The 47,207-nt window shown below is 69.2% G+C and carries 61 protein-coding genes (1 of these 61 cut by a window edge); 4 read left to right on the top strand and 57 right to left on the bottom strand.

Going from position 1 to position 47,207, the window contains the following annotated elements:
• Positions 1 to 165: 165 nt before the first annotated feature.
• The gene (locus ABZZ20_RS28165; protein ID WP_356874255.1) at positions 166 to 1,044 is read right to left on the bottom strand and encodes a polysaccharide deacetylase family protein; all 879 of its coding nucleotides are present in this window, start codon (positions 1,042 to 1,044) and stop codon (positions 166 to 168) included.
• Entirely contained in the window at positions 1,041 to 1,910 is an 870-nt protein-coding gene (locus tag ABZZ20_RS28160; protein WP_356874253.1) for a polysaccharide deacetylase family protein, read from the bottom strand. The genes ABZZ20_RS28165 and ABZZ20_RS28160 overlap by 4 nt, the downstream gene beginning before the upstream one ends.
• A gap of 178 nt (positions 1,911 to 2,088) precedes the next feature.
• Here ABZZ20_RS28160 and ABZZ20_RS28155 point away from each other — a divergent pair, with 178 nt between their 5' ends.
• Entirely contained in the window at positions 2,089 to 3,321 is a 1,233-nt protein-coding gene (locus ABZZ20_RS28155; RefSeq protein ID WP_356874251.1) for a methyltransferase domain-containing protein, read from the top strand.
• Here ABZZ20_RS28155 and ABZZ20_RS28150 read toward each other — a convergent pair.
• The 5 genes from ABZZ20_RS28150 to tsaB are packed head-to-tail and all read right to left on the bottom strand — an operon-like array spanning position 3,308 to position 6,645.
• Complete coding sequence (locus tag ABZZ20_RS28150) at positions 3,308 to 3,937, bottom strand: hypothetical protein (protein WP_356874249.1); 630 nt, start codon at positions 3,935 to 3,937, stop codon at positions 3,308 to 3,310. The genes ABZZ20_RS28155 and ABZZ20_RS28150 overlap by 14 nt on opposite strands.
• 54 nt (positions 3,938 to 3,991) lie before the next feature.
• A complete protein-coding gene (locus ABZZ20_RS28145; RefSeq protein ID WP_356874247.1) occupies positions 3,992 to 4,264 on the bottom strand; it encodes a hypothetical protein in 273 nt (90 codons plus the stop codon).
• Positions 4,261 to 5,454, bottom strand: coding sequence for a tRNA (adenosine(37)-N6)-threonylcarbamoyltransferase complex transferase subunit TsaD (tsaD, locus tag ABZZ20_RS28140; protein ID WP_356874245.1), 1,194 nt, complete (start codon positions 5,452 to 5,454; stop codon positions 4,261 to 4,263). The genes ABZZ20_RS28145 and tsaD overlap by 4 nt, the downstream gene beginning before the upstream one ends.
• A complete protein-coding gene (gene rimI, locus ABZZ20_RS28135; RefSeq protein ID WP_356874263.1) occupies positions 5,447 to 5,950 on the bottom strand; it encodes a ribosomal protein S18-alanine N-acetyltransferase in 504 nt (167 codons plus the stop codon). The genes tsaD and rimI overlap by 8 nt, the downstream gene beginning before the upstream one ends.
• Positions 5,951 to 5,967: 17 nt before the next feature.
• Positions 5,968 to 6,645 (bottom strand): tRNA (adenosine(37)-N6)-threonylcarbamoyltransferase complex dimerization subunit type 1 TsaB, encoded by a 678-nt coding sequence (tsaB, locus tag ABZZ20_RS28130; RefSeq protein ID WP_356874243.1) that lies wholly within the window; start codon positions 6,643 to 6,645, stop codon positions 5,968 to 5,970.
• 157 nt (positions 6,646 to 6,802) lie between these two features.
• On the opposite strand from tsaB, the gene ABZZ20_RS28125 reads away from it, so the two are divergent.
• Positions 6,803 to 7,360: a hypothetical protein gene (locus tag ABZZ20_RS28125; RefSeq protein WP_356874241.1), complete on the top strand. Its 558-nt coding sequence runs from the start codon at positions 6,803 to 6,805 to the stop codon at positions 7,358 to 7,360.
• 77 nt (positions 7,361 to 7,437) lie between these two features.
• Here the strand turns inward: ABZZ20_RS28125 and ABZZ20_RS28120 are convergent, their stop codons facing one another.
• The 8 genes from ABZZ20_RS28120 to ABZZ20_RS28085 form a co-directional block, all read right to left on the bottom strand.
• Positions 7,438 to 7,623, bottom strand: a complete 186-nt coding sequence (locus tag ABZZ20_RS28120) for a hypothetical protein (RefSeq protein ID WP_356874239.1) — start codon at positions 7,621 to 7,623, stop codon at positions 7,438 to 7,440.
• Between the two features lie 162 nt (positions 7,624 to 7,785).
• Complete coding sequence (tsaE, locus tag ABZZ20_RS28115) at positions 7,786 to 8,268, bottom strand: tRNA (adenosine(37)-N6)-threonylcarbamoyltransferase complex ATPase subunit type 1 TsaE (RefSeq protein WP_356874261.1); 483 nt, start codon at positions 8,266 to 8,268, stop codon at positions 7,786 to 7,788.
• A gap of 46 nt (positions 8,269 to 8,314) precedes the next feature.
• Positions 8,315 to 9,505 (bottom strand): alpha/beta hydrolase, encoded by a 1,191-nt coding sequence (locus tag ABZZ20_RS28110; protein ID WP_356874237.1) that lies wholly within the window; start codon positions 9,503 to 9,505, stop codon positions 8,315 to 8,317.
• 18 nt (positions 9,506 to 9,523) lie between these two features.
• The gene (gene alr / locus ABZZ20_RS28105) at positions 9,524 to 10,660 is read right to left on the bottom strand and encodes an alanine racemase (protein ID WP_356874235.1); all 1,137 of its coding nucleotides are present in this window, start codon (positions 10,658 to 10,660) and stop codon (positions 9,524 to 9,526) included.
• A 62-nt stretch (positions 10,661 to 10,722) separates the two neighbouring features.
• Positions 10,723 to 12,117 carry an NAD(P)H-hydrate dehydratase gene (locus ABZZ20_RS28100; RefSeq protein ID WP_356874233.1) on the bottom strand — a complete coding sequence of 465 codons (1,395 nt, stop codon included), beginning with the start codon at positions 12,115 to 12,117 and terminating at the stop codon, positions 10,723 to 10,725.
• A gap of 26 nt (positions 12,118 to 12,143) precedes the next feature.
• A complete protein-coding gene (locus ABZZ20_RS28095) occupies positions 12,144 to 12,512 on the bottom strand; it encodes a holo-ACP synthase (RefSeq protein ID WP_356874231.1) in 369 nt (122 codons plus the stop codon).
• Positions 12,513 to 12,610: 98 nt separating this feature from the next.
• Positions 12,611 to 14,458 (bottom strand): glutamine--fructose-6-phosphate transaminase (isomerizing), encoded by a 1,848-nt coding sequence (glmS, locus tag ABZZ20_RS28090; RefSeq protein ID WP_356874229.1) that lies wholly within the window; start codon positions 14,456 to 14,458, stop codon positions 12,611 to 12,613.
• Between the two features lie 122 nt (positions 14,459 to 14,580).
• The gene (locus ABZZ20_RS28085; protein WP_356874227.1) at positions 14,581 to 15,309 is read right to left on the bottom strand and encodes a hypothetical protein; all 729 of its coding nucleotides are present in this window, start codon (positions 15,307 to 15,309) and stop codon (positions 14,581 to 14,583) included.
• Between the two features lie 268 nt (positions 15,310 to 15,577).
• Here ABZZ20_RS28085 and coaA point away from each other — a divergent pair, with 268 nt between their 5' ends.
• Complete coding sequence (gene coaA / locus ABZZ20_RS28080) at positions 15,578 to 16,570, top strand: type I pantothenate kinase (protein WP_356874259.1); 993 nt, start codon at positions 15,578 to 15,580, stop codon at positions 16,568 to 16,570.
• An 18-nt stretch (positions 16,571 to 16,588) separates the two neighbouring features.
• The gene (locus ABZZ20_RS28075) at positions 16,589 to 17,536 is read left to right on the top strand and encodes a DUF389 domain-containing protein (RefSeq protein WP_356874225.1); all 948 of its coding nucleotides are present in this window, start codon (positions 16,589 to 16,591) and stop codon (positions 17,534 to 17,536) included.
• An 84-nt stretch (positions 17,537 to 17,620) separates the two neighbouring features.
• On the opposite strand, the gene glmM is transcribed toward ABZZ20_RS28075, so the two are convergent.
• From glmM to rfbD, 42 genes are all read right to left on the bottom strand, one after another.
• Positions 17,621 to 18,979: a phosphoglucosamine mutase gene (gene glmM / locus ABZZ20_RS28070; RefSeq protein WP_356874223.1), complete on the bottom strand. Its 1,359-nt coding sequence runs from the start codon at positions 18,977 to 18,979 to the stop codon at positions 17,621 to 17,623.
• Positions 18,980 to 19,112: 133 nt separating this feature from the next.
• Complete coding sequence (gene rpsI, locus ABZZ20_RS28065) at positions 19,113 to 19,628, bottom strand: 30S ribosomal protein S9 (RefSeq protein ID WP_030154718.1); 516 nt, start codon at positions 19,626 to 19,628, stop codon at positions 19,113 to 19,115.
• Positions 19,629 to 19,670: 42 nt separating this feature from the next.
• Complete coding sequence (gene rplM, locus ABZZ20_RS28060) at positions 19,671 to 20,114, bottom strand: 50S ribosomal protein L13 (RefSeq protein ID WP_329197517.1); 444 nt, start codon at positions 20,112 to 20,114, stop codon at positions 19,671 to 19,673.
• 238 nt (positions 20,115 to 20,352) lie between these two features.
• Positions 20,353 to 21,603 (bottom strand): glycosyltransferase family 87 protein, encoded by a 1,251-nt coding sequence (locus ABZZ20_RS28055; protein WP_356874220.1) that lies wholly within the window; start codon positions 21,601 to 21,603, stop codon positions 20,353 to 20,355.
• A gap of 80 nt (positions 21,604 to 21,683) precedes the next feature.
• Positions 21,684 to 23,303 (bottom strand): ATP-binding cassette domain-containing protein, encoded by a 1,620-nt coding sequence (locus tag ABZZ20_RS28050; RefSeq protein ID WP_356874218.1) that lies wholly within the window; start codon positions 23,301 to 23,303, stop codon positions 21,684 to 21,686.
• A 63-nt stretch (positions 23,304 to 23,366) separates the two neighbouring features.
• Positions 23,367 to 24,218 (bottom strand): tRNA pseudouridine(38-40) synthase TruA, encoded by an 852-nt coding sequence (gene truA, locus ABZZ20_RS28045; RefSeq protein WP_356874216.1) that lies wholly within the window; start codon positions 24,216 to 24,218, stop codon positions 23,367 to 23,369.
• Between the two features lie 109 nt (positions 24,219 to 24,327).
• Positions 24,328 to 24,801: a 50S ribosomal protein L17 gene (gene rplQ / locus ABZZ20_RS28040; RefSeq protein ID WP_319733898.1), complete on the bottom strand. Its 474-nt coding sequence runs from the start codon at positions 24,799 to 24,801 to the stop codon at positions 24,328 to 24,330.
• Between the two features lie 137 nt (positions 24,802 to 24,938).
• Positions 24,939 to 25,961 carry a DNA-directed RNA polymerase subunit alpha gene (locus tag ABZZ20_RS28035; protein ID WP_010473911.1) on the bottom strand — a complete coding sequence of 341 codons (1,023 nt, stop codon included), beginning with the start codon at positions 25,959 to 25,961 and terminating at the stop codon, positions 24,939 to 24,941.
• Between the two features lie 227 nt (positions 25,962 to 26,188).
• A complete protein-coding gene (gene rpsK / locus ABZZ20_RS28030) occupies positions 26,189 to 26,593 on the bottom strand; it encodes a 30S ribosomal protein S11 (RefSeq protein ID WP_003956432.1) in 405 nt (134 codons plus the stop codon).
• Positions 26,594 to 26,647: 54 nt separating this feature from the next.
• Complete coding sequence (gene rpsM, locus ABZZ20_RS28025; RefSeq protein ID WP_007265919.1) at positions 26,648 to 27,028, bottom strand: 30S ribosomal protein S13; 381 nt, start codon at positions 27,026 to 27,028, stop codon at positions 26,648 to 26,650.
• Positions 27,029 to 27,226: 198 nt separating this feature from the next.
• Complete coding sequence (rpmJ, locus tag ABZZ20_RS28020; RefSeq protein ID WP_003956441.1) at positions 27,227 to 27,340, bottom strand: 50S ribosomal protein L36; 114 nt, start codon at positions 27,338 to 27,340, stop codon at positions 27,227 to 27,229.
• 73 nt (positions 27,341 to 27,413) lie between these two features.
• Positions 27,414 to 27,635 (bottom strand): translation initiation factor IF-1, encoded by a 222-nt coding sequence (gene infA / locus ABZZ20_RS28015; protein WP_003956442.1) that lies wholly within the window; start codon positions 27,633 to 27,635, stop codon positions 27,414 to 27,416.
• 128 nt (positions 27,636 to 27,763) lie between these two features.
• A complete protein-coding gene (gene map, locus ABZZ20_RS28010; protein WP_356874214.1) occupies positions 27,764 to 28,615 on the bottom strand; it encodes a type I methionyl aminopeptidase in 852 nt (283 codons plus the stop codon).
• 102 nt (positions 28,616 to 28,717) lie between these two features.
• Positions 28,718 to 29,365, bottom strand: coding sequence for an adenylate kinase (locus ABZZ20_RS28005; RefSeq protein WP_356874212.1), 648 nt, complete (start codon positions 29,363 to 29,365; stop codon positions 28,718 to 28,720).
• On the bottom strand, positions 29,365 to 30,678 hold the full coding sequence (secY, locus tag ABZZ20_RS28000; RefSeq protein ID WP_030154705.1) for a preprotein translocase subunit SecY: 1,314 nt from the start codon (positions 30,676 to 30,678) through the stop codon (positions 29,365 to 29,367). Before secY ends, ABZZ20_RS28005 begins: the two co-directional genes overlap by 1 nt.
• A 189-nt stretch (positions 30,679 to 30,867) precedes the next feature.
• On the bottom strand, positions 30,868 to 31,323 hold the full coding sequence (gene rplO / locus ABZZ20_RS27995; protein ID WP_030154704.1) for a 50S ribosomal protein L15: 456 nt from the start codon (positions 31,321 to 31,323) through the stop codon (positions 30,868 to 30,870).
• A gap of 2 nt (positions 31,324 to 31,325) precedes the next feature.
• Positions 31,326 to 31,508, bottom strand: coding sequence for a 50S ribosomal protein L30 (gene rpmD, locus ABZZ20_RS27990; protein ID WP_005313525.1), 183 nt, complete (start codon positions 31,506 to 31,508; stop codon positions 31,326 to 31,328).
• Positions 31,508 to 32,110, bottom strand: coding sequence for a 30S ribosomal protein S5 (gene rpsE / locus ABZZ20_RS27985; RefSeq protein ID WP_046779243.1), 603 nt, complete (start codon positions 32,108 to 32,110; stop codon positions 31,508 to 31,510). The genes rpmD and rpsE overlap by 1 nt, the downstream gene beginning before the upstream one ends.
• A gap of 45 nt (positions 32,111 to 32,155) precedes the next feature.
• Positions 32,156 to 32,539, bottom strand: coding sequence for a 50S ribosomal protein L18 (gene rplR, locus ABZZ20_RS27980; protein ID WP_266785543.1), 384 nt, complete (start codon positions 32,537 to 32,539; stop codon positions 32,156 to 32,158).
• Between the two features lie 2 nt (positions 32,540 to 32,541).
• Positions 32,542 to 33,081, bottom strand: a complete 540-nt coding sequence (gene rplF, locus ABZZ20_RS27975; protein ID WP_356874209.1) for a 50S ribosomal protein L6 — start codon at positions 33,079 to 33,081, stop codon at positions 32,542 to 32,544.
• A gap of 20 nt (positions 33,082 to 33,101) precedes the next feature.
• Positions 33,102 to 33,500: a 30S ribosomal protein S8 gene (gene rpsH / locus ABZZ20_RS27970; protein WP_356874207.1), complete on the bottom strand. Its 399-nt coding sequence runs from the start codon at positions 33,498 to 33,500 to the stop codon at positions 33,102 to 33,104.
• Positions 33,501 to 33,723: 223 nt separating this feature from the next.
• Positions 33,724 to 33,909 carry a type Z 30S ribosomal protein S14 gene (locus ABZZ20_RS27965; protein WP_003956452.1) on the bottom strand — a complete coding sequence of 62 codons (186 nt, stop codon included), beginning with the start codon at positions 33,907 to 33,909 and terminating at the stop codon, positions 33,724 to 33,726.
• A 5-nt stretch (positions 33,910 to 33,914) separates the two neighbouring features.
• Positions 33,915 to 34,466, bottom strand: a complete 552-nt coding sequence (gene rplE, locus ABZZ20_RS27960) for a 50S ribosomal protein L5 (protein WP_030298216.1) — start codon at positions 34,464 to 34,466, stop codon at positions 33,915 to 33,917.
• Entirely contained in the window at positions 34,466 to 34,789 is a 324-nt protein-coding gene (rplX, locus tag ABZZ20_RS27955) for a 50S ribosomal protein L24 (RefSeq protein ID WP_053687972.1), read from the bottom strand. Before rplX ends, rplE begins: the two co-directional genes overlap by 1 nt.
• Before the next feature lie 2 nt (positions 34,790 to 34,791).
• Positions 34,792 to 35,160 (bottom strand): 50S ribosomal protein L14, encoded by a 369-nt coding sequence (gene rplN / locus ABZZ20_RS27950; protein WP_003956455.1) that lies wholly within the window; start codon positions 35,158 to 35,160, stop codon positions 34,792 to 34,794.
• A 100-nt stretch (positions 35,161 to 35,260) separates the two neighbouring features.
• Positions 35,261 to 35,542: a 30S ribosomal protein S17 gene (rpsQ, locus tag ABZZ20_RS27945; RefSeq protein WP_030026328.1), complete on the bottom strand. Its 282-nt coding sequence runs from the start codon at positions 35,540 to 35,542 to the stop codon at positions 35,261 to 35,263.
• Complete coding sequence (rpmC, locus tag ABZZ20_RS27940; protein ID WP_054222532.1) at positions 35,542 to 35,766, bottom strand: 50S ribosomal protein L29; 225 nt, start codon at positions 35,764 to 35,766, stop codon at positions 35,542 to 35,544. Before rpmC ends, rpsQ begins: the two co-directional genes overlap by 1 nt.
• On the bottom strand, positions 35,766 to 36,185 hold the full coding sequence (gene rplP / locus ABZZ20_RS27935) for a 50S ribosomal protein L16 (RefSeq protein WP_030026326.1): 420 nt from the start codon (positions 36,183 to 36,185) through the stop codon (positions 35,766 to 35,768). The genes rpmC and rplP overlap by 1 nt, the downstream gene beginning before the upstream one ends.
• 5 nt (positions 36,186 to 36,190) lie before the next feature.
• Positions 36,191 to 37,030, bottom strand: a complete 840-nt coding sequence (gene rpsC / locus ABZZ20_RS27930) for a 30S ribosomal protein S3 (protein WP_007265905.1) — start codon at positions 37,028 to 37,030, stop codon at positions 36,191 to 36,193.
• On the bottom strand, positions 37,030 to 37,377 hold the full coding sequence (gene rplV / locus ABZZ20_RS27925; RefSeq protein ID WP_136213228.1) for a 50S ribosomal protein L22: 348 nt from the start codon (positions 37,375 to 37,377) through the stop codon (positions 37,030 to 37,032). Before rplV ends, rpsC begins: the two co-directional genes overlap by 1 nt.
• A 43-nt stretch (positions 37,378 to 37,420) precedes the next feature.
• Positions 37,421 to 37,702 carry a 30S ribosomal protein S19 gene (gene rpsS / locus ABZZ20_RS27920; RefSeq protein ID WP_030154697.1) on the bottom strand — a complete coding sequence of 94 codons (282 nt, stop codon included), beginning with the start codon at positions 37,700 to 37,702 and terminating at the stop codon, positions 37,421 to 37,423.
• Between the two features lie 12 nt (positions 37,703 to 37,714).
• The gene (gene rplB / locus ABZZ20_RS27915) at positions 37,715 to 38,551 is read right to left on the bottom strand and encodes a 50S ribosomal protein L2 (protein WP_356874203.1); all 837 of its coding nucleotides are present in this window, start codon (positions 38,549 to 38,551) and stop codon (positions 37,715 to 37,717) included.
• Between the two features lie 40 nt (positions 38,552 to 38,591).
• A complete protein-coding gene (gene rplW / locus ABZZ20_RS27910) occupies positions 38,592 to 38,915 on the bottom strand; it encodes a 50S ribosomal protein L23 (protein ID WP_030298212.1) in 324 nt (107 codons plus the stop codon).
• Positions 38,915 to 39,565 carry a 50S ribosomal protein L4 gene (gene rplD, locus ABZZ20_RS27905; RefSeq protein ID WP_030026322.1) on the bottom strand — a complete coding sequence of 217 codons (651 nt, stop codon included), beginning with the start codon at positions 39,563 to 39,565 and terminating at the stop codon, positions 38,915 to 38,917. The genes rplW and rplD overlap by 1 nt, the downstream gene beginning before the upstream one ends.
• Before the next feature lie 5 nt (positions 39,566 to 39,570).
• Positions 39,571 to 40,215 carry a 50S ribosomal protein L3 gene (gene rplC / locus ABZZ20_RS27900; RefSeq protein ID WP_356874201.1) on the bottom strand — a complete coding sequence of 215 codons (645 nt, stop codon included), beginning with the start codon at positions 40,213 to 40,215 and terminating at the stop codon, positions 39,571 to 39,573.
• Between the two features lie 14 nt (positions 40,216 to 40,229).
• Entirely contained in the window at positions 40,230 to 40,538 is a 309-nt protein-coding gene (gene rpsJ / locus ABZZ20_RS27895; protein ID WP_003948644.1) for a 30S ribosomal protein S10, read from the bottom strand.
• Between the two features lie 477 nt (positions 40,539 to 41,015).
• Positions 41,016 to 42,821 carry a hypothetical protein gene (locus ABZZ20_RS27890; protein ID WP_356874199.1) on the bottom strand — a complete coding sequence of 602 codons (1,806 nt, stop codon included), beginning with the start codon at positions 42,819 to 42,821 and terminating at the stop codon, positions 41,016 to 41,018.
• Between the two features lie 51 nt (positions 42,822 to 42,872).
• On the bottom strand, positions 42,873 to 43,778 hold the full coding sequence (locus ABZZ20_RS27885) for a glycosyltransferase family 2 protein (RefSeq protein ID WP_356874197.1): 906 nt from the start codon (positions 43,776 to 43,778) through the stop codon (positions 42,873 to 42,875).
• 9 nt (positions 43,779 to 43,787) lie between these two features.
• Positions 43,788 to 44,219: a DUF2304 domain-containing protein gene (locus ABZZ20_RS27880; RefSeq protein ID WP_356874195.1), complete on the bottom strand. Its 432-nt coding sequence runs from the start codon at positions 44,217 to 44,219 to the stop codon at positions 43,788 to 43,790.
• Entirely contained in the window at positions 44,219 to 44,905 is a 687-nt protein-coding gene (locus tag ABZZ20_RS27875; RefSeq protein ID WP_356874193.1) for a glycosyltransferase family 2 protein, read from the bottom strand. The genes ABZZ20_RS27880 and ABZZ20_RS27875 overlap by 1 nt, the downstream gene beginning before the upstream one ends.
• Before the next feature lie 68 nt (positions 44,906 to 44,973).
• Positions 44,974 to 46,305 carry a hypothetical protein gene (locus ABZZ20_RS27870; RefSeq protein ID WP_356874191.1) on the bottom strand — a complete coding sequence of 444 codons (1,332 nt, stop codon included), beginning with the start codon at positions 46,303 to 46,305 and terminating at the stop codon, positions 44,974 to 44,976.
• On the bottom strand, positions 46,302 to 47,207 hold the 3' portion of the coding sequence (gene rfbD / locus ABZZ20_RS27865) for a dTDP-4-dehydrorhamnose reductase (protein WP_356874189.1). It continues 24 nt past the right edge of the window; 906 of the gene's 930 nt are visible here — the last part of the coding sequence; its start codon lies off the right edge, out of view — the gene reads right to left on this strand; its stop codon occupies positions 46,302 to 46,304. The genes ABZZ20_RS27870 and rfbD overlap by 4 nt, the downstream gene beginning before the upstream one ends.

The raw sequence follows: 47,207 nt of genomic DNA, 5'->3' as shown, positions 1-47,207 counted from the left end.
CCGAAGGGAGCGCCCTTGAGGGCCCGGCACGACACGGACAGACGATCGGACTGACGGGAAACCCCCAAGCCCACCCCGATACCGCCCAACCGAGCCCCCGCCCCACCCCACCCAACCCGCCCCGCTCACTCCACCCCCACCCCACCCAACCCGCTCACCCCACCCCTACAGGTAGTCCTCCAGGCGGCCTATCCGGTAGCCCTGTTCCTGGATGCGCTGGAGCATGTGGGTCGTCATCTGGATCTCCGTCGTGCCCTTGAGTTCCGAGCGACCGCGGAAGTGGGCCAGGACGATGTCGCCCGGCTTGAGGGCGGAGCCCTCTGCGTACTGGAAGTTGTTGATCTGCATCGACACGCGCCACAGGACCACCTGTGTGATGCCGCATTCCGCGGCGGCCTTGAGGGTGTCGTCGTTGTAGTTGCCGTACGGCGGACGGAAGCGGGTCGGCTTGGTGCCGAAACGCTTCTCCAGGCGTTCCTGCTGCCCGCATATCTCCTTCTTCTGCGCCGCGAAGGGCAGGGTACGGAGGTTCGGGTGCGTGAGGGTGTGGTTGTTTATCGTGCTGCCGGACCCGTTGTCGCGGAGTCTTTCGAAGTGGCCGTAGTCCGACGAGGCGATGTTGTCCGTAAGGAACATGCTGATCGGCAGTTTGAGGTCGGCCGCCATCTTCAGGAACTCGGGGTCCTTCTCCGCGCCGTCGTCGAAGGTCAGGAAGACGACCTTGTCCGTGGGCGGGACGGGTATTCGGTCCACCACCTGGGCTTTGCCCGGGGTCGCCGGTGCGAGTGCGGGCTTCTGGGCGGGCTTCGGGGCGAATTGGAGGGGGGCCGACAGGCCCCACTTCCGGTACGCCTCGTCCCCGGGGGTCGCCGCCGACGAGGTCGCCGGCGCGGCTTTCGCCGGCGACGGAGCCGGCTGCTGTTCCTCCGTCGTCTTGCGACCCAGTCGTTCGATCGGGTCCACGCTGTTCCCGCACCCCGTCAGGGACAGCGCGAGCGCGCCGGCCGCCAGCGTTCCGGCTACCAACCGGCGCGCGTGCTTCACAAGTAGTCCTCCAGCCGAGCCACGGCGTACCCCTTGTCCGTGACGGTCTTCATGACGTTACGGATCATGTCAGGCATGGAGCCCTTCCAGTCCTCGCGTCCCCGGAAATGCGTGAGGATGATATCGCCGGGGTGGAGGTCACGGTCCCATTCGCGCCAGTCCATCCGGTTCGGGAAGGCCTCCGCGTTCCACAGTGGAACCGCCTTGATGCCGCAGGACTTGGCGGCGCGCAGGGTGTCCTCGTTGTAGTTCCCGTACGGCGGCCGGAACAGCGTCGGCCGTTTCCCGAACTGCTTCTGGATGGTGTCCTGCTGTCCGCAGATCTCCTCGTGCTGCTTCTCGTACGAGAGCGCCGGCATGTACCGGTGGTTGAGGGTGTGGTTGTTCAGCGTGACGCCTGCGGCCTGCATCTCCTTGAAGTACGGGTAGTTGTCGCGGATGAGGTAGTCGCTGAGGAACGCCGTGTACGGGATCTTCAGCTCCTGCATCATCTTCAGGAACTCGGGGTCCTTCTCCGCGCCGTCGTCAATGGTCAGGAAGACGACCTTGTCCTGTGTCGGGACGGTGGTGAAGACCGGCGGCAGGTTCTCGCCGCCTTCGACCTCGAAGCCCTCCCGCGTGGTGATCTCGGGTTTCGTCTTCGGAGCCGCCGGCGCGACGAGCGGCGGCTTGGCCAGGTTCCACTTCTTCGCGGCGGCGATCCGAGCCTGCTGGGCAGCCTTGAGCTTCTCGGCGCTGCTGACGGCGCCCGCCGCGCCCGCGGCCTCGGCGCCCTTGCCGGCCTTGGTCTTGGTGGGCGCATCGGAGTCCGTGGAGGAGCCGCACGCCGTTCCGAGGGCGGCGACCAGGAGTGCGGCCAGCGCCACTCCGACTCGGCCGCGCGGACCCGCCGCGGACCGGTGACCGTGAAGCGACTTATGTTCCTTTTGTCGTACTAGCTGCATAGCAGCGCATCCTGACATCCGACCCGCGCGCCTCCCCGGCGACACCGCGAACGGAAGACGACCTTCCATCGAGTGGCCCACACTGACCGACAATGAATCGGTGACCCCCGAAGACTTCGCCGCGCTCCGCACCCCTGAGGGCCGCGCCCTCCTCGACTCGCTCCGCGACTACGACCCGTCCCAGGAGCTCGCCGTCGCCACTCGGTTGCGCCGCGAACACCCGGCCGACCTGGTCTCCGCCGCGCTCGGGCAGGCCCGGCTGCGGCAGCGCGCCGTGGCGAAGTTCGGCGCACAGGACGCGTTCCGGATGTACTTCACGCCCGGTGGCGGTGAAATGGCCACCCGCGCTTCGGTGGCCTCGTACCGCGCCCGACGGCTCGCGGAACTCGGCGTGCGCAGCGTCGCGGACCTGTGCTGCGGCATCGGCGGGGACGCCCTCGCGCTGGCCCGGCTCGGCATCCGCGTGCTGGCGGTGGACCACGACCCGTTGACCGTCGCCGTCGCCCGCGCGAACGTCGAGGCCCTGGGGCTGGCGGAGCTCGTCGAGGTCCGCGAGGCGGACGTGACCGACGTTGAGACCTCCGGGTACGACGCCGTCTTCCTCGACCCCGCCCGGCGCGGTGGCAATCGAGGAGGGGCCGCGCGCAGCGCGTCCGCGAGGGGTGGCAGTCGGGCGACGGGCGGGCGGATCTTCGATCCGGAGAGCTACTCTCCGCCGCTGTCCTGGGCCGTCGAGGCCGCCCGTACGGCCCGGTACGCCGCCATCAAGATCGCCCCCGGGATCCCGCACGAGGTCGTACCGGATGAGGCCGAAGCCGAGTGGATCTCGGACCAGGGGGACGTGAAGGAGGCCGTGCTGTGGTTCGGGACCGCGCCCGGCACCGTACGCGCCACCCTGCTGCCCGGTCCGCGCACCCTGCACACCGCCGATCCGCTACCCGATCCCGAGGCCGGGCCCGTCGGTCGCTACCTCTACGAGCCCGACGGCGCCGTCATCCGCGCCCACCTCGTCGCCGAGGTCGCGCAACAGCTGGACGGCCGTCTCATCGACCCGACCATCGCGTACGTCACTGCCGACGAACTGCGCGCGACGCCGTACGCGACCGCATACGAGATCACCGATGTGCTGCCCTTCGGCCTCAAGAAGCTGAAGGCGCTGCTGCGCGAGCGCGAGGTCGGCATCCTGACCGTGAAGAAGCGCGGCTCGGCCATCGAGCCGGAGGAGCTGCGCAAGAAGGTCAAACCGCAGGGGCCGCACGCGGCGACCGTCTTCCTGACCCGGGTCGCGGGGGCTCCGTCGATGTTGATCGGTTCGCCCGTCAGCGCGCCGTAGGGCCGCCACGGAAGACGCGCACCGCCCAGCGGTAGTGCGCGCCGGCCTTCCCCAGGCCCAGCAGGCCCGTGATCCACAGGATCATGCCCAGGCCCATGTAGTACGTGACCTCGCCGTACGTCTCCGAGCCCGGCCGGGCCGTCGCCGCGGACCCGAAGGTCACGCACAGCCCGACCGCACCAAGAGCGAGGGAGGCCAGCAGCCAGGTCACGCTCAGGCCGGGGGCGCGCACCCGGGCGTCGGTGGCCGGGTCCCGGCCCGACTCCGCCCACGCGCAGAGCAGTTGGCGCACCTGCCGGTCCCGCTTGGCGCCCCAGGCGAGCCAGAAACCGGCCGGGACCAGCACTCCCGTGCCGAGCACGCCGAAAATGAGGCCGAAGAGGTACGAGAGCGGGTCGCCCGCTTCCTCGAAGGCCATCAGGGCCATGCCGACGAAGGTCCAGCCGAGGGCGAAGACCGCGGCGACGGCCCAGAGCAGCAGCAGCCGCCCGATGCCCAGGCTGCGCCGGCCCAGTTCCTTCAGGAACCGCGCACGGTCGGCCCGTACGGTCCCCTCGTCCAGCCAGGCTCGCAGGTGGGCGGGAGGAGGCGGAGGCGGCAGGTCAAGACGAGACATGCACATGACCATATCCGCATCCCGCCACAGGACCGCTCCGAAGGTGCTGGAGCGTCAGACCTCCTCGACCTCCACCGACTCGAACCGCCAGCGGTGCACCGCTCGCGTGATCAAGTCCGGGGCGGGCTCGGGCAGTTCGGGCAGTTCGGCAGCCACGCCCTCGGCCGCCTCCCACCAGGTGATGACCAGGACCCGGTCCTGCGGGGCGCGGAGCACCTCACGGCGCACCGGCTCACGTGCCAGCACCTGCGAACGGGCCCATTCCAGCAGTTCGTTGCCCCGGCCGTCGGCAGCCCGGGCTTCCCACATCAGCGCGACGGTGCTCATGAGTACAGGTTGTCCTTGCTCAACTCGTGCACGTGGTCGTGGTCGTGGCCGTGGGAATGCCCGTGCTCATGCCCGTGCTCCGCCCCGTGCCCGTGCCCGTGCCCGTGCTCCTGCTCCTGCTCCTGCTCCTGCTCCTGCTCCTGCGCGGCGCCCGGGACGTGCGGGTCCGTCACCGGCAGCGAGGAGTCCGCCGAGAGGTCCCAGTCCGAAGCCGGCCGGTTCCGCTTGACCATCTCCGCACCCAACGCCGCCACCATCGCACCGTTGTCCGTGCACAGCCCCGGCCGCGGCACGCGCAGGATGATCCCCGCGGCGTCGCAGCGCTCCTGCGCGAGCGAGCGCAGCCGGGAATTGGCGGCCACACCGCCGCCGATCATCAGGTGGTCGACGCCCTCGTCCTTGCACGCGCGGATCGCCTTGCGGGTCAGCACGTCCACCACGGCCTCCTGGAAGGACGCCGCCACGTCACGCACCGGCACCTCCTCGCCCGCGTTCCGCTTCGCCTCGATCCAGCGGGCCACCGCCGTCTTGAGCCCGGAGAAGGAGAAGTCGTACGCCGCGTCGCGCGGCCCCGTCAGCCCGCGCGGGAAGTTGATCGCCTTCGGATCACCCTCCCGGGCGAGCCGGTCGATGACCGGTCCGCCGGGGAAGCCCAGCTGGAGCACGCGTGCGATCTTGTCGAAGGCCTCGCCCGCCGCGTCGTCGATGGTCGCGCCGAGCGGCCGGACGTCGCTGGTGATGTCCGGGGCGAGCAGCAACGAGGAGTGCCCGCCGGACACCAGCAGCGCCATGGTCGGCTCCGGCAGCGCCCCGTGCTCCAGCTGGTCCACGCAGATGTGCGAGGCCAGGTGGTTGACCCCGTACAGCGGCTTGCCGAGTGCGTACGCGTAGGCCTTGGCCGCCGAGACGCCCACCAGCAGCGCCCCCGCGAGGCCGGGACCGGCCGTGACGGCGATGCCGTCGAGGTCGCGGGCACTGACCCCGGCCTCCTTCAGGGCGCGTTCGATGGTCGGGACCATGGCCTCCAGGTGCGCGCGGGAGGCCACCTCGGGCACGACGCCGCCGAAGCGGGCGTGCTCGTCGACGCTCGATGCGATCGCGTCCGCCAGCAGGGTGGTGCCGCGAACGACGCCGACGCCGGTCTCGTCGCAGGAGGTCTCGATACCGAGGACGAGCGGTTCGTCAGCCATGGGTCTCACCTTGTACGGGTACGGAACGTGCGGGATCGGAAAGGCGCATCACGAGCGCGTCGACGTTGCCGGGCTGGTAATAGCCCCGCCTGAAGCCGATCGGCTCGAAGCCGAAGCGCTCGTACAGCTTCTGGGCCCGGGTGTTGTCCACCCGTACCTCCAGCAGCACCTCGGAGCACTCGAATGCGGTGGCGGCGCGCAACAGGTCGGTGAGGAGCCGGGCGCCGAGCCCGGTGCCCCACTGGTCGCGCCCGGCCGCGATGGTCTGTACGTCGGCCAGGCCGCCGGCGGTGGCCAGCCCGGCGTAGCCGACGATGCGCCCGGTCCCCTCGGCGGAGCCGCTGTCGGGAACCGTTTCGGCCACCACGTAGCGCCGGGTGGCGTGCGGGCCGCGGGCGTGGGCGAGCTCGGACCAGAACATGCCCGCGGACCAGGCGTCCTCGGGAAACAGCTCGTGCTCCAGTTCCAGCACGGGCTCGATGTCCCACCAACGCATCTCACGCAGAACTGCCGTCACTGCGGGGTGACCACCTTGTAGTTCTTGGGCACCTGCGCGTCGGGCCGGCGCAGGTACAGCGGCGTCGGAGGCTGGCCCTCGCCGTTCTCGAAGGGCAACCCGGCTGCCAGGCGGTGCACCGCGAGGCCCGCGAGGGCGCCGGCGCTCTGGTGCTCGGGGGCCCGTGCGTCGGTGAAGACGTCCGGGTAGAGCAGCGCGCCCTGGCCCACGGCGGGCAGGCCGGCGACCTGCTCGGCGATGTCGGCCGGGCGGTCCACGGCGGCTTCGCCGACGCGCGTGAGCGGGTCCTCGTACCGGGCCCAGTAGACCTCCTTGCGCCGCGCGTCGGTGGCGACGACGAAGGGTCCCTCGATCCCGGCAGCACCCGCCGCGTAGGCGAGCCCGTCGAGGGTGCACAGGCCGTACACGGGGATGCCGAGCACGGTGGCGAAAGTGGAGGCGGTGACGAGGCCGACGCGCAGGCCGGTGTAGGGGCCGGGGCCGACGCCGACGACGATGCCGGTGAGGGCGTCGAGCTTCAGCCCCGCTTCGGCGAGGACCGTGTCGACGGAGGGCAGCAGGAGCTCCCCGTGGCGGCGGGCGTCGATCTGGTTCGACTCGGCGAGGACGGACTCGCCGTCGTGCAGGGCGACGGTGACGGCGGGCGTGGCGGTATCTACAGCGAGCAAGAGCACGCGAACAGCCTACGACTCCGGGGCGGGGGCCCTCGCGGCCGGTCGCGGGGCACCCCGGCTGCTACCTTCGACCCAGGTATCGGCCGAGGTCGGGGCCGGGGCACGTGGCCCCCGGTCGGCGCCCCGGTCCGGGGACGCACGGGAGAGGTGGAGCAAGGTGGCACGCAGCAGCTCGGGAATCGTGGCCGGGCTCACCGTCGCGGCACTCGCCGCCGTCGGCTTCCTCGGCTACCAAGCCTCTGCGACCGCACCCGCACACCCGGCGAAGGCACCGCAGGCCGCGGCCCCTGCCCCCAGCCAGCCGGCCCCCGCAGCGGTCGATCCGGCGAAGCCGGTGGCCGTGCCGGCCGCGTCCGGCACGGGTGCGCGCGTCGTGTACTCGGTGAGCTTGAAGCGGGTGTGGCTGGTCGGCGAGGGCGGGCAGGAACCGAAGTCGTTCCCGGTCAAACCGAGCACGGCGCACCCGAAGGCGGGCACCTACTGGGTGAACTCGCGCACGGGCGCGGCCACCGGCTCGGACGGGGTGCCGATCGAGCACGTCGTGCTGTTCACCACGGCGGAGGGAGTCGTCGTCGGGTTCAGCGCCCGGGTGGACGGCCAGGTGCCGGATCCCGACCCGAACAAGAAGACCGGCGGCATCCGCATGACGCGGGCCGACGGCGACGCGATGTGGGCCTTCGCGACGATCAACTCGAAGGTCGTCGTGCTGCCCTGACGGGCCTCTGACGGGCCTCCGACGGACCCGTGACGGCGCCCAGCGGCGACCGGCGCAGATTCACCCCTACGGGCTACTCAGGCTGCTTCGGATTCCGGGACGGCCTGCTCGTGCACGGCCGCCTCGGCGCCCCCGGGCGCGTCCGTGGCGTGCTCCCGCCCGGGCGGCGTCGAGACGGCGCTGGCGGCCGCGCCGGCGGCGAGCAGCGCTCCCACGGACACGGCGGACGGGCGGGGGTCGCGCTGCACTCCTGCTGCCGACATGGCTGCCTCCTGGCCCGGGCCGGCCGTACTTAGGTACGCCTAACCAGCCCTCCGCTCCATGTCATCACGGGTGCCTCCGTCGGCGCAATGTCTTCCCGACGCATTGTCGGTACCTTGCGCCGCGAGCCACCGGGACGGGGCGGGCCACCGGGCCACCGCGGTTTACCGGGCCGGAGCCGGGGCCGGGGACGGAGCCGAGAGGGCCGCCAGTGCGTCCGGCGCGGCCCAACGCGCCCCGACCCCGCGCACCGAGACCTCCCGTACGTCGTCCAGGACCTCCTCGTGGCCGACCGCCCGCGCGATCACCACGTGCAGCCGGTCCTCGGAGAGCTCCTCCACCTTGCCGTCGCCCCACTCCACGACGACCACGGACTCGGGCAGCGAGACGTCGAGGTCCAGGTCCTCCATCTCGTCCAGGCCACCGCCGAGCCGGTACGCGTCCACGTGCACCAGCGCCGGCCCGCCCCGCAGCGAGGGGTGCACCCGGGCGATCACGAAGGTCGGCGAGGTCACGGCGCCCCGGACCCCCAGCCCTTCTCCCAGGCCCCGGGTCAACGTGGTCTTGCCCGCGCCGAGCTCTCCCGTCAGCAGCACGAGATCTCCGGGGCGCAGCAGGGTGGCGAGCGTGCGGCCCAGCTCCTGCATGGCCCCGGGCGAGTCGACGGTGATGTGCGCTCGGGCGTCGGCCGGCTCAGCTCCCTGCTGCGGTGCCTGACTGCGCGGCGCTTCCAGCGGTACTTCTTCCATGCCCGCCAACGTTAGTCGCTGTGGGCGCCGCACCGGTGCGCGCCAGCAGGTCGGCCAGCAGTCCGGTCACCGTCTCGGGGTACTCCAGCATCATCAGGTGCCCGGCGGAGTCCAGGACCACGAGCTCGGCGGCCGGCAGCGCGTCCTTGATGGCCTGGCTGTGCGCGGCCGGGGTGACCATGTCGCGGTCCCCCGCGATGACGGTCACGGGGATGTCGGCGAACCGCTGGAGGGCCGCGGTCTTGTCGTGGGCCTGGAAGGCCGGGTAGAACTCGGCGACCACGTCGATCGGCGTGGCCTCGATGAGCCGCTCCGCGAAGCGCGCGACGCCCGGGTCCACCTCCCGGGGGGCGCCGAAGGAGTACAGCTTGATCATGCCCGCGAAGAGGTCTGCCGTGGCCCGGCGCCCCTTCTCCACCAGCTCCACCTGCGAGCCGAGGACCCTGAGCACGGGCGGCAGGATGCGGCGCACGGCCCCCATGCCGACCGAGGGCAGCCCGTACGTCACCTGGTCGAGGTGCCCGCTGGATGTGCCGACCAGGGCCACGCCGATCACCCGGTCGCGGACGAGCTCGGGGAACTGCTCGGCCAGCGCCATGATGGTCATGCCGCCCATCGAGTGACCGACCAGGATCAGCGGGCCCTCGGGCGCGGCAGCGTCGATGACGGTCTTCAGGTCGCGGCCGAGCTGGTCGATGGACACCCGTTCGCCGTCGGCCTGGGCGAACCCGCGTGCGCTGCGGCCGTGGCTGCGCTGGTCCCAGTACACGGCGCGGACCAGTCCGCGCAGGGCGGCGCGTTGGAAGTGCCAGGATTCCTGGGCGAGGCAGTAGCCGTGGCAGAACACCACGGTCGCGGGGGGCGGCTCCTTGCGACGTAGCCGGGGCCGCTTCTTCGGGCCCTCGGGCAGCTCGTCGACCTCGTAGTACAGCTCGGTGCCGTCCTCGGCCCAGCAGGCCCCCGCAGTCCCGCGCAGGGACCCGTAGTCCCCGGTGGCGTCGAGCGCGAGGCGGGCCTTGCGGCGCATGCCGCGCCCGACCGTGATGCGTTCGACCGCGACGCCGGCCGCCGCGCCTGCGGCTATCACGCCGATCGCGGCGCCGGCCCAGCCGGCTCTGCGCCAGTTTTCGCTCACGCCGTCCTCACTCAGCCCTCAGCCGTTGCGGTAGACCCGCGGAACGCGCACCCCGATACGGGTGACGATCTCATAGGCGATCGTGTGTGCTGCTTGAGCCCAGTCCTCGGCGGTGGGCTCGCCGTGCTCGCCGCTGCCGAAGAGGACCACCTCGTCCCCGGCCCGTACGAGATCGCCGCCGAGGTCGACGACGAACTGGTCCATGGCGACGCGCCCTGCGATGCGGCGGATCTTTCCGCCGACGGAGACGGGCCCGCGGCCGGAGGCGTGGCGGGGGATGCCGTCGGCGTACCCGGCGGGGATCAGCGCGAGGTTCGTCTCCCGTTCGGTGACGTAGTGGTGCCCGTAGCTCACCCCGTGGCCGGCGGGCACGGTCTTGACCAGCGCCACGGAGGCCTTGAGCGTCATGGCGGGCCGCAGTCCGAGCTGTTCGGGGGTGCCGAGCTCGGGGGCCGGGGACACGCCGTAGACGGCGAGCCCGCAGCGCACGAGGTCGAAGTGGCTCTCGGGCAGGGTCAGGGTCGCGGGCGAGTTGGCGATGTGCCGGACCTCGGGCTCGATGCCCTCCTTCTCGGCGTACGCCAGTACGTCGCGGAAGGCCTCCAGCTGGAGCGCGATGGAGGGGTGGCCGGGTTCGTCGGCGCACGCGAAGTGCGACCATAGGCCGGTGACCCGGACGGTGCCCTCGGCCTGGGCGGCCACGGCCGCGCCGACGAGTTCGGCCCAGTCGGCGGGCTGGCAGCCGTTGCGGCCGAGTCCGGTGTCGGCCTTGAGCTGGATCCTGGCGGGGCGGCCGGCGGCGTGCGCGGCCTTGCGCACCTCGTCGAGGGCCCACATCCCGCTGACGGAGATGTCCAGGTCGGCCTCGACCGCCTCCTGCCAGGGCCCGCCGGGGGTCCACAGCCAGCACATGATCGGCCCGCGGATGCCGGCGGCGCGCAGGGCGAGCGCCTCCTCGGGGGTGGCGGTCCCGAGCCAGCTGGCACCGGCCTCCTGGGCGGCGCGGGCGCACGGGAGGGCGCCGTGCCCGTAGGCGTCCGCCTTGACGACGGCCATCAACTCGGCCCGGGGTGCCCGCTCGCGCAGTGCGCGCACGTTCGCCCGTACGGCGTCAAGATCGATCTCGGCGTACACGCGCGTCGGTGTCTCGTTCATCGCCCCCAGTCTCTCAGAGCCCGGCCCAGGCCGGCGGCTCGGGCACGGCCCGAGGCCCGCCGTCAGGGGTGGCGGATGTCGCGCCAGGCCGACGGGAGGGCCTCGGCCACCTCGTGGGCGAGGACCGGAGCTCCGGACGACGCCCGGCGGGCAGCCAGGCCGTGCAGGTACGCCGCGACCGAGGCGGCGTCGGCCGCCGACAGGCCCGAGGCCAGCAGCGAACCGGCGAGACCGGACAGCACGTCGCCGCTGCCCGCAGTGGCCAGCCACGGGGTTCCCGTCGGGTTGACCCGGACGGGGCCCCGACCGCAGGACACCAGCGTCGTCGATCCCTTCAGCAGGGCCGTCGCCCCGTACCGCGCCGCCAGGGACCGTACGGACGACAGCCGCGCCGATTCCACCGCTTCCCGGGACTCCCCCAGCAGCACCGCCGCCTCCCCCGCGTGCGGGGTCAGCAGGGTCTGGGCCGGTCGGGCGCGCAGCACCGCCGGGTCCAGCCCGCGCAGTCCGTCCGCGTCCACCAGCACCGGAACCGGGTCCTCCAGGGACCGGGCGACCTCCGCCTCCCGGCCCTCGCCCAGCCCCGGCCCGACCACCCACGCCTGGACCCGGCCCCGCCCGATCAGGGTCTCGGGGTAGCGCGCCAGCACCGCGTCCGCCGCCGGTCCCACGTACCGCACCGCGCCCGCACCGCCCCGCAGCGCCCCCGCCACGGCCAGTACCGCCGCGCCCGGGTACTGCAGCGAGCCGGCGACGATGCCCACCACACCCCGCCGGTACTTGTCGCTCGACGCCGTCGGCACCGGCAGCAGTTCCGCCACGTCGGCGTGCTGCATGGCCTCCGCGTCCGGGGCGGCGAGCTCCAGTCCGATGTCCACCAGCCGCACCGCGCCGGTCCGCGATGCCCCCGGGTCGATCAGCAGCCCCGGCTTGTACGCCCCGAAGGTCACCGTGACATCGGCCCGGACGGCCGCCCCGGCCACCTCCCCGGTGTCCGCGTCCACCCCGCTCGGCAGGTCCACGGCGACGACGACCGCGCCGGGCGGGATCTGCTCCACCAGCGCCGCCGCGGCCGGGCGCAGCGCACCTCGCCCGCCGATGCCGAGCAGCCCGTCCAGCACCAGGTCGGCCCGGTGCGGCAGCTGCTCGGCCACCCGCCCGCCGGCCGCCCGCAGGGCCGCGAGCCCGCCCGTGTGCATTCGTTCCGGGTCCATCGGCACCGCGGTCACGCCGGCGCCGCGCCGGGCGAGCCGGGCGCCCGCGTACAGCGCGTCGCCCCCGTTGTCCCCGGGCCCGACGAGCAGCACCACGCGCGCCCCGTACACCCGGCCGAGCAGCCCCGCGCACACGGCGGCCAGCCCGGCCGCCGCCCGCTGCATCAGGGCACCTTCCGGCAACCGGGCCATCAACTCCCGCTCGGCGGCCCGAACGGTCTCCACGCTGTAAGCAGTCCGCATGGGACCAGCCTGCCCGAAGGGCGGCGCTATCCCTCGGCGATCACCACGGCGGACGCCACGCCCGCATCGTGGCTCAGCGAGAGGTGCCAGGACTTCACGCCCAGCGCCACCGCTCTGGCCTCGACGGTTCCCGACACCCGCAGGCGCGGCTGCCCGCTGTCCTCGACGTACACCTCGGCGTCGGTCCACAGCATCCCGCCGGGCGCGCCGAGCGCCTTGGCGAGCGCTTCCTTGGCCGCGAACCGGGCGGCGAGCGAGGCGATGCCGCGCCGCTCACCGCTCGGCAGCGTCAACTCGGAGTCGACGAAAAGCCGTGCCGCCATGCCGGGCGTGCGCTCCAGCGACGCCGCGAACCTCTCGATCTCCGCCACGTCGATCCCGACACCGATGATCACTACGACAACCCCCCACTACTCACCGTCACGACTGCGCCACCACGGCCGGCGCCCTGCTCAGCACGCTCAGTTAGCTCAGCTCGATCCGCTCGCTTCGCTCACTCCACGGTCACCGACTTGGCGAGGTTACGTGGCTGGTCCACCTCGTTGCCGCGCGCCGTCGCCAACTCGCACGCGAAGACCTGCAACGGCACCGTCGCCACCAGCGGTTGCAGCAGCGTCGGCGTCGGCGGGATGCGGATCAGGTGGTCGGCGTACGGGACGACCGCCTGGTCTCCCTCCTCGGCGATCACGATGGTCCGCGCCCCGCGCGCCCGGATCTCCTGGATGTTGGAAACGATCTTGTCGTGCAGCACCGAGCGGCCTCGCGGCGACGGCACGACGACGACCACCGGCAGGTCCTTCTCGATCAGGGCGATCGGTCCGTGCTTGAGCTCGCCCGCCGCGAAGCCCTCGGCGTGCATGTACGCGAGCTCCTTCAGCTTGAGCGCGCCCTCCAGGGCCACCGGGTAGCCCACGTGCCGTCCCAGGAACAGGACGGTGTTCTTGTCCGCGAGTGAGCGTGCCAGCTGCCGTACCGGCTCCATGGTCTCCAGTACGGTGTCCACGGCCTCGGCGATGTCGGACAGCTCCCGGATCAACGCCTGGATCTCGTCGCCCCACTTCGTGCCCCGCACCTGCCCGAGGTACAGCGCGACCAGGTAGCAGGCCACCAGCTGCGTCAGGAACGCCTTGGTCGAGGCGACGGCCACCTCGGGACCGGCGTGGGTGTACAGCACCGCGTCCGATTCGCGCGGGATCGTCGAGCCGTTCGTATTGCAGATGGCCAGCACCCTGGCGCCCTGCTCGCGCGCGTGCCGCAGCGCCATCAGGGTGTCCATGGTTTCGCCGCTCTGCGAGATCGCGACCACCAGCGTCCGCTGGTCCAGGATCGGGTCGCGGTAACGGAACTCGCTCGCCAGCTCCGTCTCGCACGGGATGCGGGTCCAGTGCTCGATGGCCAGCTTCGCGATCATGCCCGCGTGGTAGGCCGTACCGCAGGCGACGATCATGACCTTGTCGATCTCGCGGAGCACCGAGACGGGGATGCGCACCTCGTCCAGCGTCAGCGATCCGTTCCCGTCGATCCTGCCCAGGAGGGTGTCGGCGACGGCTTTCGGCTGTTCGGCGATCTCCTTGAGCATGAAGTAGTCGTAGCCCCCCTTCTCGGCCGCGGAGGCGTCCCAGTCGATGTGGTACGCCCGCACGGACGCGGCCGAACCGTCGAAGTCGGTCACCGAAACCCCGTCGCGGCGGAGTTCGACGACCTGGTCCTGCCCCAGCTCGATCGCGGACCGGGTATGGGCGATGAAGGCGGCCACGTCCGAGGCGAGGAAGTTCTCGCCCTCCCCGACGCCCACCACCAGAGGGGAGTTCCGGCGCGCCCCGACCACCACGTCCGGCGCGTCGGCGTGCACCGCGACCAGCGTGAACGCGCCTTCGAGCCGCCGGCACACCTGCCGCATCGCCTCGGCGAGGTCCCCGCAGGCGTCGAACCGCTCCGCCAGCAGGTGGGCGACGACCTCGGTGTCGGTCTCGGACTCCAACCGGTGCCCGCGCTCGGCCAGTTCGGCGCGCAGCACGGCGAAGTTCTCGATGATGCCGTTGTGTACGACGGCGACGCGGCCCGCGTTGTCGAGGTGCGGGTGGGCGTTGACGTCGGTGGGCCCGCCGTGGGTGGCCCAGCGGGTGTGTCCGAGGCCCGTGGAACCCGCCGGCAGCGGGTGTGCGACCAGTTCCTTCTCCAGATTGACCAGTTTTCCGGCCTTCTTGGTGGCGGCGAGTTCTCCGTCGGCGAGGACGGCGACCCCCGCGGAGTCGTAGCCGCGGTACTCCAGCCGCTTGAGTCCGGCAATGACCACATCGAGCGCCGATTGCGCTCCCACGTAACCCACAATTCCGCACATACGGCGCAGCGTACGCCGAACTCGGCCGCCCGCCCCGTACGTGAACCGGACGAAAAAGCCCGCCCCGGCGACTGCACCGGGGCGGGGTTGGCGGCTGCTCGAACGCCCGAGTGGGCCGGACCTCAGCCGAGCTTCTTGGCCTGGATCTCGACAACGGCCTTCGGCTGCTCGGCGGAGCCGCTCGGACTCACGGCCGAGAAGGTGGCGATGATGTTGCCCTTGCGCACGACCACGAGCTCGGTGGAAGCCTTCTCACCGTCCACGTCGGCCACCGCGGTGTAGGCGAGCGCCTCGTCGCCCGCGGTGACCGAGGCGCCCGGGACCACCTTGGCGATCTTGAGGGAGTCGCCGGCCTGGCTGCCCGTGTAGCCGCCGGCGCAGGCCGTGGCCGCGGCCTTGACGGAGGCGAAGGCCGCCTCGGCGCCCTTGCCCTCATACGAGGCGAGAGCGATGGAGGTGACCGTGGCGCCCAGGACGTCGCCCGCGGACTTCGGTACGGCCACCGCCTTGGTGCCCGCCCTGCCCACCGGGGTGCCAACCGGGGCCGTGGACTGCGCCTTGACCAGCGGCAGGCACTCCGGCTTGTCGCTCCCGGCACTGGCCGCCGCCGCGAGTTCGGCCGGGGTGGCCGCCCGGACCGCGTGGGTCGGCAGCTCGGTCTGCGTCACCAGCAGCGCGGCCAGTTCGGCGTCGGTCTTCGCCTTCGCCGCCGGCGTCGCCACGCCGGAGGGGGTCGGCGTGGCGCCGCCCACCTTGTCGTCCGCCTTGTCGGAACCGCAGGCGGTGGACAGCAGGACCAGGGACACCGCGGAAGCGGTCAGGACGGTACGACGGACAAGGGTGCTACGCACGAAGGATCTCCCCCAGAACACACAACAACAACGAAAAAGGCGGCAGCCAGCGAAAAGGCCGCAACGCCCGGCAAATCTACGGGCGATTCGATCAAGGCCGGCCCCTTTTCCGCGGCGCGCCGCCAATCGTGACCGGGGCGATACCCTCCGCACCCGCCGCGGACACCGGCATTCGGCACGTGACCGACCACACCATCCAGATCCGGCCGCGAGCCCCGACAATGGCCCTGTGATCACTTCGCCGCCACGAAGCACGCCGGACAGCGCGATGGAGCGCCCCGACCGGCCCGAGCGCCCTCACCGCCGGGCTGAGGTCTCTCCGTACGTCGACCTCACCCGCGCCGAGTGGAGCGCCCTGCGCGAACGGACCCCGCTCCCCCTCACCGCCGACGAGGTCGAGCGGCTGCGCGGTCTCGGCGACGTCATCGACCTCGACGAGGTCCGGGACGTCTACCTGCCGCTCTCCCGCCTCCTCAACCTCTACGTCGGCGCCACGAGCAACCTCCGCGGCACCCTCAACACCTTCCTCGGCGACGCCGGCAACGGCCACGGCGCCCAACAGGGCACCCCCTTCGTCATAGGGGTCGCCGGCTCCGTCGCCGTCGGCAAGTCCACCGTGGCCCGTCTGCTCCAGGCCCTGCTGGCCCGCTGGCCCGAGCACCCCCGCGTCGAGCTGGTCACCACCGACGGCTTCCTCTACCCCATGAAGGAGCTCCAGCGGCGCGGGCTGACCTCCCGCAAGGGCTTCCCGGAGTCCTACGACCGTCGTGCGCTCACCCGCTTCGTCGCCGACATCAAGGCCGGCAAGGACGAGGTCACGGCCCCGGTCTACTCGCACCTGATCTACGACATCGTCCCGGGCGAGAAGCTCGTCGTACGGCGCCCGGACATCCTGATCGTCGAGGGGCTCAACGTGCTCCAGCCGGCCCTGCCCGGCAAGGACGGCCGCACCCGCGTCGGCCTCGCGGACTACTTCGACTTCAGCGTGTACGTGGACGCCCGCCCCGAGGACATCGAGCGCTGGTACCTCAACCGGTTCCGGAAGCTGCGCGAGACCGCCTTCCAGAACCCCTTCTCCTACTTCCGCAAGTACACCCAGGTCTCCGAGGAGGAGGCCATGGAGTACGCGCAGACCATGTGGCGCACGATCAACAAGCCCAACCTGCTGGAGAACGTGGCTCCCACCCGGGGCCGCGCCACCCTCGTCGTGCGCAAGGGCCCGGACCACAAGGTGCAGAAGCTGAGCCTGCGCAAACTCTGACCGCACTAGGGTTCGGCCATGCTGCATCTACGGATGATCACTCCGTCCGACCGGACGGACGCCGTGGTCGAGGTCATCGAGAGGACCGTCGGCACCACCCACCTGGCGGTGCTGAACGGCGCCGCCAGGGTTCCGCCCGGCGACATCGTGCTGTGCGACGTCGCCCGGGAGGCGGGCGACGAGCTCCTGAACGAGCTGCGCGAACTCGGCATCGACAAAGAGGGCTCGATCGCGGTCGAGAACATCGACCTGTCGCTGTCGGAACGCGCCGAAGAGGCCGAGGAGGAGGCCCCGGGCGAGGCGGCCGACGCCGTGCTGTGGGAGCAGCTGAGCGAGGCCACCCACGAGGAATCGACCCTCAGCGTCACCTACGCCGCGTTCATGATCCTCGCGACGATGATCGCGGCCTGCGGCGTGATCCTCGACAACGCCGTCCTGATCGTGGGCGCGATGGCGGTCGGGCCGGAGTTCGGACCGCTCGCCGGCGTGAGCTCCGCGCTGGTCCAGCGGGCGCCCAGACTCGCTCTCCGGTCCCTCCTCGCCCTGCTGGTCGGTTTCGCCGTGGCCATCGCCGCCACCACCGTGTTCAGCCTGGCGATGGACGCGCTGGGCCTCTTCCACCAGGACATGCTGGAGAACCCGCGTCCGAACACCAGCTTCATCTGGCAGCCGGACCCGTTCTCCTTCGTGGTCGCGCTGCTCGCGGGGGTGGCCGGGGTGCTGTCCCTGACCTCCGCAAAATCCGGAGCGCTGGTCGGCGTGGCGATCTCGGTGACCACCGTCCCGGCGGGCGCCAACGCCGCGGTCGCCCTCAGCTACGGCGATCTGGGCCAGATGTGGGGCTCGGCGGAACAGCTGCTGCTGAACCTGTCCGGAATCATGCTCGCGGGCGTACTGACCCTGCTCACCCAGAAGCTGCTCTGGCGCACCCAGCGGGGCCGCTGGCGCCGTCCGTCGAAGGCCTGAGGAACGCCGTCGGCCCCGCACCCCCCCGAGGGGGAGTGCGGGGCCGACGCGCTGTCGCTGTCGCTGCCGCGAGGCCTGACCCGCTTAGCCGAGCGCCGACTTCACGGCGTCCGCCAGCCGCCCCGCGACCGCGCGGGCCTGCTCGATGTCGGCGGCCTCGACCATCACCCGTACGAGCGGCTCGGTACCGGACGGACGGAGCAGCACCCGGCCGGTGGTGCCCAGCTCGCGCTCGGCGTCGGTGACGGCCGCTGCCAGCTCGGCGGAGGTCCCGACCCGGGACTTGTCCACGTCGGGGACGTTGATGAGCACCTGCGGGAGCCGCTGCATGACGCCCGCGAGGTCGGCCAGCGAGCGGCCCGTGGCCGCGACGCGGGCGGCCAGCATCAGGCCGGTCAGCGTGCCGTCGCCGGTCGTCGCGTGGTCGAGGATGATCACGTGGCCGGACTGCTCGCCGCCCAGCGCGTAGCCGTGCTCCTTCATGGCCTCCAGCACGTACCGGTCACCGACGCCGGTCTGCACGACCTCGATGCCCTCGCCCTCCATGGCCAGCTTGAAGCCGAGGTTGGACATCACGGTGCCGACGACGGCGTTGCCGCGCAGCTGGCCGGCCTCGCGCATGGCCAGGGCCAGCACCGCGAGGATCTGGTCGCCGTCGACCTCCGCCCCGGAGGCGTCGACCGCGAGGCAGCGGTCCGCGTCGCCGTCGTGCGCGATGCCGAGGGCGGCCCCGTGCTCGACCACGGCCTGCTTCAGCAGCTCCAGGTGCGTGGAGCCGCAGCCGTCGTTGATGTTGAGGCCGTCCGGCTCGGCGCCGATGGTGATGACCTCGGCGCCCGCACGGGTGAAGGCCTCGGGCGAGACGCGGGCCGCTGCGCCGTGCGCCTCGTCCAGGACGACCTTCAGCCCGTCCAGGCGGTTGGGGAGGACCCCGATGAGGTGGGCGACGTACTTGTCGAAGCCCTCGTCGTAGTCGGAGACCCGGCCGACGCCGGAGCCGGTGGGCCGGTCCCAGGGCGCGCCGGTGCGGTGCTCGTCGTAGACGGCCTCGATGCGGTCTTCGAGCTCGTCGGCGAGCTTGTGGCCGCCGCGGGCGAAGAACTTGATGCCGTTGTCGGGCATCGCGTTGTGGCTGGCGGAGAGCATCACGCCGAGGTCGGCACCCAGCGCACCGGTGAGATACGCCACCGCCGGGGTGGGCAGCACACCGACGCGCAGGACGTCCACGCCTGCGCTCGCGAGGCCCGCGACGACCGCGGCCTCCAGGAACTCGCCCGACGCGCGGGGATCGCGGCCGACCACTGCGGTCGCGCGATGGCCCGCGAAGGTGCCCGCTTCGGCCAGTACGTGGGCAGCCGCCACGGACAGACCGAGCGCGAGCTCAGCCGTCAGATCCGCGTTGGCGACGCCGCGTACACCGTCCGTCCCGAAGAGTTGTCCCACTGTTGTCCTCCCGAGTTCACGCTTCGTTTGAGACCGCTTGTGACAGGTATTTGCCGCTTGTGGCGGTAAACGAACCGCCCCGACAGCACGGTGAGTGCTGCCGGGGCGGTTGTTGCTGAACAGCAGGCGCAGATTAACGCTTGCTGTACTGCGGAGCCTTACGGGCCTTCTTGAGACCGGCCTTCTTGCGCTCGACCGCACGGTCGTCGCGGGAGAGGAAGCCGGCCTTCTTCAGCGCCGGGCGGTTGTTGTCGACGTCCGCCTCGTTCAGGGCGCGGGCCACGCCGAGGCGCAGGGCGCCGGCCTGGCCGGAGACGCCGCCACCCGCGATGCGGGCGATGATGTCGTAGCGACCGTCGAGCTCAAGGAGCTTGAACGGCTCGTTGACTTCCTGCTGGTGCACCTTGTTGGGGAAGTAGTCCTCAAGGGTGCGACCGTTGATCTTCCACTTGCCGGTGCCCGGAACGATCCGGACGCGGGCGATGGCGTTCTTGCGACGGCCCAGGCCGGCGGCCGGCTGGGGGTCGCCGAAGCGGCCGGCAAGGGACTCGGAGGTGTAGTCGCCCTCGACGACGACCTCAGACTCGGTGGTGTACTCCTCGACGCCCTCGAACTCTTCGACGGGGGTCTCGGCGGTGGTCTCGGCCACGATGCTCCTCAGAATTTTCTACGTCTTAGGGGGTGGCCGGAACTACTGCGCGACCTGGGTGATCTCGAACGGCACCGGCTGCTGGGCAGCGTGGGGGTGCTGGTCGCCCGAGTAGACCTTCAGCTTCGAGAGCATCTGACGGCCCAGGGTGTTCTTGGGGAGCATGCCCTTGACGGCCTTCTCGACGGCCTTCTCCGGGTTGTTCGCCAGAAGGTCGTCGTAGCGCACGGAACGCAGACCACCCGGGAAGCCGGAGTGGCGGTACGCCATCTTCTGGGACGCCTTGTTGCCGGACAGGTGAACCTTGTCGGCGTTGACGATGATGACGAAGTCGCCCATGTCCATGTGGGGGGCGTAAGTCGGCTTGTGCTTGCCCCGCAGGAGGGCAGCGGCCTGGGTCGCCAGACGGCCGAGGACAACGTCCTGGGCGTCGATGACGAGCCACTGGCGCGAGATGTCGCCGGGCTTGGGGCTGTACGTACGCACGGTCGTATGCCTTCGCTTCTTCAGTGATGGGTTCTCCCCCGAGCCATGCGGCCCAAGGGGAAGGGTCCTGACAAGGCCACCACGGACGATCACGACAGCCCTGGTCCACGACGGGGACGCAACCCGTGTGTACCGCTGGTCATCGGCCCGGTGGACCGGCGTAAGGCCCTTTCACGTGAGAATGAGCAAGCCAATACGCATAACGAACCAGCAGGATACCCGCGATGCCCCGGACGGGTCAAAACGCCGACCGCGACCCCACCTCGGCGGGTGCCACGATGCGCTCCGATCCGGGCCTGGGCACGGTTCCTGCGGTTCGTACGTCTCCCAGGTTAACCCGCGCCGCACGCAGACACCGCCGCATCAGGACCCCCGCGAGCACGCACAGGGTGAAGCAGTCCTTGAACGCCCGGCGCTTGTGCTCGAACTCCGAGGGCCACGGAACGCCCGCCAGCTGGGGGAACAGACCCGCCCAGAACCAGGGCGAACGCGGCATCGATCCCGCACGCACCGCCGAGGCCAGCAGCAGTGGAAGCACCACCAGCAGGTAGTGGTCGAAAGAGGGCCGCGAGACCAGGAATGCGGCGAGCATCACCATGCAGGCCGTCTCGGCGAGCCGCAGCTCGCCCCCGTCCGCGGGGCCGTCCGTACGCCGCCACCGCCGCCAGGCCGCCCACAGCCCGCCCAGCGCCCCCGCGCCCGCCAGCAGTACGGCAACCGGCTCCGGTATCCCCAGCCGCGGCAGCACCGCGATCGGCGAGGCGTCCCACGGCAGCGCGTACGCGTCCTGCCCCTGGAGCAGGAACGGCAGCGTCTTGGTGAAGAACAACGAGGGGCTCGGCATCATCAGCGCACCGAGCAGCGACACCCCCAGCGGCACCAGCACGGCCACGGCCAGCCCCCGCCACTGCCGGGCCAGCAGGAACAGCAGTCCGATCGGCACCAGCATGGGCTTGCAGGCGATCGCCAGCCCCACCACCAGGCCGGCGGCTGCCCAGGACCGCCGGTGCGCAAGCAGCAGCGCCACCGGCAGGGCGGCGGCTGAGATGGCCGTCCAGTTCCCGATCAACACGAGGTTCACGTACGGCTTGAAGGCCAGGGCTACAACTGCGAACCCGCCGACCGCGAAGCGGGACCGCAGCGGTACCGAGAACAGCCGCAACGAGGCCCACCAGCCGGTCCCGAGCAGGGCGGACATTCCCATCGGGAGCACCCAGCGCAGCATCGACTGCGGCAGCATCGCCTCGGGAACCGCCATGATCACGGCGCTCGGGAGGTAGAGGAACCGCTTGTCCTCGTACGGGGACCCGCCCGCCAGCAGCGTTTCGGCCGCCTTGACCACGAAGGCGTTGTCCGAGCCCCAGTTCGCCCGCAGACTCGTGGAGACCGCTATGCCGAGCACCACCGCCAGGGACACCGCCTGCCAGGACCGGGACGCCGGCCTGAGTAGCCAGCCCAGCAGCCGTTGCCCGAAGGCCGGCTCCCTCACGGTGTCCCATCTCCTGACCCAGGTGCCAGGCCGCAGCCGCACAACGCCTCCCGATCGACCCGCTCGGGGGCGGTCTCCCCCTAGCGTTTCCGTTCGACCCTACGTTCGTCCCAGACGGGTTCCTGAGTCTCTCGTACTACACCGTCCGAACCGAAGACCAGGAAACGGTCAAATGTGCGGGCGAACCAGCGGTCGTGTGTGACGCACAACACAGTCCCCTCGTACGACTCAAGGCCGTCCTGCAGCGCCTCCGCGGATTCCAGGTCCAGGTTGTCCGTCGGCTCGTCCAGCAGCAGCGCCGTCGTCCCGGCCAGCTCCAGCAGCAGGATCTGGAAGCGCGCCTGCTGGCCGCCCGACAGCTTCTCGAACGGTTGGTCTCCCTGGCGCTCCAGCTCGTAGCGCCGCAGGACGCCCATCGCCGCGCCGAGGGGCTTCGCGGCCTCCGTCCACAAGATGTCGACCAGGGTCCGGCCGAAGAGCTCCGGGTGCGCGTGGGTCTGCGCGAAGTGCCCGGGCAGCACCCGGGCGCCCAGCTTCCACGTGCCCGTGTGCTTGACGTCCTCGCCCGCGAGCAGCCTCAGGAAGTGCGACTTCCCCGACCCGTTCGAGCCGAGCACCGCGACCCGCTCCCCGTAGAAGACCTCCAGCGAGAACGGCTTCATCAGGCCCGTGAGCTCAAGGTTCTCCACGGTCAGCGCCCGCACGCCGGTACGGCCGCCCTTGAGCCGCATCCGGATGTCCTGCTCCCGCGGCGGCTCCGGCGGCGGACCCGCCTCCTCGAACTTCTGGAAGCGCGTCTGCATCGCCCGGTAGCGCGAGGCCATGTCGGGGCTGCTCGCCGCCTGGTTGCGCAGCCGCAGGACCAGCGCCTTCAGGCGGGCGTGCTCCTCGTCCCAGCGCCGCTTGAGCTCCTCGAAGCGGGCGAACCGCTCCTTGCGGGCTTCGTGGTACGTCCCGAAGCCCGCGCCGTGCACCCACACGTCCGTGCCCGTCGGGCTCGGCTCCAGGCTGATGATCTTCTCGGCGGCACGGGACAGCAGCTCACGGTCGTGCGACACGAACAGCACCGTCTTGCGCGTGACCCCCAGCTGCTCCTCCAGCCACCGCTTGCCCGGGACGTCGAGGTAGTTGTCCGGCTCGTCGAGCAGCAGCACCTCGTCCGGCCCGCGCAGCAGTGCCTCCAGCACCAACCGCTTCTGCTCGCCGCCCGAGAGCGTGCGCACCTCGCGGAACTGGGCGGCGTCGTACGGGATGCCCAGCGCGGCCGTGGTGCAGACGTCCCAGAGGGTCTCCGCCTCGTACCCCTGGACGTCCGCCCAGTCGCTGAGCGCCTGCGCGTACGCCATCTGCGCGGACTCGTCGTCCACCGTCAGGATCAGGTGCTCGGCGTGGTCGACGGCCTTGGCGGCTTCCCGGATCCGCGGCTGGGCCACCGAGACCAGCAGGTCCCGTACGGTCGTCTCGTCCCGTACGGACCCCACGAACTGGGACATGACGCCGAGGCCGCCGCTGACGGTGACCCCGCCGCCGTGCGGCTGGAGAACGCCGGAGATCAGCTTCAGCAGGGTGGTCTTGCCCGCCCCGTTCGCCCCGACGAGGGCGACGACCGACCCTTCCCCCACGCGGAAGGAGACGTCGGGGAGCAGTACCCGCCCGTCGGGAAGGTAGTACTCCAGGTGGCTGACTTCGAGATGTCCCATGCCCGGCATTGTCCAGGCCCGGCGGCGATCCGCCCAAACCGTTTTGGAACGCTCGGCTGCCGGTCAGCAGCAGCCGGCGGCCGGAAGGGTCCGCACGTTGCGTGCTTCCTTGCTGCGGGCGGCCAGCAGCTCGTCCGCCGGGTAGCCGACCTCTTCCAGGGTGAGCCCGTGCGGCTTCACCACGTGCACCGAGGAGTCCCGTACGGCCGCCCGCAGGACCTTGCCGGGCCAGTCGGTGGGCCGGTGCCCGTCCCCGACGTGCAGCAGCGCGCCCACCAGCGAGCGGACCATGTTGTGGCAGAAGGCGTCGGCCCGGACGGTCGCCGTGAGGATCCCGTCCTCGGCGCGCTCCCAGCTGAGCTGCTGGAGCGTGCGGATGGTCGTGGCGCCCTCGCGCTTCTTGCAGTACGCGGCGAAGTCGTGCTCGCCGAGCAGCGCAGTGGCGGCCTCGTTCATGGCGTCCACGTCCAGTGGCCACTGGTGCCACAGCACGTGCCCGCGGCGCAGCGGGTCGACACCGCCCTGATGGTCACCGACGCGGTAGGCGTAGCGGCGCCACACGGCGGAGAACCGGGCGTTGAAGCCCGCCGGGGCCTCGGCGACCCGCCACACCCGTACGTCGTGCGGCAGCCTGCCCGCGAGGCGGCGCAGCAGTTTGTCGTGGTGCTCGGCCCACACCTCCTCGGCCAGGTCGACGTGCGCGACCTGCCCGCGCGCGTGCACGCCGGCGTCGGTCCGCCCGGCCACGGTCAACTCGACCGGGTCCGGCAACCGCATCACGGTCTGCAGGGCCGACTCCAGCTCGCCCTGCACGGTCCGCAGGACGCGCTGCTTCGCCCAGCCGGAGAAGTCCTTGCCGTCGTACGACAGGTCCAGCCGCACCCGGACGTGCCCGGGCTCCACCTCGTCACTCACGTGACCGATCCTCTCAGAATCGCGTAAACGCCAAGAAAAACAGAACGGGCCCGCCCCGGAAGGGGGCGGGCCCGTTCAGAGCCGATCAAGCAGACGTGATCCCGGGGGATCAGGCCTCCTTGGTCTCCTCGGCGGGGGTCTCGGTGGCCTCGGCCTTGGCCTCCGCCTCCTTCACCGCGCGCTTGGTGGCGGCCTCGGCCTCACCGGTGGCCTGCTGGGCCACGGTCAGGGCCTCGACGAGCTCGATGACCGCCATCGGGGCGTTGTCGCCACGACGGTTGCCGATCTTGGTGATGCGCGTGTAACCACCGGGGCGGTTCTCGTAGCGCGGGGCGATCTCGGTGAACAGCGTGTGCACGATGCTCTTGTCCGTGATCGTCTGCAGCACCAGGCGACGGTTGTGGATGTCGCCCTTCTTGGCCTTGGTGACCAGACGCTCGGCGTAGGGACGCAGGCGGCGGGCCTTGGCCTCGGTGGTGGTGATGCGGCCGTGCTCGAAGAGCGCCTTCGCGAGGTTCGCGAGAAGGTGCTTCTCGTGCGCGGCGGAACCGCCCAGACGGGCACCCTTTGCGGGACGCGGCATGGTGTTACTCCTTCATATCTGCACCGGCCGTGTCAGGTACCGGTGTCAGTTCCCCCGAGGCGGACGCCGCGGGAAAGTGCGTTCGAACCCGGCCGGCAGTTCAGGCGCAGGGCCTCAACCGCCGGCTGCGGGAAGAATCAGTACTGCTCGGTCTCGACGAAACCGGCGTCGGCGTCGTCGTCGGCGCCGAAGGCGTCGGCGGCGGCGGTCGGGTCGAATCCGGGCGGGCTGTCCTTGAGGGCCAGGCCCATGCCGGCCAGCTTCGCCTTGACCTCGTCGATCGACTTCGCACCGAAGTTGCGGATGTCGAGCAGGTCGGCCTCGGAGCGGGCGACGAGCTCACCCACGGAGTGGATGCCCTCGCGCTTGAGGCAGTTGTACGACCGAACGGTGAGCTCCAGCTCCTCGATCGGCAGCGCCAGGTCGGCGGCCAGGGCGGCGTCCGTCGGGGACGGGCCCATGTCGATGCCCTCGGCGTCGATGTTGAGCTCGCGGGCCAGACCGAACAGCTCGACCAGGGTCTTACCGGCGGACGCCATGGCGTCGCGCGGGCGCATGGCCTGCTTGGTCTCGACGTCGACGATCAGCTTGTCGAAGTCGGTGCGCTGCTCGACTCGGGTCGCCTCGACCTTGTAGGTGACCTTGAGGACCGGGCTGTAGATGGAGTCGACCGGGATGCGGCCGATCTCCTGGCCCAGCTGCTTGTTCTGGACGGCGGAGACGTAGCCGCGACCGCGCTCGACGGTCAGCTCCATCTCCAGCTTGCCCTTGCCGTTGAGCGTGGCGAGGACCAGGTCCGGGTTGTGCACCTCGACACCGGCCGGGGGCGCGATGTCAGCAGCGGTGACCAGGCCGGGACCCTGCTTGCGCAGGTACATCACGACCGGCTCGTCGTGCTCCGAGGAGACGACCAGCTGCTTGATGTTGAGGATGAGGTCGGTCACGTCCTCCTTGACGCCCGGCACGGTGGTGAACTCGTGCAGGACACCGTCGATGCGGATGCTGGTGACAGCGGCACCCGGGATCGAGGAGAGGAGCGTGCGGCGCAGGGAGTTGCCGAGGGTGTAGCCGAAGCCCGGCTCCAGCGGCTCGATCACGAACCGCGAGCGGTACTCGTCGACGACCTCTTCGGTCAGCGAAGGACGCTGAGCGATAAGCATGTCTATGTTCCTTCAGTCGTGGACGCCCACTATTTGACGCCCGACATGTACTGCTGGGTACTGCAAGGGTACGGGCGGCACGGCCCCGAAGGGTCGTACCGCCCGGACACTCAAAGACGCACAGGCGTCGCTGCGTCAGACGCGGCTCCTCGATTCGACGAAGCGAGAAGTCCGGCAGTCGTCAGACGCGGCTCCTCGATTCGACGAAGCGAAAAGTCCGGCAGTCGTCAGACGCGGCGGCGCTTCGGCGGGCGGCAGCCGTTGTGCGGGGTGGGGGTGACGTCCTGGATCGAGCCGACCTCAAGGCCAGTGGCCTGGAGGGAGCGGATCGCGGTCTCGCGGCCGGAGCCCGGACCCTTGACGAAGACGTCAACCTTGCGCATGCCGTGCTCCTGCGCGCGGCGGGCGGCCGACTCGGCGGCCATCTGCGCGGCGAAGGGGGTGGACTTGCGCGAGCCCTTGAAGCCGACGTGGCCGGCGGAGGCCCAGGAGATCACGTTGCCCGAGGGGTCCGTGATCGAGACGATCGTGTTGTTGAACGTGCTCTTGATGTGGGCGTGCCCGTGAGCGACGTTCTTCTTTTCCTTGCGGCGCACCTTCTTGGCAGCGCCCTGACGACCCTTGGGGGGCATCTAAATCTCCTACGGGAGGTGGTCGGTCCTACAGCGCAAGACCGCTGAACAGGACTACTTCTTGCCCGGCTTCTTCTTACCGGCGATCGCGCGACGCGGGCCCTTGCGGGTACGCGCGTTCGTGCTGGTGCGCTGACCGTGCACCGGCAGGCCACGACGGTGGCGGATGCCCTGGTAGCACTGGATCTCGATCTTGCGGCGAATGTCGCCCTGGATCTCGCGGCGGAGGTCACCCTCGGTACGGAGGTTGGCGTCCACGTACTCGCGGATCTTGACGAGGTCCTCTTCGGCCAGGTCACGAACGCGGGTGTTCGGGTTCACGCCGGTGGAGGCGAGGATCTCCTTGGACCGGGTGCGCCCGATACCGAAGACGTAGGTGAGTGCGATCTCCACACGCTTTTCGCGCGGGATGTCAACACCGGAAACGCGTGCCACAAATGGCTCCTGTGTGTTCGGGGGTCTTCCGCAGAACCACTCCCGACCGCCGACCACCCTTGGTGGATGGTGGTACGTCCGGGTCCCCGGCCCCCGCCGGAGGTGCCGCCGGCCCTCTTCAGGGCTAGGCGGGTTCTGCGTATGTACGTTTTCTTACGTCGCGCGAAGAACTGCGTAAGGCAGGTCGGTCGGCGTGCGTCAGCCCTGGCGCTGCTTGTGGCGCAGGTTGTCGCAGATGACCATGACCCGGCCGTGACGGCGGATCACCTTGCACTTGTCGCAGATCTTCTTGACGCTCGGCTTGACCTTCATGTTGGTGAGGTTCTCCGGGTCAGTGCCACCACCCGCACCGGGACGGATGCCCAGGCAGGAGTGAGGACAAGATCTACTTGTATCGGTAGACGATCCGGCCACGCGTCAGGTCGTACGGAGACAGCTCCACAACGACCCGGTCATCCGGGAGGATGCGGATGTAGTGCATACGCATCTTGCCGCTGATGTGCGCGAGGACCTTGTGACCGTTCTGGAGTTCCACCTTGAACATCGCGTTCGGGAGGGACTCGATCACGGTGCCCTCGATCTCGATGGCACCTTGCTTCTTGGCCACGCTTCGCCTTTCGAATCGGCTACCTTGATCGGCTGACGGACATGGGAATGCACGTAAGCCGACGAGTCAGTCTACGTCAGGGCACCCAGAAAGACGAATCCGGAAAGTTTGCCCCAGAGTCTAGATCATTAACCGAGGGGATCCGGCGCGGTGGTCACGCCGTACGTCGCCAGCTTCGCCTTGCCGCAGTCCGGGCTGGTCAGGACGATGGGACCGGCCTCCGTCAGGGCGATGGAGTGCTCCCAGTGCGAGGACCAGGTGCCGTCCGTGGTGATGACCGTCCAGTCGTCGGCCAGTACCTCCGTCTGGGGGGTGCCCAGCGAAACCATCGGCTCGATCGCCAGGCAGACGCCCGGAACCAGCTTGATCCCCTTGCCCCGCTTGCGCGAGACGTAGTTCAGCAGGTGGGGGTCCATGTGCATCTCGGACCCGATGCCGTGGCCGCCGTAGTCCTCGATGATCCCGAACTTGCCGAGGCTGTGCTCACCCGTGGCCGGACGCGGCTGGCGCTTGATGTACGTCTCGATCGCCTTGGAGATGTCCACGAGTCGGTTGCCGAGCTTCATGGCAGCGATCCCGGCCCACATGGACTCCTCGGTCACCCGGGAGAGCTCCAGGAGCTCCGGAGCGTGACCGGTGCCCACGAAGGCCGTGTACGCGGCGTCGCCGTGCCAGCCGTCCACGATCGCACCGGCGTCGATGGAGATGATGTCGCCGTCCTTGAGGACCGTCTTGTCGTCCGGGATGCCGTGGACGACGACCTCGTTCACCGAGGTGCAGATCGTCGCGGGGAAGCCGCCGTAGCCGAGGAAGTTCGACTTGGCACCGGCATCCGCGATGACCTTGCGGGCCACCATGTCCAGATCCCGCGTCGTGGCGCCCGGAACGGCCGCCTCACGGGTCGCCGCGTGGATCGCGGCGACGACCAGCCCTGCCTCGCGCATCTTCGCGATCTGCTCGGGGGTCTTGATCTGGACCATGGGAAGTGCCTTCCACCTTCGGATCTGCGTTGTTCAGGTCTTCTCAACAGTACGGCCGCGGGGTCCTGGGGACACCGCGGCCGTACCTGCACAACAGGGGTACTACTTCTTCAGGGCGTCCATCGCGCGCTGCGTGACGTCCGCGACCTCACCGAGGGCCGGAATGGTCACCAGCAGGCCCTGGGCCTTGTAGTAGTCGATGATCGGCTCGGTCTGCGTGTGGTAGACCTCCAGCCGGTTGCGGACCGTGCCCTCGGAGTCGTCGTCGCGCTGGTACAGCTCGCCGCCGCAGGCGTCGCAGACGCCCGCGGTCTTCGGCGGGGCGTACGTCACGTGGAAGACGTGCGCGGAGTCGTTGCGGCAGATCCGGCGGCCGGCGATGCGCTTGACCACCTCGTCCTCCTCGACTTCCAGGTCGAGGACGGCGTCGAGCTTCATGCCCGCCGCCTGCAACATCTCGTCCAGCGCCTCGGCCTGCGAGACGTTGCGCGGGAAGCCGTCCAGCAGGAAGCCGTTCACGGCGTCCGGCTGCTCCATGCGGTCCTTGGCCATGCCGATGGTGATCTCGTCGGGGACGAGGTCGCCGGCGTCCATGAACGCCTTCGCGCGCTGGCCCAGCTCGGTGTTCTGGCTGATGTTGGCGCGGAAGAGGTCGCCCGTCGAAATGTGCGGGATCGACAGGTTCTTTGCAAGGAACGCAGCCTGCGTTCCCTTGCCCGCACCGGGCGGTCCGACAAGGACGATTCGCATCAGCGGAGGAACCCTTCGTAATTGCGCTGCTGGAGCTGGCTCTCGATCTGCTTCACGGTTTCCAGACCCACACCCACGATGATCAGGATGCTCGTCCCGCCGAACGGGAAGTTCTGGTTCGCTCCGAAGCCGGCCAACGCCATTGTCGGCACAAGAGCGATGAGACCCAGGTACAGCGACCCCGGCCAGGTGATCCGGTTGAGCACGTAGCTCAGGTACTCGGCGGTGGGTCGACCGGCCCGGATGCCCGGGATGAACCCACCATACTTCTTCATGTTGTCTGCAACTTCCTCGGGGTTGAACGAAATCGCCACGTAGAAGAACGCGAAGAAGACGATCAGGAGGAAGTACGCCGCGATGTAGTACGGGTGGTCGCCCTTGACGAAGTGCTTCTGGATCCAGGTGGCCCAGCCGGCGGTCGAACCGCTGAACTGAACGATCAGCGCCGGGATGTACAGCAGCGACGAGGCGAAGATGACCGGGATCACACCCGCCTGGTTCACCTTGAGCGGGATGTACGTCGAGGTGCCCCCGTACGCACGGCGGCCGATCATGCGCTTCGCGTACTGGACCGGGATCCGCCGCTGCGCCTGCTCGACGAAGACCACCAGGGCGACCATGGCCAGGCCGACGAGGATGACCACGCCGAACTCGACCCAACCGTCGGCGATCTTGCCCTGGAGCTTGATCTGCCACAGGGCGCCGATGAAGCCGGCGGCGATCGAGATGAACATCAGGATCGACATGCCGTTGCCGATGCCGCGGTCGGTCACGAGCTCACCGAGCCACATGACGACACAGGTACCGGCGGTCATGGTGATGACCATGACGATGGTGGTGAAGATCGACCGGTTCGGAACGATCTGGCTGGCGACCTGGCAGCCCTGGAACAGGGCACCAGTGCGGGCAGTGGCGACGAGGCCGGTGCCCTGCAGGATCGCGAGTGCGACCGTCAGATAGCGCGTGTACTGAGTGATCTTCGCGGTGCCGGACTGCCCCTCTTTTTTGAGGTTCTCCAGCTTCGGAATGACCACGGTCAGCAGCTGCAGGATGATGCTCGCCGTGATGTAGGGCATGATCCCGAGCGCGAAGATCGTGATCTGCAGCAGCGCACCGCCGCTGAACATGTTGACGAGACCGAAGAGGCTGTTGCTGCTCCCGGCCTGGTCGACACAGATCTGAACGTTCTTGTAGCTCACGCCGGGTACCGGAATGTGGGACCCGAGTCGGAACAGCACGATGATGCCGAGCGTGAAGAGCAGCTTCTTGCGCAGGTCGGGCGTCTTGAACGCCCGGGCGAACGCGGTGAGCACGGTGCCTCCTGCGACCCCCGCGCTACTGCGTCAGAGGTGACGGTCTGAGGGATCGACGAATACGTACAAGCAAAGGTGCAGGCCACCTTACCGGCGACTGCGCCCCCCGTGGAACGACCAACCGGGGATGCCCCATATGTGAGGCATCCCCGGTCGGGTTTTTACTCGCTATATGTCACCTGGTACGTGCTAGACGAGCTCGGTGACGGTGCCGCCGGCAGCGGCAATCTTCTCCTTGGCGGAGGCGGAAACGGCGTCAACCGAAACCGTCAGCGCCACGGAGATCTCGCCCTGGCCCAGGACCTTGACGAGGCTGTTCTTGCGCACCGCGCCCTTGGCGACCAGGTCGGCCACCGTGACCTCTCCACCCTCGGGGTAGAGAGCGCCGAGCTTGTCCAGGTTGACGACCTGGAACTCGGTGCGGAACGGGTTCTTGAAGCCCTTGAGCTTCGGCAGACGCATGTGGAGGGGCATCTGCCCACCCTCGAAGCGCTGCGGGATCTGGTAACGGGCCTTCTGGCCCTTCGTACCACGACCGGCCGTCTTACCCTTCGACGCCTCACCACGACCGACACGGGTCTTCGCGGTCTTGGCGCCGGGGGCGGGACGGAGGTTGTGGGCCTTCAGCGGGCTGTTCTCAGCCATGATTAGTCAACCTCCTCAACCGTCACGAGGTGGCGGACGGTGTGAACCATTCCGCGGAACTCGGGGCGGTCCTCCTTGACGACCACGTCGTTCAGGCGCTTGAGCCCGAGCGAACGCAGCGTGTCGCGGTGGTTCTGCTTGCTGCCGATGTACGACTTCGTCTGCGTGATCTTGAGGCGAGCCATTAGACACCCGCCCCTGCACGTGCACGAAGCAGAGCCGCGGGGGCGACGTCCTCGAGGGGCAGACCACGGCGAGCCGCGATCTCCTCGGGACGCTGCAGGCCCTTGAGGGCCGCCACGGTCGCGTGCACGATGTTGATCGCGTTGTCGGAGCCGAGCGACTTCGACAGGATGTCGTGAACGCCGGCGCACTCCAGAACGGCGCGCACCGGGCCACCGGCGATAACACCGGTACCGGGGGAAGCAGGCTTCAGCAGGACAACGCCGGCCGCCTTCTCGCCCTGGATCGGGTGCGGGATGGTGCCCTGGATGCGGGGAACCTTGAAGAAGTTCTTCTTGGCTTCCTCAACACCCTTGGCGATGGCCGCGGGAACTTCCTTGGCCTTGCCGTAACCGACACCTACCGTGCCGTCACCGTCGCCCACCACGACCAGCGCGGTGAAGCTGAAGCGGCGACCACCCTTGACAACCTTGGCGACACGGTTGATCGCGACAACGCGCTCAACGTAAGCGGTCTTCTCGGCGGCAGCGCCACCGTCGCGACCCTTCCGGTCCCGCCGCTCGCCGCCACCGGCACCGCTTCCGCGGCGCTGGGGTCCAGCCATTGGATTACCTCTCTCTGTTACGTCCGTGAGTCCCGGAACCGGGGCTTAGAACTTCAGCCCGGCTTCGCGGGCGGCGTCAGCCAGAGCGGCAATGCGCCCGGCGTATCGGTTGCCACCGCGGTCAAAGACGACGGTCTCGACGCCGGCAGCCTTCGCACGCTCGGCGACGAGCGCGCCGACCTGCTGGGCCTGGGCGCTCTTGTCGCCTTCGCCACCGCGGATCGAAGCGTCCAGGGTCGACGCGGACGCCAGGGTGTGACCCTGGAGGTCGTCGATGACCTGAGCAACGATGTTGCGGTTCGAACGCGTCACGACGAGGCGCGGACGCTCCGCCGTACCCGAGACGTTCTTGCGGATGCGGATGTGGCGGCGAGCCTTGGCAGCGCGCTTGTACGCGTCGCCCTTGGCGATCTTCACACCGTATGCCATGGCTACTTACCAGCCTTTCCGACCTTGCGGCGGATGACCTCGCCGGCGTACTTGACACCCTTGGCCTTGTACGGGTCGGGCTTCCGCAGCTTGCGGATGTTGGCGGCGACCTCGCCGACCTTCTGCTTGTCGATGCCCTCGACCGAGAACTTGGTGGGCGACTCGACCTTGAAGGAGATGCCCTCGGGCGCCTCGATCAGGATCGGGTGGCTGTAACCAAGCTGGAACTCCAGAGCGGAGCCCTTCGCGGCGACGCGGTAACCGACACCGCTGATCTCGAGAGCCTTGACGTATCCCGTGGTCACACCGGTGATCATGTTCGCCACCAGCGTGCGGGACAGGCCGTGCAGGGCCTTGTTCTGACGCTCGTCGTTGGGGCGGGTGACGCTCAGAACGCCGTCCTCACCCTTGACGATCTCGATCGGCGCAGCGACGGTGTGCGAGAGGAGACCCTTGGGGCCCTTCACCGCGACCGTGCGGCCATCGATGGTGACGTCCACACCGGCGGGAACCTGGATGGGGAGCTTGCCGATTCGCGACATTGCTTTTCCTCCGTTCCCGACTACCAGACGTAGGCGAGGACTTCCCCACCTACGCCCTTCTTGCCTGCCTGCTGGCCGGTGAGGAGACCGTGGGACGTGGAGATGATCGCCACGCCCAGGCCGCCGAGCACCTTCGGCAGGTTGGTGGACTTCGCGTACACGCGCAGACCGGGCTTCGAGATCCGCTTGATGCCCGCGATGGAGCGCTCACGGTTCGGCCCGAACTTCAGCTCGAGGACGAGGTTCTTGCCGACCTCGGCGTCCTCGACCTTCCAGCCGGTGACGAAACCCTCCTGCTTGAGGATCTCCGCGATGTGCGACTTGATCTTGCTGTGCGGCATCACGACGGTGTCGTGGTACGCCGAGTTAGCGTTACGCAGACGCGTGAGCATGTCTGCGATGGGGTCAGTCATGGTCATGAAGTGGCCTTCGGCCTCTCTCGCCGGGGTTTCCTGTATGCGCCATCCCTCTCCCCACTCAGTGGCGGGACGGGTGCGGTGCGGGGACCTACGGCGTAGTAAGTCGTTATGGACGGCGGACGCCCAACCCCACAAGCCTACGGCATGCGGAGCAGGGCACCCACCGACCAGATGCTTACCGAGAGTCTCTGGTACTTCCCAAGTCCTTGCGGACGGAAGGGAATTACCAGGAGCTCTTGGTCACGCCCGGCAGCTCGCCACGGTGAGCCATCTCACGAAGGCAGACGCGGCACAGGCCGAACTTGCGGTACACGGAGTGGGGACGACCGCAGCGCTGGCAGCGGGTGTACGCACGCACACCGAACTTGGGCTTGCGGGCAGCCTTCGCGATGAGAGCCTTCTTCGCCATCTCGCTTACGCCTCCTTGAAGGGGAAGCCGAGGTGACGAAGGAGGGCACGGCCCTCGTCGTCGTTGGTCGCCGTGGTGACCACGGTGATGTCCATACCCCGGGTACGGTCGATCTTGTCCTGGTCGATCTCGTGGAACATGACCTGCTCCGTGAGACCGAAGGTGTAGTTGCCACGGCCGTCGAACTGCTTCGGCGACAGACCACGGAAGTCACGGATACGCGGCAGCGCGAGCGACAGCGTACGGTCCAGGAACTCCCACATGCGGTCACCACGGAGGGTGACGTGGCAGCCGATCGGCTGACCCTCGCGCAGCTTGAACTGCGCGATGGACTTGCGGGCCTTCGTGACGGCCGGCTTCTGACCGGTGATCGTCGTCAGGTCGCGGATGGCGCCGTCGATCAGCTTGGAGTCGCGGGCGGCGTCGCCCACACCCATGTTGACCACGATCTTCACGAGACCGGGGATCTGCATGACGTTCTCGTACGAGAACTCTTCACGCAGCTTGCCCGCGATGTCCTCGCGGTACTTCGTCTTGAGACGCGGAGTGGTAGCCATCAGATGTCCTCACCCGTCCGCTTGGCAACGCGGATCTTGTTGCCCTCGTCGTCGAAGCGGAAACCGACGCGGGTAACGACCTTCTGGCCGTCCTTCTCCACGACCAGCTGAACGTTGCTGACGTGGATCGGCGCCTCGGTGATCACGATGCCACCGGTCTGCGAGCCACCAGCGGTCTGGCCGGCCTTGGTGTGCTTCTTGACCCGGTTGACACCCTCGACCAGGACGCGGTTCTCGCTGGGCATGGCCGCGATGACCTTGCCCTGCTTGCCCTTGTCCTTACCGGTGATGACCTGGACCAGGTCGCCCTTCTTGATCTTCATGCTTACAGCACCTCCGGCGCGAGCGAGATGATCTTCATGAACTTCTTCTCGCGCAGCTCACGGCCCACGGGGCCGAAGATACGGGTGCCACGAGGGTCGCCGTCGTTCTTGAGAATGACAGCGGCGTTCTCGTCGAAGCGGATGTACGAGCCGTCCTGGCGGCGGCGCTCCTTGACGGTGCGAACGATGACCGCCTTGACGACGTCACCCTTCTTCACGTTGCCACCGGGGATCGCGTCCTTGACGGTGGCGACGATGACGTCACCGATGCCCGCGTAGCGGCGACCGGAACCACCGAGAACACGGATGCAAAGGATCTCCTTGGCACCAGTGTTGTCGGCGACACGCAGTCGCGACTCCTGCTGGATCACGTCTATCTCCTGATTGTCTGCCGGTTCCCGGCGAGGGGTCCGTTACCGGAACCCCTCGCCGAGCCTGGCGGAACTGACCTGAGGGAAACCCCTCAGGTGATTACTTGGCCTTCTCGAGGATCTCGACGATGCGCCAGCGCTTGCTCGCCGACAGCGGACGCGTCTCCATGATGAGGACGCGGTCGCCGACGCCGGCAGCGTTCTGCTCGTCGTGAGCCTTGAGCTTGTTCGTACGGCGGATGACCTTGCCGTACAGCGCGTGCTTCACACGGTCCTCGACAGCGACGACGACGGTCTTGTCCATCTTGTCGCTGACGACGAGACCCTCACGGGTCTTGCGGAAACCGCGCTCGTTCGTCTCAGTCACGTTCTTCTCGCTCATCAGGCGTTCTCCACCGTCTCGATACCGAGCTCACGCTCGTGCATCAGGGTGTAGATGCGAGCGATGTCCTTACGGACGGACTTGAGCCGGCCGTTGTTCTCGAGCTGACCCGTGGCCGCCTGGAAGCGGAGCTTGAACAGCTCTTCCTTGGCCTCGCGCAGCTTGCCAACGAGCTCCTCGTTGCCGAGCTCACGCAGCTCGGACGCCTTGGTTCCCGTCGCCATCACGACTCACCTGCCTCGCGCCGAACAATCCGGCACTTCATCGGAAGCTTGTGAGCAGCGCGGGTGAGCGCCTCACGAGCAATCTTCTCGTTCGGGTAGGACAGCTCGAACATGACCCGACCCGGGTGCACGTTCGCGATCCACCACTCGGGAGAACCCTTACCGGAACCCATGCGGGTCTCGGCGGGCTTCTTCGTCAGCGGACGGTCCGGGTAGATGTTGATCCAGACCTTGCCGCCACGCTTGATGTGGCGGGTCATCGCGATACGAGCCGCCTCGATCTGGCGGTTCGTCACGTAGGCGGGGGTGAGCGCCTGGATGCCGTACTCGCCGAACGAGACCTCAGTACCGCCCTTGGCCATACCGCGGCGCTTCGGGTGGTGCTGCTTGCGGTGCTTGACCCTACGAGGGATCAGCATGTCGGTCAGGCCTCCGTTCCGGTGCTCTCGGCCGGAGCGGCGGCGGGAGCGTCGGCCTTGGGGGCCTCGGCACCAGCAGCCTGCTGCGGCTTGCGGCCACCACGGCCGCCGCGCTCGCCACCGCGGCCACCACGGCCGGCGGGACGGTCGCCAGCGCCGGCACCACGGGCCGGGCGGTTACCCGCACGGGCCGCAGCGTTCTCGGCGCGAACCTCGGCGATGTTCTTGACGTCGCCCTTGTAGATCCAGACCTTCACACCGATACGGCCGAAGGTGGTCTTGGCCTCGAAGAAGCCGTAGTCCACGTTCGCGCGCAGCGTGTGCAGCGGCACACGACCCTCGCGGTAGAACTCGGAGCGGGACATCTCGGCGCCGCCGAGGCGACCGCCACACTGGATCTTGATGCCCTTGGCGCCGGCCTTCATCGTGCCCTGCATGCTCTTACGCATGGCGCGACGGAAGGAGACGCGGGAGGAGAGCTGCTCGGCAACGGCCTGAGCAACCAGCTGAGCGTCGAGCTCGGGGTTCTTGACCTCGAGGATGTTCAGCTGGACCTGCTTGCCCGTGAGCTTCTCGAGGTCACCGCGGATGCGGTCGGCCTCGGCGCCACGGCGGCCGATGACGATGCCCGGACGAGCGGTGTGGATGTCCACACGCACGCGGTCACGGGTGCGCTCGATCTCAACCTTCGAGATGCCGGCGCGCTCCATGCCGGACGTCATCATCCGACGGATGGCGACGTCTTCCTTGACGTAGTCCTTGTACAGCTTGTCGGCGTACCAACGCGACTTGAAGTCGGTGGTGATGCCGAGCCGGAACCCGTGCGGGTTTACCTTCTGGCCCATTACCGGGAACCTTCCTTGCTGCTGACGACCACGGTGATGTGGCTGGTCCGCTTGCGGATCCGGTAGGCACGGCCCTGGGCGCGCGGACGGAACCGCTTCAGGGTCGGGCCCTCGTCCACGAACGCCTCGCTGATGAACAGCGAAGAGGCGTCCGGGTGGTTGTAGTTGTGTGCGGCGTTGGCAATGGCGCTGTCCAGCACCTTGCCGACCGGCACGCTCGCGGCCTGCGGGGCGAAACGCAGGACCGCCTGAGCCTCCGTGGCATCCATGCCACGGATAAGGTCCACCACGCGGCGGGCCTTCATGGGCGTGACGCGGATGTACCGCGCCTGGGCCCTGGCTTCCATGGTTGTCCCTTCGGTGTAAGTCATAGTCGTAACCACCCCGCCTTTAGCGGCGCTTCGACTTCCGGTCGTCCTTGACGTGGCCGCGGAAGGTGCGAGTCGGCGAGAACTCGCCGAGCTTGTGGCCGACCATCGACTCGGTGACGAACACCGGGACGTGCGTCTTGCCGTTGTGCACCGCGATGGTGTGACCCAGCATCGCCGGGATGATCATCGAGCGACGGGACCAGGTCTTGATGACGTTCTTGGTACCAGCTTCGTTCTGAGCGTCCACCTTCTTCACGAGGTGTCCGTCGACGAAGGGTCCCTTCTTGAGACTGCGCGGCATCTAAACCCGCTCCTAGCGCTTCTTGTTCGTCTTGCGGCGGCGGACGATGTACTTGTTCGAAGCCTTCTTCGGCGAACGAGTACGACCCTCCTTCTGACCCCACGGGGAGACCGGGTGGCGACCACCGCTGGTCTTGCCCTCACCACCACCGTGCGGGTGGTCAACCGGGTTCATCGCGACACCGCGGACGGAGGGGCGAACGCCCTTCCAGCGCATGCGGCCGGCCTTGCCCCAGTTGATGTTCGACTGCTCGGCGTTGCCGACCTCGCCGACCGTGGCGCGGCAGCGCGCGTCGACGAGACGGATCTCACCGGACGGCATACGAAGGTGGGCCATCGTGCCCTCCTTCGCCAGCAGCTGCACGGAGGCACCCGCGGAACGGGCGAACTTGGCGCCACCACCGGGACGGAGCTCGATCGCGTGGATCGTGGTACCGACCGGGATGTTGCGGAGCGCCAGGTTGTTGCCGGGCTTGATGTCGGCCGTGGGGCCGTTCTCAATCCGGTCGCCCTGGGACAGACCGCGGGGAGCGATGATGTAGCGCTTCTCGCCGTCCGCGTAGTGCAGGAGCGCGATGCGCGCGGTGCGGTTGGGGTCGTACTCGATGTGCGCGACCTTGGCCGGCACGCCGTCCTTGTCGTGACGACGGAAGTCGATCACGCGGTAGGCGCGCTTGTGTCCACCACCCTGGTGGCGAACAGTGATCCGACCGGTGTTGTTACGGCCGCCCTTGCTGTGCAGCGGGCGAACCAGCGACTTCTCCGGCGTGGACCGCGTGATCTCGACAAAGTCGGCGACGCTGGAGCCACGACGGCCCGGGGTCGTCGGCTTGTACTTGCGGATACCCATTTCTCAGTCCTCGTCCGATTCCGGACGACTCAGGACTCCGTTAGGAGGCCTGGCCGCCGAAGATGTCGATACGGTCGCCCTCAGCGAGGGTCACGATGGCGCGCTTGGTGTCAGCACGCTTGCCGAAACCGGTCTTGGTGCGCTTGCGCTTACCCTGACGGTTGATCGTGTTGACCCCGGTGACCTTGACCGAGAAGACCGCCTCGACGGCCTGCTTGATCTGGGTCTTGTTGGCGCCGGGCGCGACGATGAACGTGTACTTGTTCTCGTCCAGCAGCGCGTAGCTCTTCTCCGAGACAACCGGCTTGATCAGCAGGTCGCGCGGGTCAGTGAAGGTCTTGCTGGTAACGGTCGCCTCAGACATCAGGCGTCGCTCCCTTCGGTCTCGTCGGCCTTGGGGCCAGACACGAAGGACTCAAGCGCGGCCTGGGTGAAGACCACGTCGTCAGAGACGATCACGTCGTACGTGTTCAGCTGGCCCGGCTCCAGGATGTGAACCTGGGGCAGGTTGCGGGCGGACAGCCACGCGGCCTCGTCGGCACGCTCGACGACCAGGAGCAGGTTCTTGCGCTCCGAGATCTTGCCGAACAGCGTCTTGGCGGCCTTCGTGGAGGCAGCACCCTCGACCACGCCGGTGACGACGTGGATGCGGGAGTGACGCGCACGGTCCGAGAGGGCACCGCGAAGGGCGGCGACCTTCATCTTCTTGGGGGTCCGCTGCGAGTAGTCACGCGGCTGCGGGCCGTGGACGACGCCACCGCCGGCGAACTGCGGAGCGCGGGTCGAACCCTGACGGGCGCGGCCGGTGCCCTTCTGGCGGTACGGCTTCTTGCCACCACCACGGACTTCGCCACGGGTCTTCGTCTTGTGCGTGCCCTGACGGGCAGCAGCCAGCTGAGCGACGACGACCTGGTGGATCAGCGGAACGCTGGTCTTCGCGTCGAAGATCTCCGCGGGGAGCTCGACGGTACCGGCCTTGTCGCCTGCCGGCGAAAGGATGTCAATGGTGCTCATTAACCTCAAGCCCCCTTGGCCGCGGTACGGACCAGGACGAGGCCGCCGTTCGGACCGGGGACTGCGCCCTTGATGAGCAGCAGACCCTTCTCCGCGTCTACCGCGTGGATGGTCAGGTTCTGGGTGGTGACGCGCTCGTTGCCCATACGACCAGCCATGCGCATGCCCTTGAAGACACGCCCAGGGGTGGCGCAGCCACCGATCGAACCGGGGGAGCGGTGCTTGCGCTGCACACCGTGACCGGCGCCGAGGCCCCGGAAGTTGTGCCGCTTCATGACACCGGCGAAGCCCTTGCCCTTGCTCTTGCCCGTGACGTCAACCTTGACGCCGGACTCGAACACCTCAGCAGTGATCTCCTGGCCGAGCGTGTACTCGCTGGCGTCGGAGGTGCGGAGCTCCACCAGGTGGCGGCGCGGGGTCACATCGGCCTTGGCGAAGTGGCCCTTGAGGGGCTTGTTCACCTTGCGCGGGTCGATCTCGCCGAAGGCGATCTGGACCGACTCGTAGCCGTCGATGTCGTTCGTACGGACCTGGGTAACGACGCAGGGCCCGGCCTTGACGACGGTCACCGGGACGACACGGTTGTTCTCGTCCCAGACCTGGGTCATGCCGAGCTTCTCGCCCAGGACGCCCTTGATCTGCTTTGCCATCTTCTCGACGCCTCTCAGAGCTTGATCTCGATGTCAACGCCGGCCGGAAGGTCCAGGCGCATCAGCGAGTCAACGGTCTTGGGCGTCGGGTCGAGGATGTCGATCAGGCGCTTGTGCGTGCGCATCTCGAAGTGCTCGCGCGAGTCCTTGTACTTGTGCGGCGACTTGATGACGCAGTACACGTTCTTCTCAGTGGGCAGCGGCACCGGGCCTGCGACCGACGCACCAGTGCGGGTCACCGTCTCGACGATCTTCTTCGCCGAGGAGTCGATGACCTCGTGGTCGTAGGCCTTGAGCCGGATGCGGATCTTCTGTCCCGCCATGGCTACTCCGTAGTCCTGTCTGTTGTGGAAACGCTCTGGCTCTCGGGCGGCTGTGGATCTCTCCACTGCTTCTCTCCGACCCACGCGGTCGGGCGTGTCGCACTCCCTCTACAGAAAATTCCCATACGGAAATTCCCTCGTCCAAGGGGGTGCGGTCCCAGGACCGCGGTTCGGGGGAGAAACACCCACCGAGCGCCTGGCAGGCACCGTGCTGACGCTTCCCAGAAGATTCCCGTACGTCCGCCCCATTGCTGCCCCGAAAGGCAGATAAAGGCGACGAGTACTGTGGGACTCGCTTCCGGTCCTCCCGGCGGGAGGCGCGCAGCATCGGCACTCAGCCGAGCAACTTGAGTAGTCTGCCATACAAGACACGTACTGCGCCAATCGGGCCGTAGAGAATACCCCTCTACGGTGAGTGGTCAAACCGCGCCACCCTGCGAAGTCCCTGGCGAACAGCGCCCTCGGCCCGCGGTCCCGTCAGGACCGGCGCCAGAGCACCAGGCCGTGCTTCTCGTCCACCGTGGCGACGCGCCAGCCCGCGGGCCGGTGGACCCAGCTGTCCTCGGGCTTGGCCGTGCCCTTGGGCAGGTTCAGCACGGCCGCGGTCGCCTTCGCCGGCGGCTGCTCGCCCTTTCGGAGGTCCTTCGTCCAGACCCGGCCGTCGTAGACCTCGTACGTCTGCGCCATGCGCAGGTCCCAGTCGACGGAAGGGTCCATCACCAGGTTGTCGTCAGTGCTGACGCCCATCGCCTTGGGGAAGCCCGTGGCCTGGTACTTCCGGTGCTTCGCATGCTGCACGGCCACGTTCTCGGTGACCGCGACGGTGGCGTAGGCCCCGAACAGGGCGAGCGACAGGGCGACGGCCCAGACCACCCGGCGTCCACCGGCCAACCGGAAGAGCAGGCACGCACCGAAGACCAGCAGCGCGCCGGCGATCGTCCGCCACATGTGGAGCTTCGACCACTCCGAGGCGAGGAACAGGGCGTCCGGCATGCCCCACGGGATGATGGCCAGCTTGGAGAGGCCCTTGCCGACCACGGAGATCACGAACTCGGCGGTCACCACGACGAACAGCACCGAGGCCGCAGCCAGCCTGAGCAGCGAGCCGATCCGTGCCCGGTACAGCGTCGCGACGCCCACCACGAAGAACGCCGGCACGAGGGGGGCCAGGTAGCGGGCGTAGACCCAGTTGTCGATCCGGTCGTCGGTCGGCAGACCGGCCGCCGAGGCCAGCGCGGTCCCGCCCAACGCGGCGACCATGCAGAACGCGACCACCCGGGAGGCCCGCGGGATGCGCGCACTGAACACCGCGAACACGCAGATCGCGACGGCCAGCGCCCCGAAGCCCCACGAGGAGGTGGCGAAGTACCAGAGCTGGCCGACCGAGCGGGTGATCGTCCGGCGCAGTAGCTGCTGGTTCACCAGGTTGTCGATGACCTGGGTTCCCACCGAGCTCGGCGGCGCGTCCTTGAACTGTGCTTCGAGCCAGCGGGCCATGAGCTTCGCGCCCAGTACGGAGACGGCGAGCGCCCCCGCCGCCGCGGCCGTCGAACGGCGCGGCGCCCAGGTGAAGACCAGAGCGGCCAGCAGCACCACGGCGGTGAGGGCCACCACCACGCCACCGCGGTCGTGCACCGCCATCGCGAAGCCGGCGGAGAGGCCGAGGCCGATCCCGTACTGGACCCGTCCGCGCAGCGCACCCTCGCTGAGCCAGCCGTGCAGGGTGATCAGCCAGCAGAGCAGGAGCACCGGGAAGACGGTGTCCGACATGGCGAACTCGGAGTAGAAGACCACCGGCGGCATCAGTGCGGCTGCCGTAGCGATCAGCACCGAAAGCATCTTGGGCAGGTCCAGCCGCCGCAGGGCCACGTAGGCCAGCGGGAAGACCAACGCGTTGAGCAGCGTGTTGATGCCCATGACCAGGTGGTAGGCCGTGACCGGATCGTCCGCGATCCGCAGCGCCGGGGAGAGGAGCAGCGGATAGCCGCCGGGGATCACCACCCCGACCGGCATCTCGGTCGTGGACCGCCCGGCCAGGACCCGGGCCAGCACCAGGTAGGACGCCTCGTCCGCGTGGACGGAGGGGTAGCTGTTGTGGAGCACCAGCGAGAGCCGGAAGAGCACCTGTATGACGTATCCGGCCAGCAGGACGACCGGCCAGAACCACGGCCGGACGGCAGCGGCCTCGTACAGGGCGCGCAGTCGTACGGCCGTCTCCGATGCATCGGACCGTTCGGGGGTCTGCGCGTCGGGCACGTCAACGGATTCGGCTGCCGACTGCACGGTGGTGACTCCCTGTTCCGGTTGGGTTTCGAAGACGGCCGCTCGCCGCATTTAGCTCGGGTGGCGCTGGCCCGCGGTCAGGGCGTGCCGGGCGAGGACCTTCGCACCGTCGCGCTGGCCCCGGCGCAGGGCGCCGGGGAGCATCGTGAGCGCGTGCAGGCGCGAAGCGCTGTGGAACCGGGCCGCGCGCGCCGCCTTCGGCCAACCCCGGGCGTCCATACGGGCGGCCACCGCGGCGAAGTACCGCTCGGCCTCGGTGAAGCGGGTGCCGGAGAACGCCTGGACTGACGATTCGCTGACCGCGTGGCGCCGGTACTGGAACACCGTGGTGGACTCGTCGATCAGCATCTGCTCGCCGAGCTCCAGGAGGTCGACCACCAGCGCCAGGTCCTGGATCACCGAGTAGTCGTCGCGGAAGTTGACCCCGCGCAGGGCCTCGCCGCGCCAGCAGATCGACGGGAAGTACAGCCAGTTCCCGCGCAGCACGCTGGCGGCCAGCTCTTCACCGCCCATCAGGCGCCGTCCCTTGACCTGCGGGGCGTACAGCCGCCGCTTGGTCTGGTCGGCCAGCCCGTACGCCACCTGCCCGTCGCCGTCGATCACCTCGACGCCGGGCTGGACCATGCCGATGCCCGGGTTGGCCTCGATGATCCCGCGGACGGTCTCCAGGTAGTGCGGGTGCAGCAGGTCGTCGCAGCCCATGATGACGACGTGGTCGGCCTCGGACAGCCGTACGCACTTCTGGAAGTTCTTCGTGATGCCGAGGTTCTGCTCGTTGCGGGTGTAGTGCACCCGCTCGTCGCCGAGCGAAGCGAACCAGCCCGGGACGTCCGGCTCCTTGCCGTCGTCGATGACGACGAGGCGGAAGTTCGGATCCGTCTGGGCCAGGACGCTGCGGACGGCGTCCTGCATCAGCTGCACGTCCCCGTAGTAGGGGAGCATGAAGTCGAAGGTCACCACGGGACGTCAGGCCTTCACGGAGTCGGAGTCGGCATCGGCGTGCGCATCGACGCTCGCCCCGGCGTCGGACGCGGGGGCGGTCGAGCCGAGGCGCTCGTCGTTGTGCCGGGCGCCCTCGCTCAGGGCCACCGTCCGGGCCAGGTCGGTGATCTTCTTCTCCAGCGAGCGGAAGCGCAGGAAGGTGTTGAGGGTCAGGAATCCCATCGCCAGCACCATGACGTACAGCACCAGGTCGGTGCCGCGGCCGACGCCGAGCTGGTGGGCCAGCCAGGTGACGTCCGTGGGCCGCAGCACGGCGTAGACGTTGACGATGACGAACACCGAGAACGCGATGCGCTTCCAGGCGCGGTTCTTCGCCTGACTCCACGTCCGTATGAACATCAGTGCCATCGACACCGAGCCCGCGATGAGCAGCAGCTGGATCCAGAAGTACTTCATCAGCGGTTTCGCTCCCGCATCGTGATGTCAAAGATGATGTTGACGCCGTTGATCAGGGACTGACCCTTGGCGCGCGAGTACTCGGTGTAGAGGATGTCCACGGGGACCTCGGTGACGCGCAGTCCGGACCCGGCCAGGAAACCGACGATCTCGGACGCGTGCGCCATGCCGTTCATCGTGATGTCCAGCTGCTCGGCCGCCTTGCGGCTCAGCACGCGCAGGCCGTTGTGCGAGTCGGTGAGCTTGAGCTTGCGGGCGGTCGGGCTCACCGTCGCGGCCGTGCGCAGCACGACGCGCTTGATCCACGGCACCTGGCCGTTCTGCTCGATGAAGCGCGAGCCGAGGACCACGTCGGCCTCGTCGTCGCGCAGCACCTGCACCATCTTCTCGACGTCGTGCGTCTGGTGCTGGCCGTCCGCGTCGAAGGTCGCGAAGTAGCGGGCGCCGGGCTGGGCGAGGGCGTACTTGAGGCCCGTCTGCAGGGCCGCGCCCTGGCCGAGGTTGACCGGGTGCCGCACCAGGTGGGCGCCCGTGGTCGCGATGTGCTCCGCCGAGTTGTCGGTGCTGCCGTCATCGACGACGACTATGTTCGGGAAGGTCGTGCGCGCTCCCTCGACCACATCGGCGATCACCTGGCCCTCGTTATAGGCCGGTATGACCAGCCAGACATCGTCGTATTGGGACACGGTAGCTCCAGCGGAATGTGGCACGTTCGCGTGCTCGGTGATCGATGGGACGTCGGAAGCCGGCATGGTCACTCCCCCACCGCTCCGGCGCCCAGTGGGCTTGCGGCGACCTCGTACCCAGGGCCCTCGGTCGCGCCCGGAGCCGCTCCGGGGAACCTCAGCCTCAGCACGGCCAGCATACCGAGCACGGTGGCGAGGGAGCCGAGAGCGTAAGCCAGGATGACGCGGAGGGCGACGTCGCCCGGGGTGAAGGTGACGCCGATCAGGACGACGGTGCCGATGGCCCAGCAGAGCAACTGCAGGTTGTGCCGCTTGAATACCATCAGCGCCTGTCCCAGCACCATCGCGAACATGTACGCCACGGTGCCGGCGGACAACAGGAAGAAGTCGAGGCAGCCCAGTACGGGACCTGCATCGAACAGGACCTTGATGAGCCAGGGGCCGAGCACGGTCGCGGGCACTCCGCCGAGCAGGCCCAACAGCCCGACGACCACGCCGATCCGGCGCAGCATCGCCGAGAAGGCCGCCCGGTCGCCGGCCGTGTAGGCGGCGGTGAGCCCACCCAGCAGCGAGGCCTGCAGCGAGCCGAAGACGAAGAGCGGCACCCGGGCCAGGACCAGTGCGTTCAGCAGTGCCGCGATCAGCACGCTGTCGGTCGGGGCCAGCAGCTTGGTGCTCATGACCGCCGCGTTGACGACGACTTGGGACAGCAGCGTCGAGCAGATCAACAGGCCCAGCCCGGCGACCAGTTCCCGCCACGCGAGCTGCTCGCCGGGGCCGACGGCGCGCAGCAGCGTCGGCAGGGTGACCAGGGTCGCGATGACGGGCGCGATGGCCAGCACCAGGCTGAAGGCGAGCGCGGAGTGCAGCCCGAACACCGCGCAGCCGAACGCGAGCGCGATGCGCAGCCCGCCGTCGACGGCGAGCTGAGTTCCGTACGCCCCGAACTGGCCGAGGCCGGCGAGCACTCCACGGGTCAGGTAGCAGACGGCCATGCCCGTGAAGGCGCCGCCGAGGGCCGCCACCAGAGCGCGGTCGCCGCGGAACAGCAGGTCCGCGATCGGGGTGGCGCCGAGGGCGAGGACCAGCAGGGTCGCACCGAGCATCCCCGCGGTCAGCAGCGTGGCCCGGCGCAGCACGGGGGCCGCGCCCTGGTCCAGCACCACGCGCGCGGAGACGATCCGGGTGAGTTCCTGCTCGATGGGGAAGAAGATCCCGAGGCCGAGCGCCATGACGATCGTCCACAGCACGGAGACGTTCGCCATGGCGTCCGTGGACAGGCTGTGGCCGGCCACGCCCAGGTGGACGTACGAGGCCGCACCGAGCACGACGGTGCCGCCGGCCACCGCGACGGTGCCCGGCGGCAGCGCCGCGGTGAGCCTGCTCAGCGGGGACGTCATCCCGTACTGCCGTTCTTGGCCGAGTCGGCCAGTGCGGTGAACGCGGGGGTGGCGAGGGCTTCGGCGAGCTGCTCGCGCCAGTCGGCCAGCGGGGCCAGGCCCGCTTCGGCCCAGCGGTCGTGCGCGAGCACGCTGAACGCGGGGCGCGCGGCCGGACGGACGAACGCGGCGGAGGTGGTGGGCCGGATCCGCTCGGGGTCCAGCCCGCTCAGCCGGTAGCTCTCGCGGGCCAGCCCGAGCCAGGTGGTCCGGCCGCTCGCGGTGCCGTGGTAGACGCCGCCGGGGGCCCGGCCCGCCAGCGCGGCCAGGCCGAGCTCGACGAGGTGGCGGGCCAGTGCGTACGACCAGGTGGGCTGGCCGTGCTGGTCGTCGACCACGTCCAGGGTGTCCCGCTGGGCCGCCAGCTTGAGCATGGTGGCGACGAAGTTCGCCCCGTGCTCGCCGTACAGCCACGCGGTGCGGACCACGTAGCCGTCCTGCGGCAGCAGTTCGGCGACCGCCTGCTCGCCGGCCAGCTTGCTGCGCCCGTACGCGTTGACCGGGCCGGTGGCCGCGTCCTCGCGGTACGGCTCGGAGGCGTCCCCGGGCAGCACGTAGTCGGTGGAGACGTGCAGCAGGCGTGCACCGGCGGCGGCGCAGGCCTCGGCGAGGACGCGTACGCCGGTGCCGTTGACGGCGGTTGCGGCCTCCTCGGCCGTCTCCGCGGCGTCCACGTTGGTCCACGCGGCGCAGTTCACGACCACGGCGACGCCCTCGACGGCGGCGCGGACCGCAGCCGGGTCGGTGATGTCGAGGTCGGCGCGGCCGAGGCCGGTGGCCTCGATCCCGGCGTCCTTCAGGACGGCCAGGACGTCCTGGCCGAGCATCCCGGCAGCACCGGTGACGGCCCAGCGCCCGGCGGC

Source organism: Streptomyces sp. NPDC006430 (assembly GCF_040612395.1).
In the GTDB taxonomy this organism is placed as follows: domain Bacteria; phylum Actinomycetota; class Actinomycetes; order Streptomycetales; family Streptomycetaceae; genus Streptomyces.
This window is presented reverse-complemented; position numbering and strand designations above follow the sequence as displayed.

Bases quoted from the DNA above. Each gene is read 5' to 3' on its own strand.
- ABZZ20_RS28150 (WP_356874249.1), bottom strand. From the start codon at position 3,937: ATGTCTCGTCTTGACCTGCCGCCTCCGCCTCCTCCCGCCCACCTGCGA.
- ABZZ20_RS28145 (WP_356874247.1), bottom strand. From the start codon at position 4,264: ATGAGCACCGTCGCGCTGATGTGGGAAGCCCGGGCTGCCGACGGCCGG.
- tsaD (WP_356874245.1), bottom strand. From the start codon at position 5,454: ATGGCTGACGAACCGCTCGTCCTCGGTATCGAGACCTCCTGCGACGAG.
- rimI (WP_356874263.1), bottom strand. From the start codon at position 5,950: ATGCGTTGGTGGGACATCGAGCCCGTGCTGGAACTGGAGCACGAGCTG.
- ABZZ20_RS28120 (WP_356874239.1), bottom strand. From the start codon at position 7,623: ATGTCGGCAGCAGGAGTGCAGCGCGACCCCCGCCCGTCCGCCGTGTCC.
- tsaE (WP_356874261.1), bottom strand. From the start codon at position 8,268: ATGCAGGAGCTGGGCCGCACGCTCGCCACCCTGCTGCGCCCCGGAGAT.
- alr (WP_356874235.1), bottom strand. From the start codon at position 10,660: ATGAACGAGACACCGACGCGCGTGTACGCCGAGATCGATCTTGACGCC.
- ABZZ20_RS28100 (WP_356874233.1), bottom strand. From the start codon at position 12,117: ATGCGGACTGCTTACAGCGTGGAGACCGTTCGGGCCGCCGAGCGGGAG.
- glmS (WP_356874229.1), bottom strand. From the start codon at position 14,458: ATGTGCGGAATTGTGGGTTACGTGGGAGCGCAATCGGCGCTCGATGTG.
- coaA (WP_356874259.1), top strand. From the start codon at position 15,578: ATGGAGCGCCCCGACCGGCCCGAGCGCCCTCACCGCCGGGCTGAGGTC.
- ABZZ20_RS28075 (WP_356874225.1), top strand. From the start codon at position 16,589: ATGCTGCATCTACGGATGATCACTCCGTCCGACCGGACGGACGCCGTG.
- ABZZ20_RS28050 (WP_356874218.1), bottom strand. From the start codon at position 23,303: ATGGGACATCTCGAAGTCAGCCACCTGGAGTACTACCTTCCCGACGGG.
- rplQ (WP_319733898.1), bottom strand. From the start codon at position 24,801: ATGCCGCGTCCCGCAAAGGGTGCCCGTCTGGGCGGTTCCGCCGCGCAC.
- ABZZ20_RS28035 (WP_010473911.1), bottom strand. From the start codon at position 25,961: ATGCTTATCGCTCAGCGTCCTTCGCTGACCGAAGAGGTCGTCGACGAG.
- rpsK (WP_003956432.1), bottom strand. From the start codon at position 26,593: ATGCCCCCCAAGGGTCGTCAGGGCGCTGCCAAGAAGGTGCGCCGCAAG.
- rpmJ (WP_003956441.1), bottom strand. From the start codon at position 27,340: ATGAAGGTCAAGCCGAGCGTCAAGAAGATCTGCGACAAGTGCAAGGTG.
- map (WP_356874214.1), bottom strand. From the start codon at position 28,615: ATGGTCCAGATCAAGACCCCCGAGCAGATCGCGAAGATGCGCGAGGCA.
- ABZZ20_RS28005 (WP_356874212.1), bottom strand. From the start codon at position 29,365: ATGCGAATCGTCCTTGTCGGACCGCCCGGTGCGGGCAAGGGAACGCAG.
- rplO (WP_030154704.1), bottom strand. From the start codon at position 31,323: ATGGCTGAGAACAGCCCGCTGAAGGCCCACAACCTCCGTCCCGCCCCC.
- rpmD (WP_005313525.1), bottom strand. From the start codon at position 31,508: ATGGCTCGCCTCAAGATCACGCAGACGAAGTCGTACATCGGCAGCAAG.
- rpsE (WP_046779243.1), bottom strand. From the start codon at position 32,110: ATGGCTGGACCCCAGCGCCGCGGAAGCGGTGCCGGTGGCGGCGAGCGG.
- rplR (WP_266785543.1), bottom strand. From the start codon at position 32,539: ATGGCATACGGTGTGAAGATCGCCAAGGGCGACGCGTACAAGCGCGCT.
- rplF (WP_356874209.1), bottom strand. From the start codon at position 33,081: ATGTCGCGAATCGGCAAGCTCCCCATCCAGGTTCCCGCCGGTGTGGAC.
- rpsH (WP_356874207.1), bottom strand. From the start codon at position 33,500: ATGACCATGACTGACCCCATCGCAGACATGCTCACGCGTCTGCGTAAC.
- ABZZ20_RS27965 (WP_003956452.1), bottom strand. From the start codon at position 33,909: ATGGCGAAGAAGGCTCTCATCGCGAAGGCTGCCCGCAAGCCCAAGTTC.
- rplE (WP_030298216.1), bottom strand. From the start codon at position 34,466: ATGGCTACCACTCCGCGTCTCAAGACGAAGTACCGCGAGGACATCGCG.
- rplX (WP_053687972.1), bottom strand. From the start codon at position 34,789: ATGAAGATCAAGAAGGGCGACCTGGTCCAGGTCATCACCGGTAAGGAC.
- rpsQ (WP_030026328.1), bottom strand. From the start codon at position 35,542: ATGAGCGAGAAGAACGTGACTGAGACGAACGAGCGCGGTTTCCGCAAG.
- rpmC (WP_054222532.1), bottom strand. From the start codon at position 35,766: ATGGCGACGGGAACCAAGGCGTCCGAGCTGCGTGAGCTCGGCAACGAG.
- rplP (WP_030026326.1), bottom strand. From the start codon at position 36,185: ATGCTGATCCCTCGTAGGGTCAAGCACCGCAAGCAGCACCACCCGAAG.
- rpsC (WP_007265905.1), bottom strand. From the start codon at position 37,030: ATGGGCCAGAAGGTAAACCCGCACGGGTTCCGGCTCGGCATCACCACC.
- rplV (WP_136213228.1), bottom strand. From the start codon at position 37,377: ATGGAAGCCAGGGCCCAGGCGCGGTACATCCGCGTCACGCCCATGAAG.
- rpsS (WP_030154697.1), bottom strand. From the start codon at position 37,702: ATGCCGCGCAGTCTCAAGAAGGGACCCTTCGTCGACGGACACCTCGTG.
- rplB (WP_356874203.1), bottom strand. From the start codon at position 38,551: ATGGGTATCCGCAAGTACAAGCCGACGACCCCGGGCCGTCGTGGCTCC.
- rplW (WP_030298212.1), bottom strand. From the start codon at position 38,915: ATGTCTGAGGCGACCGTTACCAGCAAGACCTTCACTGACCCGCGCGAC.
- rplD (WP_030026322.1), bottom strand. From the start codon at position 39,565: ATGAGCACCATTGACATCCTTTCGCCGGCAGGCGACAAGGCCGGTACC.
- rplC (WP_356874201.1), bottom strand. From the start codon at position 40,215: ATGGCAAAGCAGATCAAGGGCGTCCTGGGCGAGAAGCTCGGCATGACC.
- rpsJ (WP_003948644.1), bottom strand. From the start codon at position 40,538: ATGGCGGGACAGAAGATCCGCATCCGGCTCAAGGCCTACGACCACGAG.
- ABZZ20_RS27880 (WP_356874195.1), bottom strand. From the start codon at position 44,219: ATGAAGTACTTCTGGATCCAGCTGCTGCTCATCGCGGGCTCGGTGTCG.
- ABZZ20_RS27870 (WP_356874191.1), bottom strand. From the start codon at position 46,305: ATGACGTCCCCGCTGAGCAGGCTCACCGCGGCGCTGCCGCCGGGCACC.